This window comes from Devosia sp. P3_B2 (assembly GCF_056402875.1).
In genome coordinates this window covers 225,865-282,962 of the sequence record NZ_JBFUGO010000004.1, presented here as the reverse complement: position 1 = coordinate 282,962, position 57,098 = coordinate 225,865, and the positions used below count along the sequence as shown (strand labels likewise).

Sequence of the window (57,098 nt, the reverse complement as noted above, 5' to 3'; positions counted from 1 at the left end):
AAGGGGGCGAGCGGGTTGCGGAGCGGCTCGAGGCCGGAGATGTCGGCGGCGATGCGGGCGCCGTAGACCACGGCCTCGAGCAGCGAGTTCGAGGCGAGGCGGTTGGCGCCGTGGAGGCCGGTCGACGAGCATTCGCCGGCGGCCCAGAGGCCGGGCAGCGAGGAGCGGCCGTTGGCCTCCACCTTGACGCCGCCCATATGGTAGTGCGCCGCCGGGGTGACCGGGATCAACTGGGTCACCGGGTCGATGCCGAAATCGGTGCAGTATTTCGCGACGGTCGGGAAGGCGGTGAGGATGCGCGCGCCGATCGCCTCGCGGGTATCAAGGAACACCTTTCGGCCAGCCTTGATCTGCCGGTAGTTGGCGCGGGCGACGATGTCGCGCGGGGCGAGCTCGGCGTCCGGGTGGATCGCCGGCATGAAGCGCTCGCCGAGATCGTTGACAAGGATGGCGCCTTCGCCGCGCAGCGCCTCGGTGGCGAGGGGGGCGGGGTCGGCGCCCGTGGCAATAGCGGTGGGGTGGAATTGCACGAATTCGGGATCGGCGATCAGCACGCCGGCGCGAGCCGCCATGCCCATGGCGTGGCCACGGACGCCGGACGGATTGGTGGTGACGGCGTAGAGGCCACCCAGCCCACCGGCCGCCAGCACCGTGGCGCGGGCGCGGATCAGCACTGGCTCGGCGTAGCGATCACCTAGCTTGCGGGCATAGACACCGATGATGCGGCCATCGGCGCGGGCGAGGTCGACGACGGTGAGGCCCTCGACGATGCGGATCGAGGGAGTCCTCCGCACCTCGGCGATGATCGCCTGCATGATGGCATAGCCGGCGCGGTCGCCTTCGACGCGCACCACGCGGTTGCGCGAGTGGGCGGCTTCCTTGCTGAGAACGTAGTGGCCGAGTTCGTCGCGATCGAAGGGAGTGCCCCAGCGGGCGAGGTCCTCAATGCGAGCGGCCGCTTCGGCGGTGACCGACTCGGCTTCGTCCTCATCAACGATGCCGGCGCCGGCGATCTCGGTGTCGACCGCGTGCGCGTGCGAGGTGTCACCGGGGCCGACGGCGGCGGCGACGCCGCCCTGCGCCCAGGCAGACGAAGCGCCGTTGCCGAGCGGTACCGGGGAGATGACGGTAACGGGGCGGGGCGCCAGCTTCAGCGCGCAGAACAAGCCTGCAAGACCAGCGCCGACGATGAGTGCACCATCGGCGTTTAGGACGTTATCAGTAAAGGTCATCGGTCTCCCCCGGGCGAAACGCCCGGATCAGGCCTCGTCGACCACAGGGGTTTCTGCAGCGCGCTTCTTAAGCGATTCTATGGCGTTTTTGGCGCTCGACTTCGACTTGTAGGTTTCGGTCCGGACCATGGTCTCGCCGTTCGCCGCGACGAAGCGCACGAAGGTCTGGCCGTCCTTGGAGGCAGCCAGCTCGAAGCGGTAGCCCTTGCCGGCCTCGCCTTTGGCTGTATCCACCACCGATGCGCCGGGGGCGTTCTTCTTCAGCGAAGCGATGGCGTTCTTGGCGCTGTCCTTGCCCGCGTAGTTCTCGGACCAGAAGATGGTCTCGGCATTGTAGACGTACTTGGCAACGAACTGGCCGCCCTTGGCGGACGTGATCTTGAAGGAATGTGGCACGACGCTTTACCCCTCGGTTCGCGGGCCGGGGAAGTCGTGGCCCGATTGGGCAAATCTAACGTGGCGTCGGAGTCGCGCAACCCTCAAAGTCATGCACCCAGTTGATTTGATTGAGCTTGCGGCAAAGCTGTCGCCATACTGATGGTTGAACTACGTAGACGAAAGTCCATATCCACCGATACAGTGACGGCCATCGCGGGGGCGACGGTTGGTCAAGCTGGCACTAGCAGTGGAGGAGGCGAAGAGGGTCGGGCCCGACCGGGTGAGCTTTCGCGTCACTTCACGCGCCGGTCAGCTGGCTCACAAGGCCTTCGGCGAGACGATCATCGTCTATCAGCGGGCTCCCGATCTCGTGCTGTTCATGGGGAGCGGGCGCGTACTGGGCCTCGATTTCGAGGCGCCCGGCTTCGACAGCTTGCGGCTCGGCGACTACCGAGCCTTCCCCGCCCCGGTGCCAAGCGACGCCGCGGGCGAGGCGCGAGACCCGGGAGTCCGGCGCAGCCTGTCACTCGACGAGGCGAGGTTCGACGAAATCCTTCGACTGGCGGCGGCGGCCGACGTCACAGCGCTGGCGGAGGCGCAGGCCGTTTTCGCGCATGACCGGCAGGCAGGGCTCGATGCCTATCTCAAGCTGCACGACCGGGTGCTGCAGCGCTGGAAGCACCGCTGTGTTTTTACCGGGAGACAGTTCAAGCCTGCGGATACGCGTCCCCACCCGCACCTGCGGGTGGTGGCGATCCGCCCCCGCGAGCTTGGCGGGCAGTTGCACGTCCGGAACTACCTGCCGATGGTGGCTGAGGTCGAGCACGCGTGGACGAGCGGACACCTGACGCTCGGCCCGAGTTTCGGCTTCCAGGTTTCGGAGCGACTGATAGATCCGGAACTGCACGAGCGGCTGTTGCCGCTTGGTCGGCTCGATCTACCGGGCGAGCCCTCACTCTGGCCCGACCCTGAGTCCGTCGCCTACCACCGGGTGAACATCTTCGACCGCGACTAGTCGCGCTTCTTCGAGAAATCGATCATCCGCTGCACGGCGGCGCGGGCCGGTTCGAGCAGTTCGGGGGCCACCGTGACCTCTTCGGTCATGGTGTGGAGCGACCACAGGATGTTCTCGAGGTTGATGCGCTTCATGTGCGGGCAGATGTTGCAGCCGCGGAGGAAATCGACGCCCGTCGCTTCTGACGCGACGTTGTCCGACATCGAGCACTCGGTGACCATCACCACGCGCGGCGGCTTGTTCGACTTCACGTAGTCGATCATCGCGGCGGTCGAACCGGAGAAGTCCACCGCGTCGATCACCTCCGGCGGGCACTCGGGGTGGGCGATGATTTTTGCCGTCGGATAGGCATGGCGCAGTTCGGCGATGTCGTCGGCGGTGAAGGTCTCGTGCACCTCGCACGAGCCGGCCCAGGTGATGATCTTCTTGCCAGTCTTTTTGGCGGTGTTCCGCGCCAGATACTGGTCGGGGATCATGATCACCGTGTCGCCGGGCACACCGTTGACGATGTCGACAGCGTTGGACGAGGTGCAGCAGACGTCGGTGACGGCTTTCACCGCAGCGGAAGTGTTCACGTAGGTGACCACCGGCACGCCTGGATATTGCGCGCGCATGGCGATGACATCCTCGGGGGTGATCGAGGAGGCCAGCGAGCAGCCGGCGCGGCTGTCGGGGATCAACACTGTCTTCTTGGGATTGAGGATCTTGCTGGTCTCGGCCATGAAGTGCACACCGCACTGCACGATCACCGACTGCTTGACCTTGGTGGCTTCGATGGCGAGCTGCAGGCTGTCGCCGACGATATCGGCGACGCCGTGATAGATCTGCGGCGCCTGGTAGTTATGCGCCAGGATCACCGCGTCCTTTTCCTTCTTCAGCCGGTTGATCTGCAGGATCAGCGGCGCATAGAAGGGCCATTCGATCTCGGGGATACGGTCTTTCACCTTGTCGTAGACGCGGGAGGTCACGCGTTCGACCGCCTTGGTGAACTTGAGGTCGAAACTCTCCGCGAGGATGGCGCGAGCCTCCTCCAGCGGGGTGAGAGCATTGATAAGCTGCACCGGATCGTCCCTCCAGACCGGGGGAGACTTAAGGTCGATCGCGCCTCTTTTCAATGTGGTGATTTGGCTTGATCGACATGCGCCAAGTGCCTAACGCTCTCGCCGAACGTTCCGCACTCGAGGATTACCATGCCGCAAGATGCCGCCGCCCTTCGCCAGACGCTTTCACTTGCGCCGGTGATCCCGGTCATCGTGCTCGACGACGTCTCGGCGGCACGTCCGCTGGCCGAAGCGCTGGTCGCCGGCGGCCTGCCGGTGCTGGAGGTGACGCTTCGCACTCCGCACGCGCTGCAGATCATCGAAGAGATGGCCAAGGTGCCGGGCGCCGTCGTCGGTTCGGGGACCGTGCGCTCGCCGCTGCAGATGGGCCATTCGGTTGATGCCGGCTGCCAGTTCATGGTGTCGCCGGGCGCTTCGCCGCGCCTGCTCGAGGCGGCCGAGGAGCACGCCATCCCGCTACTGCCGGGTATCGGCACGCCAACCGAGGCTATGACGGCGTCGGAACATGGTTACTCGTTCCTGAAGTTCTTCCCGGCCGAGGCGCTGGGCGGGGTGAAGGTGCTGAAGGCCTATGCGAGCCCGCTCGCCGACATCACGTTCTGCCCGACCGGCGGTATCGATGTGGCGAAGGCGAGGGAATACCTGGCGCTGCCGAATGTCATCTGTGTTGGCGGTTCCTGGATCATGCCGGCGGATGCGATCGCGAACAAGGACTGGAAGCGGATCGAGACGCTGGCGCGCGAAGCCGCGGCGCTGAAGCAGGGCTGAGATCTCTTGCCTTCTCCCCCTGTGGGAGAAGGTGCCCGAAGGGCGGATGAGGGGTTGTCTCCACGCACCCCGACCGCTCCTCGTTACACTCGGATCGCGCGACGCGAGCGTCGCGGACCCCTCATCCGGCCTGTCGGCCACCTTCTCCCACAAGGGGAGAAGGCGATCACGGAGATGGCGGTGCCAAAGAACGCGACCATCGGCCTCTCCCATATCCGCATCACCCTGTCCGAGAGCTTCTACATCGGTCCCGGCCGCGCCGACCTTATGCAGTTCATCGCCGAAACGGGCTCGATCTCCGAGGCGGCGAAGCGCATGGGCATGTCGTACAAGCGGGCCTGGGGGCTGGTGCAGGCGCTGAACGAGGGGTTCGGGGCGCCGCTGGTCGAGGCATCGCGCGGCGGGAATGCTCAGGGGGCGTCGCTTACCGAGGCGGGGCGCGAGGTGCTGGAGCGCTATCGCGGCATGCAGGAGGCGACGCGCAAGGCGATCGCCCGTGATGTCGAGGCGCTGGTTGCGCTGCAAGGCGATATGTCCGAGCGAAAATAACGCTTGCTGGCTGGCTCTCGCGTTGGCACAACCATCGATATCCCCATTTGGACATATCGAGGGCATCATGCGTCGGATCACAGTTCTGCTTGGCGTCAGCCTGCTTGCGCTCACCGGCGCTCCGGCCTTTGCCGCCGACGTCAGCGCAGCGGTGGCTGCGAACTTCACCAAGCCGGCCGAAGAGCTCGGCGCGGCCTTCACCGCAAAGACCGGCGATACGGTGACCTTCAGCTTCGGCGCCACCGGGGCGCTCTACACCCAGATCAGCCAGGGCGCGCCGTTCGAGGTGTTCTTCGCCGCCGACAATAAGCGCCCGAAGCAGGCGGTGGCCGAGAGCTTTGCGGTCGATGGCACGGTGTTCACCTATGCCGTGGGCAAGGTGGTGCTGTATTCGCCGTCGCTCGACCTGACCGATGGCGCCGCGGTGCTGAAGGCCAATGAATTCCAGCACCTGTCGGTCGCCGATCCCATGACCGCGCCCTATGGCGCCGCGGCGATGGAGACGCTCGACAAGCTCGGGTTGACCGAAGCACTGACGCCGAAGTTCGTCACCGGCGAGAACATCAGCCAGGCGCTGCAGTTCATCGACACCGCCAATGCCGAGCTTGGCTTCGTGGCGCTCAGCCAGGTGATCGACAGGCCGGCGCCGCAGGTCTGGCGCGTGCCAGCCGAGGATTACGCGCCGATCCTGCAGGACGCGGTGCTGCTGAAGGCCGGCGAGGCCGATCCGGCGGCGGCCGCCTTCCTCGAGTTCTTGAAGGGCGACGAAGCCCGCGCCATCATCGAGAAATACGGCTACGAGGTTGGCTCGATAGATTGAGGGATGTGGGATGCTGAGCGCCAGTGAGATCGTCCAGCCCGTTGGGCTGACGCTGACGCTGGCGTTCATCGTCACCGCCATCCTGCTGGTCATCGGTACGCCGATCGCCTGGTGGCTCTGCCGCACCCGCTCCCCGCTGCAAGCTCCGATCGCGGCGGTAGTGTCGCTTCCGCTGGTGTTGCCGCCCACGGTGCTCGGGTTCTACCTGCTGCTGGCGTTCGGGCCGAACGGGCCGGGCGGCTTGCTCGCGCCGCTCTGGGGGGCGCGGACGTTTGCCTTCTCGTTCGAGGGGCTGGTCATCGCTTCGGTGATCTATTCGCTGCCCTTCATGGTCCAGCCGCTGCGTACGGCGTTCGAGGCGGTAGGCGACGATCCGCTCGAGGCGGCGGCGACCCTCGGCGCTGGGCCGTGGAAGACGTTCTTCCGCGTCGTCCTCCCTCTGTCGCGGGCAGGCTACCTCACCGGTGCGATCCTCACCTTTGCCCACACGGTTGGGGAGTTCGGCGTGGTGCTGATGATCGGCGGCAATATCCCGGGCAAGACCAAGGTGCTGTCGATCGCCATCTACGACTATGTCGAGCGGCTCGAATGGGGCAACGCCCACATCCTCGCTGCCGGCATGGTGGTGTTCGCGTTCGTGGTGATCACGGCGGTGATGCTGATCGACCGGCGGGTTGGGCGGGTGGTCGGCTAGTCCCCGCCATCCGCCAACACGATGTCATTCCCCCGTAGGCGGGAACCTAGTGGGATGCTTCAGCACAAGCGGGCGTGGAGAGATCGCACTGCGTCCCCGCCTTCGCGGGGATGACGCCGGTGGGGGGAGGGGGCAGTCCCAGGTCGCTCTAGGGCAGCCGCAGCAGTTCCACGAACCGCTTCAGCGCCTTGCCCAGGCCCTTGCGCTTCTTCTGATCCAGGTCGGCGAACAGCGCTTCCTCGAGTTGCTCCCAGTTCGCTGCCAGCACCTCGCGGATGCGTGCTCCGCGCTCCGTCAGGGCCAGGCCCGGCACCAGGTCCGGGCCGATGGCCTGGCGGGCCACGATGTCCCGCTCGATCAGCCGGTCGAGCCGCGGCTGCAGGGCTTCCGGCTCCAACCCCAGTTCCTCGGCCAGCGCCGCCTCGCTCGCCCCGAGCTCGGCGTGCAGCACGAAGATCACGGCATCGTCGCCGGCTTCCAGCCCGCGGTCGAGCAGCGGCACCAGCAGCGCCTTGTGGGCGAGCTGGCCAGCTTCGATCAGCCGGTAAAGCGTTGAGCGGGCTTCGGGTTTGGTCATGGGTGGATAGATAGACTTCAAGATGGGTTCGAGCGACATGGGACCCAGTCTATCGTTAATCGGTAAACGACCAAGGGGCGGCATTGTTCACCCTATGCAGATGACTTAAGCGTGGAGAGCGTGTTCGGGTGGAACGCGCTCAGTCTACACATTTCAGGTCAGCAACGCATGAGCCAGGACCTCGCCCGCATCCGGGCTTTCGTGCAGGTGTTCGATGCCGGTGGCTTTTCCTCCGCGGCGCGGCAGCACGGGCGCTCCAAGGCGCTGCTGTCCAAATATGTCACCGACCTCGAGGATTATCTCGGCGTCCGGCTGATGAACCGGACCACCCGCAAGCTAAGCCTCACCGAAGCCGGCGAAGCCTATTACCGCGAGGCGAGCCAGCTGCTGCAGCAACTCGACGATCTTGACGCGACGATCTCCGATCAGACCGCCGAGCCGCGGGGGCTGGTGCGGGTATCGGCGCCGCGCAATCTCGGCGAAACCACGCTGGCGCCGGCGATCTTCGCGTTCATCGCCAAGAACCCGCTGATGTCCGTCGATCTACGGCTCGAGGATCGCTACGTCGATCTTGTCGAGGAGAGCGTCGACGTGGCGCTCCGCATCTCGACGCTGGCGGATTCCTCGCTCATCGCCCGCAAGATCTCGGACATGCGGCATGTCATCTGCGGTTCGCCGGAATTGGTGAAGCGCGTGGGGTTGCCGACCTCGGGCGAGGCGCTGCGCAACATGCCCTGCGTGCTCGATACCAACATGCCGTCGCACAGCTCCTGGCGCTTCATCGAGGATGGCAAGCCCCTGTCGGTGCACGTGTCCGGTCCGGCACGCGTAAATTCACCTGTGGCGGCCATGCAGGCGGCGCTTGCCGGCCTTGGCTTCGCCGTATTGCCGACCTACCTCGCTGACCCGCATATCGCCGAAGGGCGGCTGGTGCGCGTGCTCGAGGACCGGATGCCGGAAGGCCCCAGTCTGCAGGCCGTTTACCCGCACCGGCGGCATCTTGCCGGCAAGGTCCGCGCGCTGATCGACCATCTGGTCGCCTGGTTCGCCGACAACCCGGTTAAGTAGATCTAGGCAACGGGGCAGGGGCGTCGATGGCGGGTTTGTTGCGCAGGCTGGCGCTGGCTTCGGCAGCCGCTTTCGGTTTCGTTGGCGCCGCCCAGGCCCATCCGCATATCTTCATCGATGCCAAGGCGACCATCGTCTTCAACGACGCGGGCGAACTCTCCGAGATCCGCAACGCCTGGACCTTCGACGAGGCCTTCTCGGTCTGGCAGATCCAGGGCCTCGATACCAACAATGACGGCATCACCTCGTCCGAGGAGATGCAGGAGCTGGCTGACGAGAACATCAAGGGGCTTGGCGAGTACAACTTCTACACCTCGGCCGGCGAGACAGCAGCGTCGATACCGTTCACCTCGACCGGCCCCGGCAAGTTCGAGTTCCGGAACAACCGCTCGACGCTGAGTTTTTCCATCGCGCCGCAGCAGCCGTACCGGATCAAGAAAAAGCTCGAGATCGCCATTGCCGACCCCGAGTACTATGTGGCGATCGCCTTCAACGCGCCCGCCGATGTGACGCTGGAGAACGCTCCGGCCGGGTGTGCCGTGCACATGGAGCCGCCGCGCGAGCTGTCGCCCGACCTGCAGGCGCGGCTGTTCGACCTGTCGCCCGACGTGACGCAGTTGCCGCCCGACCTCGAAGCGGCGGTACGCGGATCACAGGGCGCCATCGTGCTCGATTGCGCCGGCGCCGCGCCGCCCAAGGAAGCGGCCACCGCTGTCGAGGCCGTAACGCAGGTGGCCGAGGCCAAGCCGGCGCTGCCGTTCGGAGGCCCGCCGCCCGAGCCGGGGTTCAAGCTGCCCAAGACCGGCTTTCTCGGCTGGGTTTCGCAGATGCAGTCCGATTTCTACCAGGCGCTCACGGCTGCGCTGGGCAAACTCAAGACCGACTACACCGCGTTCTGGGTGCTGGGCGGGCTGAGCTTCCTCTACGGGGTGTTCCACGCCGCCGGCCCGGGGCACGGCAAGGTGGTGATCGGGTCGTACATGCTGGCCAACGAGCGGCAGGTGCGGCGGGGCATCGGGCTGAGCTTTGCCGCGGCGATGATGCAGTCGCTGGTGGCGGTGGTCTTCGTCGGCGTGGCGGCGGCGATTCTCGGGCTATCGAGCGTTGCCATGAACCACGCCGTCGGCTGGATCGAGAAGGCCTCCTATGGGCTCGTCGCGCTGCTCGGGCTGTGGTTGATCGCGCGAAAGCTGTTCGGCTGGGGCGGCCACTCGCACGACCATGGCCCCGATCTCACCGCCAAGGCGCACCAGCATCTCCACGCCGGCGAAGCGCCGAAGCACGCGTTGCTGAGCGAGCGAGGCCAGAGCTTCAACTTCCGCTCCAGCCTGCAGCCGGCGGATGGCCCGCGCCTCGATGCGTATGGCCGGGTGCCGGGCGACGCGCATTACGGCCACGACCACGGCGATCACGGTGACGATCACGACCATGGGCATCATCACGTGGTGACCGCCGAGCAAACCGGCGGCGATTGGCGCGAGCAACTGGGCGTGGTGCTCGGTGTCGGGCTGCGGCCCTGCTCGGGGGCGCTGGTGGTGCTGGTGTTTGCGCTGAGCCAGGGCATCCTCGCGGCCGGTATCGCCGCGGTGTTCCTGATGGGCCTCGGCACGGCGATCACCGTGTCGGCGCTGGCGGTGCTGGCGGTCGGCGCCAAGGGCTTTGCACAGCGCTATCTCGGGTCCGAAGGCAAGATCGGCAGCCGGCTGGTCTGGTGGGCTGAACTCGTCGGCGCGCTGGTGGTGTTTGCGTTCGGCGCAGTGCTGCTGCTCGCCAGTTTCTGAGCCTGCCGCGACACCCTTGCACTTGTGTTCGGGGCGGCCCTGACTATGTTGCGCGCCAACAACGTTTTCAAGCTACAGGCCAGCCCATGGCAACCGGACTTCCTGCCGGACACCCCCCGATTGCGACGCCGAAGGTCGGGGTGCTGCTGCTCAATCTGGGCACTCCCGATGGTACCGACTACTGGTCGGTGCGTCGCTATCTCAGCGAATTCCTCTCCGACAAGCGCGTCATCGAGGCATCGCCGTGGATTTGGCAGCCGGTGCTGCAGGGCGTGATCCTCACCACCCGGCCGCAGAAGAGCGGCGCCAACTACGAGCGCATCTGGGACAAGGAGCTGGACGAGAGCCCGCTTCGCGTCATCACGCGCAAGCAGGCGACCAAGCTGCAGGAGCGGCTGGGCAAGAACATCGTGGTCGAGTTCGCCATGCGCTATGGCAACCCGTCGACCAAGTCGGGCATCGATGCGCTGCAGGCCGCCGGATGCCAGAAGATTCTCCTCGCGCCGCTCTATCCGCAATACTCGGCGACCACCACGGCGACCGCCAACGACAAGGCGTTCGATGCGCTGAAGACGATGCGCTGGCAGCCAGCGATCCGTACGCTCCCGGCCTATTTCGATGAGCAGGCCTATGTCGAGGCGCTGGCGCAGAGCATCGCCGATGGCGTCGCAGCCCTGGATTTCACTCCGGACCTGATCCTCACCTCGTATCACGGCATGCCGGTCGAGTACCTCGAGAAGGGCGACCCGTACCATTGCCAGTGCCTCAAAACGACGCGGCTGGTGCGCGAGCACCTGGGCTGGTCCGAAGAAAAGCTGAAGGTGACGTTCCAGAGCCGGTTCGGGCCGACCAAGTGGCTCGAGCCCTACACCGACGCGACGCTGATGGCGCTGCCCGGCCAGGGGGTGAAACGGGTTGCGGTGGTCGCGCCGGCCTTCTCGGTCGATTGCATCGAGACACTTGAGGAGATCGCCATCACCGGCCGCGAGCAGTTCGAACATGCCGGCGGCGAGCGCTACGCCTACATCCCGTGCCTCAATGACAGCGAGCTGGGGATGGGCATGCTGGAGAGCGTGATCCGCAGGGAACTGCAGGGCTGGGTTTAGGCTCGTTGGTGCCCGATGCTCGGGCGGCCCGCCAACCGGTGGGCTGTGGGACGCTCAGTATGCCAAGTCAGAGCTTCAGATCCTTCAACGGCCCCGCCACCGCCTCCACCATGCCCTTGGTGATCGACTGGGTCAGGTCGAAATATCCCACCCACGGATCCGGCTCCTGCGCCTTGGCCGCGGCGGCTTCGATCTCGAACAGGTTGGCCGCCTTGATCGTCTCGAGTTCATCCCAGCCGACCGGCACGGCGCAGGGCGCGTTGGGGCGGGCGCGGGTGGAGAACGGGGCGATCGCGGTCGAGCCACGCTCGTTGCGCAGGTAGTCGACGAACATCCGGCCCTTGCGCTCGACCTTGCGGATGTTGGCGGTGAAGCTGTCGGGCTCGTTGTCCTCCAGCTTCTGCGCGAAGGTGCGGCAGAACAGCTTGACCAAAGGCCACTCGGTCACCGGTTTCAGCGGTGCGATGACGTGGATGCCCTTGCCGCCAGTGACCATCGGGAAGCTCTTCAGCCCCCATTCGCCGAGCACGTCGCGGATATGGATGGCGGCCTGGCGGGTCACCTTGAAGTCGAGGCCTTCGTCCGGATCGATATCGAAGATGATGCGGTCGGGCTTTTCCAGGGTATCGATATGGCTGCCCCAGATGTGGAACTCGAGCGTCGACATCTGCACGCCGGCGACGATGCCGGCGAGGTCGTCGACATAGAAATGGTCTTCCCGTTCGCTTTCCTTGAGCTCGATGGCGACGCGCTTCATCACATCGGGAAAGCCGCCGGTATCGTGCTTCTGGAAGAACGGCTTGCTGCCGCGCGGCACGCGGACGAGGCTCAGGGCGCGCTTTTCGATATGGGGCAGCATGCGCTCGGCCACGGCATCGTAATAGGCGACGAGTTGGCCCTTGGTAACGCCGCCGTCCGGCAGCGCCTCGCGGTCGGGGCTGGTGAGCCGCACGCCGAGCCGCTCGGCCACGGCTATCCCCATGTCGTCGGTGAGCTTCATGGCCTTGAGCTTAGCCGCTGATTTCCGCTTTGTCGCCACGGGCTTGGGCGCCTTGGTTTCCAGTTTCACTTCGCGGGCGGGCTTATCCTTCCTGAGTCCGACGAAGGACGGATGACGCAACACTCCGTCTGGGGTGAACTCCGTGAAGTCGACTTCAGCGACCAGTTCCGGCTCGATCCATTTCGCCCGGCGCGAGATATCGCGCGGCACGGTCTCGAAGGCCGGGGTCTTCCGCGCCCGCTTGTCCATCTCCGCCTGCAATTCCGCGGCGCTCTTCGCATTGAAGCCGGTGCCGACGCGGCCACGATAGACCAGCTTGCCGTGCTCCCACGTCCCCAGCAGCAGCGAGGCGAAACCCTTGTGCTTGTCCGATGGCCGCCAGCCGCCGATGACGAATTCCTGCCGGTTGGTGCATTTGATCTTCAGCCACGTGCGGGTGCGCTCATGCCGGTAGGGCGCGTCGGCAAGCTTGGCGATCACCCCCTCCTGGTGTGCCTCGCACATCGCCTTGAACACTTCGTCGCCGTGTCCGCGCACGTGATCGGAGTACTGCACCTCGGCATGCTGGTTCACCCTGCCAATGAGCTTCCGTAGTCGCTCCTTGCGCTCCAGCAGCGGCAGCTTCTCGAGGTTCTCGCCGTCCTGTTCGAGGATGTCGAAGACGAAGTAGACCAGCGGTCCGCCGCTCGACAGCGCGTCCTTCAGCGTCGAGAAGTCGGTGCGGCCGTCCTTGAACGAGCAGACTTCGCCGTCGAGCAGTACGGAGCCCTTGGTGAGCTTGGACAGCGGCTCGACGAGTCGGCCGAACTGCGTCGTCCAGTCGTTGCCGTTGCGGGTGAAGAGCCGCACTTCGGGCCCGGCGACCGAGGCGATGCAGCGGTAGCCGTCGAACTTCATCTCGAACAGCCAGTCGTTACCGCTGGGGATTTCCTCTAACAGCGTCGCCAATTGCGGCTCGCGGAAATCCGGCAGTGCCACAGCCTTGCCGTCCGTCCACACCTTGGCGTTCGAATCCCCCTTGGCTTCTGCCTTCGCCGCCTTCTTGCGCGGCTTATTGCCCTTGGCGATGCCGGAGAGGTCGCGGCCGGTTTCGACGCTGGTGGTGAACTTCTCGGTGAGGCCATCCGTGTCGGTGGAGTGGTCGTCGCGGTGCTTGATCAGCAGCCAGTTCTCGCGGGTGCCGTTCTTCGTCTTGTTGTCGCGGCCCTTCATGTGGACGAGCACCCATTCGCCCTTCATGCGCTTGCCGTTGAGTCGGAATTTCAGGTCGCCCCCATCGAGGCCCTCGTGCGGATCGCCGACGGGCTCCCAGGTGCCTTCGTCCCACAGCATCACCGTGCCGCCGCCATATTCGCCTTCGGGAATGGTGCCCTCGAAGTCGCCGTAGTCGAGCGGATGGTCCTCGACCCGTACGGCCAGCCGCTTGTCGGCGGGGTTGGTGGATGGTCCCTTGGTGATGGCCCAGCTCTTGAGCACGCCGTCGAGTTCGAGGCGGAAGTCGTAATGCAGCCTCGTGGCATCGTGCTTTTGCACCACGAAGCGCAGCGGCTTGCCCTTGGCGGCGCGCTTCGCCTTCTTGCCGGAGGGTTCCGAGGTTTTGGCGAAGTCGCGCTTCGCCTGGTAATCCCTAAGCAATTCGCTGGGGGTGGCAGACATCTCAGCTCGCCTTCTTGCGTGGGGTGGCCTTGGCCAGCGCCTTGGACTTGCTGGCGCTGCCGCCTTCGAGGCTCTTTTTCAGCGCGGCCATCAGGTCGACGACGTTGTCGCCGCGGGGCGAGCGGCTTGGCTCTTCGACATCGGTGGTGATCTTGCGGCCCTTCGATTTCAGCTTCCGGCCAATGAGTTCACGCAAGGCCGCCTGGTAGTGATCCTTGAACGCCTTGGGATCGAATTTCTCGGTCTTCTTCTCGATCAGCGCTGTCGCCACATCGAGCAGGTCCTCGTCGCTGGATTTGGCTGGAATGTCGGAGAAGAAGCTGTCGGACTTCTTCAGCTCATCCTCGTAGTGCAGCGTTTCGAGCAGGATGCCCTTGCCGCAGGGCTTGATCGAAACGAGGTATTCCTTGCCGCGCAACGCCAGTTGGCCCAGCCCAACCTTCTTTGCCTTGCGCAGCGCATCGCGCACGACACGGAACGCGTCCTCGGCCAGTTCGTCAGCGGGGGTCAGGAAGTAGGGCGTGTCAAAGTACATCGGCGGGATCTCGTCCTCATCGACGAATTGCACCAGCTCCAGGGTCTTCCGCGTCTCCAGCTTCACCGCATCGATCTCGTCATCGGTGAGCAGGACATAGTCGCCCTTCTCGTACTCGAACCCCTTGCGGATCTCGTCTTTCTCCACCGGGCCGACGCCATCAACCACCTTCTCGTAGTGGATTGGCTTGCCGGTCGGCTCGTGGATCTGGCGGAAACTCGGATTGGCGCCAGATTTCGTGGCCGTGAACATTTCCACGGGAATCGAAACGAGAGAAAGGCGTAACTGGCCTTTCCAGATTGGACGGGTGGCGGGCATGGTCTCAACTCGCGAACGATTGGTCGATCATTCAACGGCATTTGCCGCCCGAGTGTTCCCACCGGCTAGCGATGGATAAAGACCAACCAACATTGCGCCGACTCCGCCCCGCACATACATATTTCGCAACGGGCCGGGCACGTGGAAGGGGACGAGGCATGGACTTTCTGGAACTCGATGGGTTGAGCCTGACGCTGATCACGCTGGGCGTGCTCGCCGTGCTGGTGCTGTTCGCCGGCGCCAAGGTGGTTCCGCAGGGCTATAACTACACGGTGGAACGGTTCGGGCGGTATATCCGCACGCTGAAGCCGGGTCTCAGCCTGATCATCCCGTTCATCGACGGCATTGGCCGCAAGATGAACATGATGGAGCAGGTGGTCGATGTCCCGCACCAGGAAGTCATCACCCGCGACAACGCCACGGTCACCGTCAATGGCGTCAATTTCTACCAAATCCTCGACGCCGCGGCCGCTGCCTACGAAGTGGCGCAGCTGGACCTCGCGGTGCAGAACCTGACCATGACCAACATCCGTACGGTCATGGGCTCGATGGACCTCGACCAGTTGCTGAGCAACCGCGACGAGATCAACCAGCGCCTGCTCAAGGTGGTGGACACGGCGGTGTCGCCCTGGGGCCTCAAGATCACCCGCATCGAAATCAAGGACATCGATCCGCCCAAGGACCTTATCGACTCGATGGGCCGGCAGATGAAGGCGGAGCGCGAAAAGCGCGCGCTGATCCTCGAAGCCGAGGGCAAGCGGCAGGCCGCGATCCTCCAGGCCGAGGGCCAGAAGCAGAGCCAGGTGCTCGAGGCCGAGGGCCGGCGCGAAGCGGCGTTCCGCGATGCCGAGGCGCGCGAGCGTTCGGCCGAAGCCGAAGCCAAGGCGACGCAGGTGGTGTCGGACGCCATCGCCTCGGGCAACGTGCAGGCGATCAACTACTTCGTTGCCAATAACTACATCAAGGCGCTCGAAGCGCTTGCCAAGTCGCCGAACCAGAAGGTGCTGATGCTGCCGGTCGAAGCGGCCAGCGTCATCGGCGCCATTGGTGGCATCGCCGAGATTGCCCGCGAAACCTTCGGCGCCGAAAAGCCGGCGACGCGGCCGTCCAGCGGCCGCCCGCCGTCCACCACGTAACCCACGCGAACCCAGGAGGCAGACATGCAGGTCCTCGACTTCATCGCCACCCACGGCGCGTGGTCATGGATAGTGGCGGGATTGGTTCTCCTGGCGCTCGAGCTGGTGGTGCCCGGCGGTGTGCTGGTGTGGCTCGGCGCCGCGGCGCTGATCACCGGGCTCGGCGCGCTGTTCATCGACATCTTCTGGCCGCTGCAGTTCGTGATCTTCGGCGTCCTGGCGCTGGTCAGCATCTGGCTGTGGCTCAGGTTCCGCGGCCCGGGCGTGGTGTCCGACCGGCCGTTCCTCAACCAGCGCGCCAACCGCTTCATTGGCCACGAGGCTGTGCTCGACGAACCAATCCGCGATGGCTTTGGTCGGTTGTCGCTCGATGACACGGTGTGGCGCGTGCAGGGCCCCGATCTCGCCGCCGGTTCGCGCGTGCGGATCGTCGAGGCGCACGGGGCGCTGTTGAAGGTCGAAGCCGCCTAGGGCCTAAGGTCCACCGGCACCGGCGGCTTCTCGAATTTCAGCAGGATCGAGACGCGTTGGTTGGCGCTGAGATAGGGGTCGTTCGGAAAGAACGGATCGGTGGCGCCGCGACCGGTGACCGATCGCAGCCGGTCCGGTGACAGGCCGAATTCCTCGAGGATCTGCCGCACCACGTTGGCGCGGTCAAAGCTCAGCTCCCATTCGCCATAGCGCGGGTTGTCGTAGGTGCCGCCGGCCGAGGTGTGCCCGGTGATCTCGATCTGGTTTGGCAGCTTGTTGATCAGCGGCGCCAGCGCGGCGATGGCCTTGCGGGTGATCTCGTAGGGATATTTCGAGCCCTCGGGGAACATGGCGCGGCCCTGCTGGTCGGCGATGACGATGTTCAGCCCGTCCTCGGTGTTCTCGACGATCAGGTTGTCCGCCAGCGCGGTGATGTCGGGCTGGTCCTGCCAGGCCTGCTTCAGGCTGGCCGCGGCCAGCGCATACTGGGCCGCACGCTCAAGGGAGGTGCGCTCGTCGGCGAAAGTGTTGGCTTCCTGCCCCTGGCTCTGATTTTCCTGCTGGTCTTCGGTCGCGAACTCGGTATCGGCCTTGGTCTGGGTGGTTGCGACGCTCTTGAGATAGTCGCGCTCGGGATTGCCCTGCCGCTCGATCATGCCGGTCATCTGCGAGAACGGCTGGATGCCGAAGGCGTCCTGCACGGAGCCGGCCGCCATGTTCAGCTTTTCCTGGTCTTGCACCGAAAAGCTCAGCAGCATGACGAAGAACGCCATCAGCAGGCTCATCAGGTCGGCGAACGAGATGACCCAGGCGCCGCCATGGCCGCCGCTGCCGATGGCCTTCTTGCGGTGGATGGCCATCACGCGGCTTCCAGCAGTTTTTCGCGGGTGTGCAGCGGCAGGAAGCTCGCCAGCTCGTCGCGGATGGTATTGGGGCTGCGGCCCTCGCGGATCATAACCAGCGCCTCGATGATGAGGCTGCGGTTGGTGCCCTCCTCGGTGGCGCGGTTGGCCAGCTTGTCGGCGATAGGGAGCGCGAAGACGTTGGCGAGCACCGCGCCATAGAGCGTGGTCAGCAGGGCGATGGCCATGCCGGGGCCGATCTTCTTGGGATCGTCCATGTGGCCGAACATCGAGACGAGGCCGATCAGCGTGCCGACCATGCCCATGCCGGGCGCGGCTTCGCCGAATGCCTTGAATATCTTGTGGCTTTCCTCGATGCGCTCGTAATCGAGATCGCGCTCGCGCTCCAGCGAAGCGCGGATGGCCTCGGCCGAGAAGCCGTCGGCGATCATGCGGACGCCGCGCTTGAAGAACGGATCCTCGACCTGCACGTTCTCGAGCGCGATCGGGCCCTGCCGCCGCATCGTCTCGGCGATCTCCGCGATCTGGTCGATGAGGTGGTTGGTCGAGACGTGCTTGTAGAACAGCACCGACTTGAAGCCATTGACCGTGCCATTGGCAAAGCCGGCCATCGTGTAGCGCGCCATCACCGCCATGATGCCACCGCCCACCACGACGACCGTCGCCAGCAGGTTGATGAAGCTCATGGGGCTTGAGCCTTCGAGCAGGATCGCGCCGAACAGCATGGCGAAGCCGCCAACGATCCCGATGAGGGTTGCGATATCCATAGTCGTGAGCCCCGACGCTGCAAATATAGGCTAAAAGCCGAGGCCTATCCTGACCCCCACCGAATAATTCCCATTTAAGAGCAAGGGTTAACGGGTGGTTTGTGATTGGCGGCCGGGCTGGGGCAAGGCTTCCTTAACCATAAGCTGCAAGGGTTCGTTGAGGATTATCCGGCGGGACGCTGCAGCTGATGGGAACGAGGAGAGCCGGCATTGCCGCAAGCGCCACGGCGCTGGCGCTGCTCGTCGTCCCCACCATGGCGGGCGAGTTCAACCCGCTGGGCGATGGATCGGGCACCAACAATGCCGACCTGACCCGCGACGCCACCGCCGACTGCGACAATTGCCGCGCCACGCCGCCCTATGAATGGGGCGACGCGCCGTTCGATCTCGACTGGAGCCTCGGCCTGCGTGGTGGCATCACGGATGATGGCAGCGAGCAGACCTACCAACTGATCGCACTGCCGAGCTTCACACTGCGGCACGAAACCATCCGCGGCGGCTATGATGTCGGACTGAAGGGCGAGCTCACCTACGACCTCGATGGCACCGCGCGCATCGACTCGATCACCGGCACGGCGGGCGGCGAGTACGAGCTCGATGCGCTGACCACGCTGGCCGGCCGGGGCAACCTCATCGTGTCGCAGGACGATCCGGACGCGCCCAACGTTGCATCCGAGCCGGTGGTGATCTCGGGCGATGGCGAAGTCAGCGCATCGCGCGACCTCGGCGCGTTCAATGTGGCAGTGCGCGGCCGCGCAAGCCGGGTGGTCAATGGCGAGACCGTCTACGTCGACAATTCGACCAGCGACAACAGCTTCCAGAACACCACCGGCTACGGTGCGGGCGCCCGCCTCGGTTATGAGCTGACGCCGGGCCTCGTCGCCTTCGTCGATGCCGAGGCCGACTACCTGACCTACGACCAACCGTCACCGAGCCTCCTGGTCAAGCTCGACAACGTCACCTATGCGGGTCGCGCCGGGCTCAGTGCCAAGTTCAACGAAACGCTCGAACTGGAAGGCTCGCTCGGGCTTGGCTACAGCGATTTCGCCGACAGTTCGCTCTTGGATTTTTCCGCCGTGCTCTACGACGCCAAGGCGACCTTCCGCCCTGACGAAACGCTGACGCTTTCCGGCACGTTCTCGACCACCATCTCGTCGCCTGGCACCACTTCGGACGCGACTTCGAAACTCACCTACGCAGCGGTGGGCGACATCAGCTACCAGGTGAACCCGTGGCTGCGGCTGCGCGCCGACGCGCAGTGGAGCGAGGCGCACTACCAGGGCATCGACAACGACGAATACAAATGGGGTTTTGGTGCGGGAGCGGATTACCTGCTCAACGAGCACACCGACCTCACGGCCGATTACAGCTTCCTCCGCACCGAAAAGACGCCGGCCCCGGCCACCGATGAGCACCAGGTGACCCTGGGGGTCACCTTCCACAAGTAATCGCGCCAAGCGTCAGATCAGGTGTCGGATTTCCTTGCGGAAGGCCTCGGCGAGATCCGGCCGGTCGAGGGCGAACACCACATTGGCGGTGAGGAAGCCGAGCTTCGAACCGCAATCGAAGACCTTGCCGTCGTATTTCACGCCCGTGAAGCTCTGCGTGCGGATCAGGATCTGCATGGCATCGGTCAGCTGGATTTCGCCGCCGGCGCCCTTGGTCTGCTCGCTGAGCAGCGTGAAGATTTCGGGCTGCAGGATGTAACGGCCGGAGATGAAGAGGTTGGACGGCGCGTCGGCCGGCTTGGGCTTTTCCACCATGCCGGTGATCTTGAAACCCGAATCGGGGCCCTTGCCGCGCGCCACGATGCCGTAGCTCGACACCTCTGCCGGGTCGACTTCTTCGACGCCGATGATGTTCCCGCCGGTTTCCTCATAGGCTTGCATCATCTGCTTCATCACGCCGGGCTTGGCCTTGAACACCATGTCGGGCAACAGCAGTGCGAAGGGCTGGTTGCCGACCAGTTCGCGGGCGCACCACACCGCGTGGCCAAGCCCGAGCGGCTCCTGCTGGCGGGTGAAACTGGTCTGGCCGGCCGAGGGCAGGTCCTTCTGCAGCTCCGACAGGGCATCGGTCTTGCCGCGGGTTTCGAGCGTATGCTCGAGCTCGTACTGGCGATCGAAATGGTCCTCGATGACGCCCTTGTTGCGCCCGGTGACGAAGACGAAATGCTCGATGCCCGCCTCGCGCGCCTCGTCCACGGCGTACTGGATCAGCGGCCGATCGACCACGGTCAGCATTTCCTTGGGCATCGCCTTGGTGGCAGGCAGGAAGCGGGTGCCGAGACCCGCAACCGGGAAAACGGCGGTGCGCACGCGATTGGGCAAGGAGGAACTCCTGAAAAGGCGGGAGAGGGGGCTATAGGCAGGCTATAAGGCGTTTCTTAGCATCTCGCGAATTAGCGTCCATGCCGTTAATTTCGGGTTTGAGGGTTGAACCATGACGGTTCTGGTCACCGGCGGCGCCGGCTATATCGGCAGCCACATGGTGCTGCGGCTAGCCGACGCCGGACAGCGGGTCGTGGTGCTCGACAACCTCACCACCGGCTTCGACTGGGCCATCGACCACCGGGCGACGTTCGTTCAGGGCAATGCCGGCGACATGGAGCTGGTGGGCAAGCTCATCGCCGAGCACGGCATCACCGAGATCGTCCACTTCGCCGGCTCGATCGTGGTGCCGGAATCGGTCAGCGATCCGCTGAAGTACTACGCCAACAACACGGCGACCTCGCGCAACCTCATCGAGGCGGCGGTGAAGGGCGGGGTGAAGCACTTCATCTTCTCGTCGACCGCCGCGGTTTACGGAAATGCCGGGCTCGAGCCGGTGGCCGAGACGAACCAGCTAATGCCCGAGTCGCCCTATGGCCGCTCCAAGCTGATGACCGAGCTGATGCTCGCCGATGTTGCTGCGGCGCACCCGCTGACCTATGGCGTGCTGCGCTACTTCAATGTCGCCGGCGCTGATCCCAAGAAGCGCAGCGGCCAGTCCTCGCCGACCGCGACGCACCTGATCAAGGTCGCCGCGCAGGCCGCCCTTGGACAGCGGCCGAGCATGGGGATTTTCGGCACCGATTTCCCGACCCCCGACGGCACCGGGGTGCGCGACTACATCCATGTTAGCGACCTGGTCGAGGCGCATGCGCTGCTTCTCGACTACCTGCGAAAGGGCGGCGCGTCGGTCACCATGAACTGCGGCTACGGCCGCGGCTTCTCAGTGCGCGACGTGGTGCGCACGGTGAAGGAAGTGTCGGGCGTCGAATTCAAGGTGATCGAGGAGCCGCGCCGGGCCGGCGATCCGGCTTCGATCGTCGCCAAGGCCGACAAGGTGCGGCAAGTGCTGGGATGGAAGCCGGCGCATGATGACCTGAACGAGATCGTTGACGCGGCGATGAACTGGGAGCGCTATTTAGCCACACGGAACAGGTAGCGATTCGTTATGCAACGTAAGCTCGCTCTTTTCGTCGCGCTCCTCGGTCTCAGCTCGCCGGCGTTGGCTCAGCCGGTTGAGAGCTTCGAGTCTTTCATCAAGAACTTCGAAGCGACAGCGGTGGCCGCTGGTGTGACCCATGAAACCTACGCCAAGGCGATGTACGGCCTGAAGCCCGATCCGAATGTGCCGGAACTGGTGACCGCGCAGCCCGAGTTCACGACACCGCTGTGGGACTACATCGACAAGCGCGTCACCGAGTGGCGCATGGGCAAGGGCAAGGAAGCGATCGAGCAAAACCAGGCCCTGCTGACAGCGACCGGCGAGAAGTATGGCGTTGATCCTTATCTCCTGGCCTCGATCTGGGGCATCGAGACCAACTACGGTCGAGTGCTCGCCGATCCCAAGTTTATCCGTCCGATCATCCCATCCCTGGCCACTCTGGTGCATCAGCGGCGCGTTCGGCTCGAAGGCGACACGGCGGACCTGATCGCGGCGCTGCTTCTGGTCCAACGCGGGCCGCTCGACGCCACCCAACTGGTCGGCAGCTGGGCCGGCGCGATAGGGCATCTCCAGGTTAACCCCTCCAATGTCATCAAATACGGCAGGGACGGCGATGGCGACGGTGCCATCGACCTGCAGAACTCTCTCGCCGACGCTCTTGCGACCACTGCCGAGTACCTGCTCGGGTTCGGCTACAAGCCCGGCCTCGACTGGGGCTATGAAGTGAGTGTGCCGGATGGGTTCGATTACCTGCTGGCAACACGCGACCAGCTGCGCGCCATCTCGTTCTTCACCGATCTCGGCGTGAGCCGGCTCGGCGGCGCTGCCTTCAGCGACCCGTCGATTCCGGTGTTTCTCTATGCGCCAACGGGAGCCAAGGGACCCAAGTTCCTGATGACGAACAACTACCTCGTCCTCAAGAGCTACAATTTCTCCGACAGCTACGCGATGGCCATCTCTCACCTCGAAGACCGACTGAAGGGGCGCGGCGAGTACATTACGGCCTGGCCGCGGGACACCGAATTCCCCAATCTCGAGCAGCGCAAGGCGATCCAGGAGGCCCTGATCAAGCTCGGGCTCTACGAGGGGCTGGTCGACGGCCGAATTGGGCCGGTCAGCCAGGCTGCATACGCCAAGTTCCAGGCGTCAAAGGGTGAGGTGGCCGACGGGTTCATCACGCTGCACAGCTATGAGGAACTGACTACTGCCGCTTCGCAGTAGATTCTGCGCGAGCGGCCTTAACTTCACCGCGTCACCTCCGCTAAATACCTGCCATGCAGAAGAAACCCAACCGTTTCGTCCTCTGGATCATCGGCGCCGTTGTGGCGGCGCTGGTGCTCACCGACATGCTGCCGATGTTCGTGCAGGCGCGCGAGGCTGAGCAAGCCGCGCCGGCGATCACCCAGCAGGCCGATGACGGGAGCATGCTGGTTGCCCAGCAGGAGCAGCCGCGCAAGAAGCGCCGCACGCTGATGGACCTGCTGTTCGGCAACGACGATCAGCAGCAACAGGAAGAAGCTCCGCTGGTCGAAAAGCCGGTGGTGAAGAAGCAGAAGAAGGCCGCCTTGCCGCCCGCCAAGCCGGCGGTGGAGAAGGCGACCGGCGCCACCCGCCTCGCGGTGTTCGGTGACTCGATGGCGAACGATGTCGGCAAGGCGCTGGAGCGCTTCTATGCCGAGGATCCGAACATCGCCATCCTGACGCAGGGCGTCGCGGACTCGAGCTTCGTGCGGCCGGATTTCTTCGATTGGCCCAAGACCATCAACGAGCAGATCGCGGCCAACAGCTTCGACATCGCGGTGATCCTGATCGGTATCAACGATCGCCAGAAGATGCGGCTCAACGGCGAAAGCTACGGCTCGCTGACCCCTGAATGGACCACCGAATACTCGGCTCGCGTCACCAATGTGGTGAAGGCGCTGCGTGCTGCTGGCAAACCGACGATCTGGATCGGGCTGCCGCCAATGGAGGCGCCAAAGTTCGGCAAGGCGATGATCCAGGTCAACGAAATCCAGCGGCTCGCGGCCTTCAGCGGCGGCGCCGAGTTCCTCGATATCTACGAGCGCTTCGCCACCGAAGATGGCGGCTACACGTCGCGCGGCCCGGACCTCAACGGCAACCAGGTCCGCATGCGCAAGGATGACGGCATCCACTTCTCCGCCGCCGGTGCAGACAAGCTTGCCTTCTACCTCAGCCAGAGCCTCAAGAACTATTATCGCGGCGGCGGCACGGTCGGCATCGAGGTGGCCGATCCGCTGCTCGGCACCGACGCGCAGCTGATGGTGCGTCCACCCTACCAGGGGCTGGGGCAGATGAAGCTGCTCGAAGTCGCGGGCGCGGTGATCTCGCTCACTCACACGCCGCGACGCGCTACCGATCTCGTCACAGCCGACATGGCCGACGCCACATCGGTCGGCTTCGACCTCACGCAGATGATCGATGCGCCAGTCGGCCGTGCTGATGCATTCGGTGTTGGCAGGGTCGAGAACCCCAACCCGAAATGAAGAAGGGGCGCCGAAGCGCCCCTTGAACTCTCAGTACTCCCGCGTTTAGCGCGGCAGCTCAGTGGTCCCCATCAGCCACTGGTCGATCGAGCGGGCGCACTGGCGGCCTTCGCGGATCGCCCATACCACCAGCGACTGGCCGCGGCGCATGTCGCCGCAGGAGAACAGCTTCTCCTTGGTGGTCTTGTACTGCATCACGTCGGCCAGCACGTTGCCGCGCTTGTCGTATTCAACGCCCGAGGCGTTCAGCATGCCGTCCTGCACCGGGCCGAGGAAGCCCATGGCGAGCAGCACCAGGTCGGCCTTGAGCACGAACTCGGTGCCCGGGATCGGCTGGAACTTGCTGTCGGCGCGGGCGCAGTGCAGCGCCGTGACCTTGCCGTTCTCACCGTCGAACTTCACGGTGGCAACGGCGAAGTCGCGGACCACACCCTCTTCCTGCGAAGAGGAGGTGCGCATCTTCATCGGGTAGTTCGGCCAGACCAGCGCCTTGTTCTCCTTTTCGGGAGGGGCGGGCATGATCTCGATCTGGGTCACCGACAGGGCGCCCTGGCGGTTCGAGGTGCCGATGCAGTCCGAACCCGTGTCGCCGCCGCCGATCACCACGACATGCTTGCCGGTGGCGAGGATCGGGGCAACGTTGTTCAGCGGCTCGTCGCCATTGCGGCGGTTCTGCTGCGGCAGGAACTGCATCGCGAAATGGATGCCGTCGAGCTCGCGGCCCGGGATCGGCAGGTCGCGCGGCTTCTCGGCGCCGCCGGCCAAAGCCACGGCGTCATACTCGGCCTGCAGCTGCTCGATGGTCACGTCGTAGCCGACATGCACGCCGGTATGCAGCGTCACGCCTTCGGCTTGCATCTGCTCGGCGCGCCGGTCGATGTGGCGCTTCTCCATCTTGAAGTCGGGGATGCCGTAGCGCATCAGCCCGCCGATTTTGAGGTTCTTCTCATAGAGGTGCACGTCGTGGCCGGCGCGGGCCAGCTGCTGGGCGCAAGCCATGCCGGCGGGGCCGGAGCCGATCACCGCGACCTTCTTGCCGGTCTTGTTGGGGTTGATCTGCGGCTTGATCCAGCCCTCTTCCCAGCCCTTGTCGACAATGGCGCACTCGATCGACTTGATGTTGACCGGGGTGTCCGGGATGTTCAGCGTGCAGCTGGCCTCGCACGGGGCGGGGCAGATGCGGCCGGTGAATTCCGGGAAATTGTTGGTGGAATGAAGGTTCTTCAGCGCCTTCAGCCACTCGCCCTTGTAGACGAGGTCGTTCCAGTCCGGGATCTGGTTGTTCACCGGGCAGCCGTTGTGACAGTAGGGAATGCCGCAATCCATGCAGCGCGCCGCCTGGTCGCGGGTGCCCTTGTCGCCCAGCGGGATGACGAACTCGTTGTAGTTCTTCAGCCGCTGCTCGACGGGAAGGTAATCGCGGTCGACGCGATCGATCTCGAGGAAGCCAGTGATCTTGCCCATTATTCTTACTCCGCGGCGATCTGCTGCGCCGCAGCGCGTTGCTGTTCCATCTTGGCCAGGGCCTTGCGATACTCGACCGGCATCACCTTCCTGAATTTGGGCAGGAATTCGTCCCAGTTGCTCAGGATGTGGTTGGCCCGCGACGAGCCGGTGAAGCTCTTGTGCCGGGCGATCAGCTGGTAGAGCCGCTCGGCGTCACGCCGGCCGAGATCGTGGAGGATCTCGACGACGCCCATGGTCTCGAGGTCGCCATGGTGGCCGTATTCGCGGCCGGAGATGTTCTCCTCCTCGACCACCGGCTCGAGCTCGACCATCGCCATGTTGCAGCGGCTTTCGAACGTCTCGTCCTCGTCGAGGACGTAGGCGACGCCACCCGACATGCCTGCCGCGAAGTTGCGGCCGGTCTTGCCGAGCACCACCACAACGCCGCCGGTCATGTACTCGCAGCCATGGTCACCGGTGCCCTCGACCACGGCGATGGCGCCGGAGTTGCGGACCGCGAAGCGTTCGCCGGCCACACCGCGGAAGTAGCACTCCCCGGTAATGGCGCCGTAGAGCGCGGTGTTGCCGATGATGATCGACTCTTCCGGCACGAAGCCGCGCTGTTCCGGCGGCCGGACCACGAGGCGAGCGCCCGACAGGCCCTTGCCGACATAGTCGTTGGCTTCGCCGACGAGATCGATCGAGATACCCCGTGTCGCCCATGCGCCGAACGCCTGGCCAGCGGTGCCGGTCAAGGAGATGGCGATGGTGTCTTCCGCGAGGCCGGCATGGCCGTAGCGCTTGGCCACCGCACCGCCAAGCATGGCGCCCGCCGAGCGGTCGACGCTGGCGATCTTTTCGACGATCTTCACCGGAGTGCCGTGGTCGAGGGCAGGCCGTGCCTGCTCGATCAACCGCCGATCCAGCACGTTGTGGATCGGGTGGTTCTGCACTTCGGTGTGGGTGATCGACACGCCTTCGGCCGCGAACGGCTTGTGGAAGAGCTTCGAGAAATCGAGCCCCTTGGCCTTCCAGTGTTCGACCGCCTCGGTGCGGTCGAGCATCTGCATCTGGCCGACCATTTCCTCGAACTTGGTGTAGCCGAGTTCGGCCATCAGTTCGCGGACTTCCTCGGCGACGAAGAAGAGGTAGTTGATGACGTGCTCGGGCTTGCCGGTGAAGCGCGCGCGCAGCACCGGGTCCTGGGTGGCGACGCCGACCGGGCAGGTGTTGAGGTGGCACTTGCGCATCATGATGCAGCCGGCGGCGATCAGCGGAGCCGTCGCCATGCCGAACTCGTCGGCACCCAAGAGGGCACCGATCACCACGTCACGGCCGGTACGGATACCGCCGTCGACCTGCACGGCAATACGGCCGCGCAGCTTGTTGCGCACCAGCGTCTGGTGGGTTTCGGCAAGGCCGATTTCCCACGGGCTGCCGGCATGCTTCAGCGAGGTCAGCGGCGAAGCGCCGGTGCCGCCTTCATAGCCGGAGATGGTCACGTGGTCGGCGCGCGCCTTGGCGACGCCGGCGGCAACCGTGCCGACACCGACCTCGGAGACGAGCTTCACCGAGACCTGGCCGTCGGGGTTGACGTTCTTCAGGTCGAAGATCAGCTGCGCCAGGTCTTCGATCGAGTAGATGTCATGGTGCGGCGGCGGCGAGATCAGGCCGACGCCCGGGGTCGAGTGACGCACCTTGGCGATGGTCTCGTTGACCTTGTCGCCGGGCAACTGGCCGCCTTCGCCGGGCTTGGCACCCTGCGCCATCTTGATCTGCATCATGTCGGAGTTGACGAGATACTCCGTCGTCACGCCGAACCGGCCCGAAGCCACCTGCTTGATGGCCGAGCGCTTGGAATCGCCGTTCGGCATCGGCTTGAAGCGATCGACTTCCTCGCCGCCCTCGCCGGTGTTCGACTTGCCGCCGATCCGGTTCATGGCGATGGCAAGCGTGGTGTGCGCCTCGAGCGAAATCGAGCCATAGCTCATCGCACCGGTCGAGAAGCGCTTGACGATCTCGACCGCCGGCTCGACCTGGTCGAGCGCCACGGGTGCACGGCCATCCTCGCCGGCGCCCTTGATGCGGAACAGCGAGCGGATGGTGACGTACTTGTCCTCGACCTCGTTCACGAGCTTCGAGAATTCGCGGTACTTGTCCTGGGCGTTGCCGCGGGCGGCATGCTGGAGGTTCGCAACCGTTTCGGAGCGCCAGACATGCGCCTCGCCGCGCTGGCGGAAGGCGTAGTCGCCGCCGATGTCCAGCACGTCCTCGAGCACCGGCGAGTTGCCGAACGCATCGATGTGGCGCTTCACCGTCTCTTCGGCGACCTCCGCGAGGCCGGCGCCTTCGATGGTGGTGGCGGTGCCGGTGAAGTAGGTGTTCACGAACTCCGAGGTCAGGCCGACGGCGTCGAAGATCTGCGCGCCGCAATAGGACTGATAGGTCGAGATGCCCATCTTGGCCGTGACCTTGAGGATGCCCTTACCGATCGCCTTGATGTAGCGGTAGATGATTTCGTCTTCGTCGACCTCGCCCGGCAGGTCGGGCTTCATGGCGATCAGCGTCTCGAACGCCAGATAGGGGTTGATCGCCTCGGCGCCATAGCCCGCGAGAGCGCAGAAGTGGTGGATTTCACGCGCTTCGCCGGTCTCGACCACGAGGCCCACCGAGGTACGGAGGCCCTTGTTGATCAGGTGATGGTGCACGCCCGCGGTCGCCAGCAGCGCCGGGATCGCCACCCGGTCGCGACTCATGGCGCGGTCGGAGAGGATGATGATGTTGTCGCCAGAGTGGACGGCCATCTCGGCATCCGAGAACACCTGGTCCAGCGCCCGCTTCATGCCCTCGGCGCCTTCCGACACCGGATAGGTGATGTCCAGCGTCTTCGAACGGAACGGGTTGTCCTCCATGCCGCCGATGGCCCGGATCTTCTCCAGGTCTTCGTTGGTGAGGATCGGCTGGCGCACTTCCAGCCGCTGGCGCTTGCCACCGCCCTTCAAGTCCAGAACGTTCGGGCGCGGGCCGATGAACGAGACGAGGCTCATCACCAGCTCTTCGCGGATCGAGTCGATCGGCGGGTTGGTGACCTGCGCGAAGTTCTGCTTGAAGTAGGTGTAGAGGAGCTTGGACTTGTTCGAGAGCGCCGAGATCGGCGTGTCAGTGCCCATCGAGCCCACTGCTTCCTGCCCGGTGGTCGCCATCGGGGTGAGGAGGAGCTTCAGGTCTTCCTGGGTGTAGCCGAACGCCTGCTGCCGATCGAGCAGCGGGATATCCGAGGTCTTGGGCTCGAAGTGCACGGCCGGAAGGTCCTCGAGCACGATCTGGGTGCGCCCGAGCCAGGTCTTGTACGGATGTGCCTGCGCGAGGTCCGCCTTGATCTCCTCGTCGGAGACGATACGGCCCTGCTTCAGGTCGATCAGCAGCATCTTGCCCGGCTGCAGGCGCCACTTCTTCTTGATCTTTTCGGCCGGGATCGGCAGCACGCCGGCTTCCGAGCTCATCACCACTTCGTCGTCTTCGGTGACGAGATAGCGGGCCGGGCGCAGCCCGTTGCGGTCGAGTGTCGCGCCGATATGGACGCCGTCCGAGAAGCACATGGCGGCGGGGCCGTCCCACGGCTCCATCAGCGCAGCGTGATACTCGTAGAACGCGCGGCGATCCTCATCCATCAGCGGGTTGCCGGCCCAGGCTTCGGGGATCAGCATCATGGCCGCATGCGGCAGCGAATAGCCGCCGCGGATCAGGAACTCGAGCGCGTTGTCGAAGCAGGCGGTATCCGACTGACCCGGATAGGAGATCGGCCACAGCTTGTTGATGTCGCCGCCGAACAGCGGGGACTCGACCGAAGCCTGGCGCGCCGCCATCCAGTTGACGTTGCCGCGCACGGTGTTGATTTCGCCGTTGTGGCAGACGAACCGGTAGGGGTGCGCCAGCCGCCAGCTGGGGAAGGTGTTGGTCGAGAAGCGCTGGTGGACGAGCGCGAGCGCCGACTCGAAGTCGGGGTCGTGCAGGTCCTGGTAGTAGGCGCCAAGCTGGGCCGCGAGGAACATGCCCTTGTAGACCAGCGTCCGGCAGCTCATCGACACGATATAGAAGTCGTTCGGCTTGCCCTCGAAGGCCGAGAAGATCTTGGCCGACATCACCTTGCGGATGATGTAGAGCTTGCGCTCGAACGCTTCCTCATCGGCGATGCCGTCGCCGCGGCCGATGATCACCTGCCGGTGGCAGGGCTCGGTGGCGACGATCTCGGGGTCCTTCGACAGCGAGGCGTTGTCGGACGGCACATCGCGCCAGCCGACGACCGTCTGGCCCTCGTCCTCGATAACCTTGTTGACGACGCGCTCCATCTTGGCGCGCAGGTCTGCGTCCTGCGGCATGAAGATGAAGCCGACGGCGTACTTGCCCTGCTCGGGCAGGTGGAAACCCAGCCGCGAGCTCTCCTTGACGAAGAACTTGTGCGGGATCTGCACCATGATACCGGCGCCATCGCCCATGAGTGGGTCAGCGCCCACGGCGCCGCGATGCTCGAGGTTCTCGAGGATGGCCAGACCGTTCTGCACGATCTTCTGGCTGGGCAGGTTCTTCATGTTGACGATGAAGCCCACGCCGCAAGCATCGATCTCGCGCGTCGGGTCATAGAGGCCCTCGGCCTGCGGCCGCATCACGCCTGTGGGCAGGTCGGTGCGGTAGCCGTTTTTGCGATTGGCGGTATCCGTGACGGGAAGTGAGACCATTCCGTTCCGTGCATCAGCCATTTCGCAAAATCCTCTGTTTGCAGTCGTCTTCGAGACCAGGGCGAGTGCCCCGGTGTTCAAGTTCCTTTCGACGCGCCTTCGTCCCCCAGTCGTACCTCAGTGTACGGCTCGAATCCGAGTGCGCAATCCTTTAGTGGGGAGCGGCTCTGCATCCAAATGGCCGCTCATTCGGGCTCGATAAGGCCCCACCCCTCCGTTTCCGCTATCGACAAGCGGTCCAGCCGGATCGGCGTGTGAAACGCATCCGGGGAGACCGGCCGCTCACGAAATTGGACAGACGTACTGTCCTATCGAGGCTACATTTGCATAATTCCAAACTGCGAGCAAGCGCCCGGGAACACTTTTTTGCCGTCTTGTGACAGCTCGGGCGTAGGAGATCGCCCAGAGGTATAGGAAAACAGTAGGAATTGAAGCCCCGGCAGCCTGTGAGTATGCCGTGGTCCGACCCGCAAATCCGGCCGGCAGCTATAGGAGATTTCGCGCTTCGCCAAAGGCAGCAGAGTAGGCGCCGGCCAGTTTCTGCCGATGAAACAACGGCTTGCATTTCTATCGACATTGGCCGCGGGGCTCGGCATGTTTCGCGCCGATCCGCGGAGGTACGCCGTGACCACCAGACCGTCGTTCATCGTCAACATCCGTGACGGGCTGCGGCCATTGGATCATGGCGGCTTTGCCGACATGGGCGGGTTAGACCACCCGATCGGCGGTCTGCACGGCCTCACCCATATCGGTATCAACTACGAGGTCACCCCGCCGGGCTCTCGCACTTCATTTCCGCACGCGGAGAAGCTTGAGGAGGAGTTCGTTTTCGTGCTCGGCGGCCGGCCCGATGTGTGGATCGATGGGGAGTTGCACCAACTCGAGGCCGGCGACGCGGTGGCCTTCCCGGCCGGCACAGGAATCGCGCACTCGTTCCTCAACAACAGCGACGAGGACATGCACCTCATCATCCTCGGCGAGCACGAACTACCGGGCAACCAGCTCTATTACCCGCTCAATCCCGAGCGGATGGCCGAATTCACCAAGTGGAACAGCGCCTGGCTCGATGCTCCGAAACGTCCGCTCGGGCCGCATGACGGCAGGGCCCGCGCCGGCACCCGCGAGGCTGATGCGGGCAGCGCCACCCGTCCGCCGTTCATCGCGCGCTACTCCGACGGGCTGAAGCCGTTCCCCAATCCCAGGCACACCAACCACGGCGGCCAGAGCAGCCGCATGGGCGCCGCGCTGGGCCTCACCCGCCTCGGCATCAACTACGACATCGTCGCCCCCGGCAACCGCACCTCCCGCCCACACGCCGAGAGCCACGAGGACGAGTTCGTGCTGGTGCTGCAGGGCCGCCCGGACGTCTGGATCAACGGATATCTCCACGAGCTCACCGAAGGCGATGCCGTGGTCTTTCCTGCTGGCACCGGCATTGCCCACTCGTTCCTCAACAACAGCAGCGAGGACGCCCACCTGCTGGTGATCGGCGAACACGCCCGCGAGGGGAATCAGCTGAACTACCCGCTCAACCCGGAGCGCATGGAGGAGTTCGCGAAAGTGGGGCGTGCGTGGCTCGATGCGCCGAAGCGGGAACTGGGGCCGCATGACGGGATGGCGCGGGCCGGGACGCGGAAGAGTTAGCCGTGATCGAGTTGCGGCAACGGGAAGCGTGCCGGGACGCCAATATGCGTAACTCGGTTGCCGGATGGATACGTCAGGTCACTTATGCGGACGGCAATCCCTCGCCGGCCGAGAACACGGCGATCCTGCAAATTGCAGACGCCATGCGGGAGGTGCGGCGGCCACTGCCGCACTAACAGGGTCAGCCAGCAGGCAGCTCCTGCTACCGCCTACTCCAGGTGACTCTTCAAGAACCACAGGTTCTTGTCCAAGCTCCGCGAGAACGCCGTGAAGATGTCCGCCGTGTCGGCGTCCCCCGCCTCGTCCGCCGCATCGATCCCCTCGCGGGTCGATTTGCTCAGCGCGGCGTAGCGCTCGACCAGTGCACCGACGTGGTCGGCGACCTTGCGGATGTCGGTGGGGTAGGGGGCGAGCTTGCTGGCCTTGCTCACGGTCTGCAGCGTGCCCAGGGCGATGCCGTCGAGCTGGGCGACGCGTTCGGCGATGATGTCGACGTGCTCATCGACGTCGTCGCGGAGGGTGTCGAGCAGTTCGTGCACGGCGATGAAGGTCGGACCCTTGAGGTTCCAATGCGCCTGCTTGGTGACCAGCGCCAGGTCGATGGCGTCGGCCAGCCGGGCGTTGAGCAGGTTGATCATTTCGGTCTTGGTGTTGGACTTGAGCCCAATTTCGGGGGAGATCATCAGGTGCCTCTGGAGACGGGTTGAACCGCCTGTGAACGGCGGACTGAGCCCGAGGTTCCAGGCTGTGAGCCGGTTTCGCCATCGTGCGAAAGTGTACCTTGTTCAAACCTTAGGGGGGCCGCGCCCAGTGCACCTACGGAAAAGGGCGCGGCCCTTGCGGACCACGCCCCTCACTTCCGTTCACCTAGCGATCAGACCGCCTGGTTCGTCGCCAGGTCGTTCGTGACCGGATTAGTTGACGGTCTTGTCCTCGATGGTCTTGGTCGAGGCGCTGATCGGGATCTGGCGGGCCTTCTTGCTCTCCGGAATCTCGCGCTTCAGCTCGATGTGGAGCAGGCCGTTCTCGAGGTTGGCACCGGCGACTTCAACATAGTCGGCCAGCTGGAATCGCAGCTCGAAGGCACGCTCGGCAATGCCGCGGTGCAGGAACTCACGAGCCTTGTCCTCGGTCTCGGCGGGCTTGGCGCCCTTCACGACGAGGTTGTTCTCCTTGCTCTCGATGGCGATGTCGCCATCGGCAAAGCCGGCGACGGCGATCGAGATGCGGTAGGTGTTCTCGCCCGTCTTCTCGATATTATAGGGAGGGTAGGACTTCGCCTCCTGGCCCACCAGGGCATCGAGACGATTGAAGACGCGGTCGAAACCGACGGTCGAACGATAGAAGGGGGAAAAATCGTAGGCAGCCATTTCACATTCTCCTTTGAGCAACGTGGCTTTTCGGGTGTCCCATGCGCGCTCCCCGATTGGGCAAGCACACATTCCCGGGTGTCCCGGTTCCCGGGGCAATCCCGGCGAACAGCATTGATTTAGGAAGCCTTGGCGGCGGTTCAAGACCCCTGTTCAGGTCGATGAACCGAACATGAATGTCGTGATCAAAGCCGGTTCAGACGGCGGCTCCTATAAGCGGGACTGTGCTTACTGTCTGCTGCAGGGCACACCGAATGAGCCGCCTTCACCCGCCCCCCGCAAGGCGGCCATCACAGGAAAGCCAGTGTCTCAACCGAGGCGCTGGCTTTTCTGTTTCTGGGGTCGGTGGGTTCAAACCTCTCGGTCGTCATTCCCGCGAAGGCGGGAATCCAGTATGCACAGGACTATCGTCTCGGCCGGTTCAGTTTCCGACATCCCACTTAGGTTCCCGCCTTCGCAGGAATGACGATGGTGGATGGGGGAGGGCCAGTCACTCGGAGCAGGCAGCATGAACGCCATCGTCGATCCCAACGGCCCCACGCTTGCGGTTGTGCCGTCAAATCCGGTGCCGGAGGGAGCGCGGGTCGGCTATTTCACCACGGCCGACAAGGTGCAGCTGCGCTTCGCCACCTTCCCCAAGGGCGAGGGTGCGGCCAAGGGCACTATCTGCCTCGTGCAGGGACGCACCGAGTTCATCGAGAAGTATTTCGAGACCATCGCCGATTTCCAGTCGCGCGGCTTTGCCGTCGCCACCTTCGATTGGCGCGGGCAGGGCGGCAGCCAGCGGCTGATAGGCAACAAGAAGCTCGGCTATGTCCGCCGCTTCGATGACTACTGGACCGACCTCAAGAGCTTCCACGGCTCGATCCTGTTGCCCGATTGCCCTGCACCTTATTATCTCGTCGGCCATTCGATGGGCGGGCTCGCCTCGCTCTATGCCGGCATCCGCGACCGCATGATGTTCGAGCGCATCTTCGTCTCGGCGCCGATGGTCGGGCTCGATCGCCAGCCGTTCGGCATGGCCGGCATGGCGCGGTTGACCGGCACGCTGGCCAATCTCGGCCTCGGTCGCCTGCCGATCGGGCGGCGGGGCGACAAACCGCAATCGCAGCTGAGTTTCGCCGGCAACCTGCTGACCTCCGACATGCGCCGCTTCACCCGCTCGGTCGATGTGCTGAAGGCGCGTCCTGAGCTCGAAATCGGGGCGCCGACGATTCGCTGGGCCGCCTCGGCGTTCGATGCAATGGCCGGCGCCGTGACGGATCAGTTCCCCGGCGCTGTGCGCATTCCCGTGCTGATGCTGGCCGCAGCGCGCGACGAGATCGTTTCCACCGCTGCCACGGAGACCCTGGGCCTCAGGATGCGAACCGGCCGCCACGTGATCATCCCCGGGGCAAGGCACGAGCTGTTCATGGAAAACGATTCGATCCGCGCCCAGGTGTTCGCGGCGTTCGACGCGTTCATCACCGAGCAGAGCGCCTGACCAACCTCCCAGTCGGTGCTTTCTCCCCTTGTGGGAGAAGGCAACCAGCCGACAAAGCAGAGTACTACCCCCGCAACACCGCCATCGCCGCCGCATGTAGCTCCGGCGTCGCCGCTGCTACGCAGTTGCCGCCCTGTTCGGCGCGGCCGCCGTCCCAGGTGGTGATGACCCCGCCGGCGTTCTCGATCAGCGGGATCAGCGGGCAGATGTCCACATCCTTCAGGGCCGCCTCGACCACCAGGTCGATATGTCCGGCCGCCATCAGTGCGTAGCCGTAGCAATCGAGCCCATAGCGAGTGGTGAGCACGGAGCGGCGGATCCGGTTCCACGGCTCGGCGACGCCTTTCCGCTCGAACAGGTCGGGCGAGGTCGTGGTCATCTTGGCCCGAGCCAGTTCCGTCACCTTCGAGGTGCGCATCTCCACGCGATCCGTACCGCGGTGATAGGACGCCTCGCCGGGCAGGCTCATGAAGATTTCGCCGGTGAAGGGTTGCGCCATCAGCCCGGCCACCGCCTTGCCATCGATGGTCAGCCCGACCAGCGTTCCCCACACCGGCACGCCGGTGATGAAGGCGCGGGTGCCGTCGATCGGATCGATGATCCAGGCGAAGCGTCCGGCGCCCGCCTTGTCGTCCCATTCCTCGCCGATGATGGCATGATCAGGAAAGCGGTTGCCGATCACCTCGCGGATGGCGAGCTCGGCCTGCCGGTCGGCCTCGGTCACCGGATCGAAGCCCTGCGCCTCCTTGTTGTCGACCGCCAGCGCCGAGCGGAAGCGCGGCAGCGTCACCGCGGCGGCGATCTCGGCGGCATCGAGCAGGGTGCGGCGCACGAGGTCGGCGGTGAGGCCGGCAAGATCGGTGCCGGCAAGAGGTGTATCGTTCATATCAGCCTTCCGGGCGCGATTTTGTGAGATGTTCCAGTGATCTAGCGGCGGCTGTCAGCACATCTTCGCGAATAGCCGGTGACGGTCATGATTCATTTTTGCAACAACAACCGAAGTTTATCTGTTGAAGACTTCTGGCCACCTTGTGAAGGGAGGCAAATCAGTTCACGCCGGTAGTTGCATGATGGATGGGCGGGTCTGGCGCCTCTTGCCTCGACTTAGGCAACGCACTCTGGCCGCCATCGTTTCCTCCCTTGACTGGGCCGCTCCGGCGGCCCCATTTTTGTGGGGACCTGCCACTCCGCTCAGTGTTGAAATGCCCCGTGGATAGTCGCCCGCTCCGTGCGGCGCGCCTTCACTCCGCCGCGTATTTCTCCGGCACCGTTGCCGGCGGCGACAGCACCGAAAAATCGAGCCCGATCAGCGTCGACACCAGCCGATCCACCAGCTGCCGCATCGCGGCGAAGCCCTCGTTCTTCTCGAGCGTCACCTCGTTCATGTAGAGGTGCCTGCTGAGCTCGATCTGCAGCGCGTGCACGCCGTGCTGCGGGCGGCCATAGGTACGGGTGCAGAAGCCGCCGGCATAGGGCCGGTTGCGCGCCACCCGCAGTCCGGCGCCGGCGAACACCATTTCCGCCAGGTCCGCGAGAATCGGGGCGCAGGTGGTGCCGTAGCGATCACCCAGCACAACGTCGGGACCGAGCCGGTCGCCGGAACGCGATAGCCGCGGCATCGAGTGGCAATCGATCAGTACGGCCACTCCGAAGGCGCTATAGGCCTCGGTCAGCAACCGCTGCATGGTGGCGTGGTAGGGCTGGTAGATGCCCTCGATGCGCATCCGCGCATCATCGAGCGTCAGGCGCTCTCTATATATCGGCTTGTTCTCGGCCACGACGCGGGCAAGCGTGCCGAGCCCTGCAGCAACGCGCGGGCTGGTGGTGTTGAAGCGCTCGGACAGCGGCTCGACGAACATCGTCGGGTCGAGTTCCCAGGGCTCGCGGTTCACATCGAGATAGGCCCGTGGAAAGTGCGCCCGGATCAGCGGCGAGCCCAGATGCGGGGCGCGCGCGAACAGCTCGTCGACGAACGCATCCTCGGATTGGCGGATCGACAGGTGATCGAGCCGCGTCATCGAGAGGAAGCGTTCGGGGTAGTCGCGGCCGGAATGGGCGGAATTGAACACCAGTGGCGCCATCACCCGGCGGGGCCGGATGGTTTCGAATGCTGGCCTGTCCCAATAGTCGGACTGCACCGGGGCTCCCTTCAGCGCCGAAGCGCTGTCTCACCACGACAATCTGCCGCGCAAGTCGCCGAATGTCCATAAGGCCGAAAGGGGCATGTTCACACTTCTTGGCTATGGGTTCTCGATAGAGAAAACTTGCATTAAACATCACTCACTAGAGTCCCGCGGCAGAACGCCGTCAAAGAGGGACGCTCAAGGGGACATCATGAAGCGCATATTGCTCGCCGAAGACGATAACGACATGCGCCAGTTCCTCACCCGCGCGCTGAAGACCGCGGGCTACGAGGTGGTGTCCTTCGACAATGGCCGGTCGGCCTACGAGCGGCTGCGCGAGGAACCGTTCTCGCTGCTGCTCAGCGATATCGTGATGCCCGAGATGGACGGCATCGAACTGGCGCGCCGGGCCACCGAGCTCGATCCGGACCTCAAGGTGATGTTCATCACCGGATTCGCCGCCGTGGCGCTCAATCCCGATTCCGAGGCCCCCAAGGACGCGTCGGTGCTGTCGAAGCCCTTCCATCTCAAGGATCTCGTGCACGAGGTCGAGCGGCTGCTGGCCGCCTGAACCACTGAGTTTGCAGTCGGGATGCCTTCTCCCCTTGTGGGAGTAGGTGGCGCGCAGCGCCGGGTGAGGGGTCCCGCATCGCTTGCGATGCGCGATTGGAGCGAAGCGACGGGCGACTAGGTGTGCGGAGACAGACCCGTCATCCGCCCTTCGGGCACCTTCTCCCACAAGGGGAGAAGGCGACACACCGCCGGATTCTGCCCCCGTTTTCCCGCCCCGCAATTGACCCTTGACCGGCAAACCGGTTTTATGGTCTACCGCGCTCCCAACGACGGGCGCCGCCCGAAGTTGATGGCGAAGTGATGGGTGTATAGCTCAGCGGGAGAGCACTACCTTGACATGGTAGGGGTCACAGGTTCAATCCCTGTTACACCCACCATCCTCCGCCCGGGGACTCCCGAAGTCCTTGAATACGCCGAACAAATCGGCGCCGCAGTTTGGTCGCGACGGACGTGGTCGCAACCCGCACGGATGGGTGTGTAGCTCAGCGGGAGAGCATCGCCTTCACACGGCGGGGGTCACAGGTTCAATCCCTGTCACACCCACCATCCAAACCAAAAGCCCCTGGCGCCGATCGGCTGCCGGGGGCTTTTGTTTTCGGCGACGGCGTGTGGCTGGCAAATTCGAGCGCCATGCGGCCGGGATGAACAGTTGATGATGCCGGGCACAACAGGAATCGTCCCCCAATCTCGAGTCATCGCCGCGCCGAATGCAGTTGTCACGGCTTCGCCACAAAGTCGTCACCCCAGTCACGGACGCGTGAACGGATACACGATTCCAAGTAGATGAGCCGGCTAACTGGTTGCAACATAAGGCGAAGACTCTTGCTATGCCAAAGGTTGGAGTCGATGCAGGGCTGCAACACTTGCCCGGATAGTGACAATTGTTGCCCCGGGAAGGCTCGATTCCTGCCGTATTCCGTGTGAGGGTACGATCAACCTATGGAGGGCAACCATGAAACGCATCACCATTGCACTGCTGGCCGCCGTGGTCGGCGCTGGTCTGATGTCCTCGGCCTACGCCGCCGATCTCATCATTGAGGAGCCTGCTGAAGTCGGCGTCGTTGACGTCGGCGGAGACTGGGACGGCCTGTATATCGGCGCTCACGTCGGTTACGGCTGGGGGACTGCGGACCACACGTCCGGTCCAGGCTTCAATGACATGGATCTGAGCGGGTGGCTTGCCGGCGTGCAGCTCGGTGCCAACTTCACGGTGACCGATGGAATCGTAGCCGGCATCGAAGGAGACATTTCCTGGTCGGGTATCGGCGGCGTTTGCGACATCACCTGTAATACCGTCGGCATCACACATGACATTGACTGGGTTGGCTCGCTCCGTGGGCGACTGGGCTTCGACGGCGGTGCGTTCATGCCCTACGTGACTGCTGGTGTGGCTTTCGCAAGCGCGACGCGCGATGCGCCCAATCTGGCACCGGCCGATACGCAGACGCATGTGGGTTGGACCGCCGGCGCCGGTGTTGAGTTCATGGCAGCAGAGAACGTGTCGCTCAATCTTGAGTGGCGCTACACCGATCTGGGCGAGGCCGAGTACGACACCGGCGGCATTCCTCCGACGATCGATCTGCAGTTCCACCAGATTCGCGCCGGTCTGAACTGGCACTTCTAAGCCAGCTTCAGCGCCAAAAACTGTTGACCCCGTCCAGCGCGAGCTGTGGCGGGGTCTCCTCTTCTGCAGCGGCGGGGCGCTTATTCGGATTACGAAGACTCGTATGCCGGCCACCCCAAGATGGTGCGGTCCCGCAACAGTTAGCGACAATAGTGGCAACTGGTGCCGTCGGACGGCTCGATTTTCGCCATCTTTCGTGTAAGACTACGTCTAAGCTATGGAGGCAAATATGAAGCGTTTGACTACTGCACTGCTGGCTACCGCTGTCGGCTTTGGTCTGATGTCCTCGGCCTACGCCGCGGACCTTATCGTTGAAGAGCCGGCAGCTGGCGTCGTTGACGTCAGTGGTAACTGGGACGGCGTGTATGTCGGCGCCTTCGCTGGCTACGGCTGGGGCACCCTGACTGAAGAAGAGGGCATCTTTGCTCCCGCGGGTACCGATTACGATATCGCTGGCTGGCAGCTAGGTATCGCCGCGGGCGCAAACTTCACCGTCTCCGAGGCGCTGGTTGCCGGTATCGTTGCGGATATCGCCTGGGCCGACATCGGCGGCGAGAACGATGATTTCGCCCCGCTCGAGTACAACATCAACTGGCTGGGTAGCGTTCGTGGCCGTCTCGGTTTCGACGGCGGCGCATTCCTGCCGTACGTCACGGCCGGTCTGGCGTTCGCCAACAACACTATCGACCTCGACGATGGTGTGGACGTAGACACCCAGACCCACATCGGCTGGACGGTCGGCGCCGGTGTCGAATTCGCAGTCGCCGACAACGTGTCAGTGGACCTGCTGTACCGTTACAGCGACTACGGCACCAAGACCTACGATCTTGTTGGCAATGACGCTGACTTCAGCCTGAGCGCCCACACCATTTCGGCTGGCGTGAACTTCAAGTTCTGATCGCGCTCGGCGGCTGCTGACCGACTGCTTCATGAACCCCGCCCGGCGCGAGCCGCGGCGGGGTCTTCTTTTCCGCGAAAATTTCTCATTTGTGCCTTGAAATTGCCACCTCGAAACCAGGTGTGGCGCGAATGTAACGAGTCTCTCCGGGAGCGGCCGCGCGTAAACACTTTCTTCGCGATTGGGGTCGTTTTTGCGTTTCACACGGGCTAACCCACAGCCCTCTCTCTTGGAGTTGACTAAATGAATCGTTTTGCAATCGCTCTGCTGGCCGGTGTGGCTGGCGTCTCCGTAATGTCCTCGGCTTTCGCTGCTGACCTCATCATCGACGAGCCCGCTCCGGCAGTCGGCATCGTCTCCACCACCGGTAACTGGGACGGCCTGTTCATCGGCGCGTTCGCCGGCGCTGGCTGGGGCACCGTCACCGACGAAGACGGCGTCTTCACCGCTGTTGACACCGACTACGATCTGTCGGGCTGGGAGCTGGGCGTCAACGCCGGCTTCAACGTCACCGTCTCGGAAGCCATTGTTGCCGGTATCGTTGGCGACATCGCCTGGTCGAACATCAGCGGCGACAACGCCGATGGTTTCGAGTACGACGTGAACTGGATCGGTAGCGTCCGCGGCCGTCTCGGCTTCGATGGCGGCGCCTTCCTGCCGTACGTCACGGCCGGTGTGGCCTTTGCCAATGCCACTCTCGGTGATACCGTCGCCGCGATCGACGACACTCAGACCCACATCGGCTGGACCGTCGGTGCCGGCGTCGAGTTCGCCGTTGCCGACAACGTGTCGCTCGACCTGCAGTACCGCTACACCGACTACGGCTCGAAGGACTACGACATTCCGGCCGCCTCGTCGTTCGGCCTGACCTCGCACGCCATCACTGCCGGCGTGAACTTCAAGTTCTGATTTCCGCTTCAGCCTAGCTGATCGGTTTTCTGTTCAACCCCGCCCGGCGCAAGCCGCGGCGGGGTTGTTTGTTTCGAGTTACTTAAAGGTCCGTGCGAGGCGTTCCCCGCAAATCTTAAATGTGGCAAAATATAGACTTAAAAATACTTGATTGTGGCAAAATACTAGCTGTGACCGGAGGGCAACACAGTCCGGAGAAGCTGTGCGTTGCTGTCTTGCGGAGGGTTCTCTTTCGGCAGAACGTGCGTATCTTACGGTCGGTTGCTTATTTGGAGGCCAAACATGAATCGTCTTGCCATTTCCCTGCTCGCTGGCGTTGCCGCCCTGAGCTTCATCTCCTCGGCCCACGCGGCTGACCTTATCATCGACGAGCCGGCGCCGCCCGTTGGTATCGTCGACACCAGCGGCAACTGGGACGGCGTGTTCGTCGGTGCCTTCGCCGGCTACGGTTGGGGCACGCTCACCGACGATGACTCGCTGCTCGGTCTCACCAGCGGCGATGACACGCTGGATCTCACCGGTTGGCAGGTCGGCGTGAACGCCGGCGCCAACTTCACGGTCTCGGAAGCTATCGTTGCCGGTATCGTAGGCGATATCGCCTGGACGGATCTGAGCGGTGACGACACGACCGCTACCGTGCCTTTCGCCTATGACGTGAACTGGCTTGGTAGCATCCGCGGCCGTCTCGGCTTTGACGGCGGTGCCTTCCTGCCCTACGTGACCGCCGGTGTGGCCTTCGCCAATGCCACCGCCACCGAAACCCCCGCCGTGGCCGAAGACACCCAGACCCACATCGGCTGGACCGTCGGTGCGGGCGTCGAGTTCGCCGTCGCGGACAACATCTCGCTCGATCTGCTGTACCGCTACACGGACTACGGTTCGAAGGACTACGATCTGACGGCCACGACGCCGCTCAGCCTGACCACGCACGCCGTAACGGCTGGTGTGAACTTCAAGTTCTGATCTCGACCTCAGCTTTGGCTGAACGAACCTGATCGAGCCCGTCCCAGCGAAAGCCGGGGCGGGTTCTTTGCATCATTTCCCACTTGTTTGGGGTTGTTGCAGATTTGCCCTTGTCAGATCGGCAGAACAGTCCCACCTTCGCTGTCATGTTCAACCAGCAAAAGGAGGTGGTCCAAGTGTCTCATCAGAAATCGTCGGTTTCGAAGGGTCTTGGAGTCTCCGGTAGTTCGGAGCAGCCTCTGGCCTAATCGAAGGCACCTCGCCCTATCGGAGCGACCTCTTGGTCCTCTCTTGCGGGCAGTGACCACTTCGAAAGCCGCGAAATCGGGAAGGGTCGCCTCAGGGCGGCCCTTTCTTTTTGTGGATTGCGGGCCCGGCAGCTCAATGGCTGAGCGGAGTGCCTTCTCCCCTTGTGGGAGAAGGTGCCCGCAGGGCGGATGAGGGGTTGTCTCCGCGCACACCGTCGCTCGTCGCTACGCTCCGATCGCGCAACCTCCGGTTGCGGACCCTCATCCGGCGCTGCGCGCCACCTTCTCCCACAAGGGGAGAAGGCAAGGCGGTGGTCCTGCCGCGAGGTCTTGCCCGAACCATTCGTTAACCAAACCCTGACGGTTACCGCCGCGTAAACCAGTTGTTTGCAATTTGGATTCGATTCATGCGGGCACGAACCACCTGTTCCCTCGTGTACCTTGGAGGCACATCATGAACCGTTTCTCTCTCTCTCTCCTGGCGGGCGTTGCCGTGCTGTCCATGGCTTCGGCCGCTTCTGCCGCTGACCTCCTGGTCCAGCAGCCGTCGATGCCGGGCTTTGTCGATATGGGCGGCGGCGGTGGCTGGGATGGCGCCTATGTCGGCGGCTTCGTCGGCTATGGTTTTGGCACCCTGTCGGAAGATCCCAATGTCCTGCTGACCGACACCGAGCTTGATCTGTCGGGTTGGACCGTTGGTGGAACCGTCGGTGCTAACTTCACAGTGGCGCCCGGTTTCATCCTCGGCGCGGCCGGCGATATCGCCTGGTCGAACATCAGCGGCTACGACGCCGGTGCGACACTCGACTACGACATCAACTGGACCGGCTCCCTGCGCGGCAAGGCCGGCTTCGATGGTGGTGCTTTCATGCCCTACCTGACTGCTGGTCTGGCTTTCGCGGGCGCTACCGCCAGCGAGGGCGGAAACGACAACTCGCAGATGCACTTCGGCTGGACCGCTGGTGCGGGCGTCGAGATTGCGGTCGCCGAGCAGATCTCGCTCGACCTGCAGTACCGCTATTCCGACTACGGCACCGCCGATTACGATCTGCCGACCGACGCAGAGCTGGGCATCAGCACCCATGCCGTCACAGGCGGCGTGAACTTCAAGTTCTAAGCCTCGCCGATCGACAAGATCAGCAGCGGCCGTCCTTCGGGGCGGCCGTTCTCTTTTTGCATTCGGCGCGCAACACGACTATGTAGCGGCCTTCCATACTCGAGCATCCCGATGAACGCCCTGACCGCGGCGGCGCCCGCCACCAGATTGCTGCCCTATCAGTCGCGCCGGACCTTCGCGATCATCTCGCACCCGGACGCCGGCAAGACCACGCTGACCGAAAAGCTGCTGGCCTCGTCGGGCGCCATCCAGCAGGCGGGGCAGGTGCGTCATCGCGCCAACCAGCGCGCCACCCGGTCGGACTGGATGGAGATCGAGCGGCAGCGCGGCATCTCGATCACCTCGTCGGTAATGACCTTCGAGCACCTGGGGCTGACCTTCAACCTGCTCGATACCCCCGGCCACTCGGACTTCTCCGAGGACACCTACCGCACGCTGACCGCGGTCGATGCCGCGATCATGGTGATCGACGTCGCCAAGGGCATCGAGGCGCAGACGCTGAAGCTGTTCGAGGTCTGTCGGCTACGCGACATTCCGATCATCACCTTCGCAAACAAGGTGGATCGTGAAGGCAAGGACCCGGTCGAAATTCTCGACGAGATCGCCTCCACCCTGGCGCTCGATGTCTCGCCGGTGGTCTGGCCACTGGGCGGCGGCGTCGACTTCAAGGGCATCGTCGACCTGACGGCAGGCGTCGTGAAGCGGCCGAACGGCGAAGTCTGGAAGACCTTCACCAATGTCGAGCATCTTGCCCGCGACAACGAATTCGCCATGGATCCGGTGATCATGGCCAGCCTCGAAAATCTCGAGCTGGCGCGTGCCGGCTTCCCTGAGTTCGACCACGAAATCTATCTCGCGGGTCACCTGACCCCGGTGATCTTCGGCTCGGCGCTCAAATCCGTCTCGGTGCCCGAAATGCTGGCCGCCCTCGGCGCCTGGGCCCCCGAGCCGCGGCCGCAGCCGGCCGAGCCTAAGCCGATCGAGCCCAACGACCCCAAAGTCTCGGGCTTCGTGTTCAAGGTGCAGGCGAACATGGACGCCAACCACCGCGACCGCATCGCCTTCGTCCGTTTGAGTTCCGGCACCTTCAAGCGCGGCATGCGGCTCAAGAATGTGCGCACCGGCAAGGACATGGCGGTGTCGAACCCGATGTTCTTCTTCGGCCACGATCGCGAACTGGCCGAGGAAGCGGTGGCCGGCGATATCGTCGGCATCCCCAACCACGGCGCGCTCAGCGTCGGCGATACGCTGACCGAGGGCGCCAACATCAAGGTCACCGGCATCCCGAACTTCGCGCCGGAAATCATCCGCCGCGTCCGCCTCGCCGATCCGATGAAGACCAAGCAGCTCGCCAAGGCGCTCAGCGACCTCGCCGAAGAGGGCGTGGCGCAGATCTTCCGCCGCATGGTGGGTGCCGACTACATCGTCGGCGTGGTCGGTCAGCTGCAGCTCGAAGTGCTGCAGTCGCGCATCCAGACCGAATACAACGTGCCGATCAGCTTTGAGTCGATCAATTTCGAACTCGCCCGCTGGGTCGTCTCCGACGACAAGGCCGAGCTGGCGCGCTTCATCTCCACCCAAAAGCTGGAAATGGCCGAGGACAAGTACGGCGACCCGGTCTACCTCGCCCAATCCACCTGGTGGCTCGGCCGCGCAGAGCGGGATTATCCCAAGGTGCAGTTCCTGACGACGAAGGAACGGCACTAGCCGCGCTAGTCCGTTCGCATCGCTTCCCGTTCCAGTCCCAAGCGGCTATGAAACGCCGCAACAAACGGGAGTGGATCATGAACAGGCGCAAACTCGGCAAGACCGGCTACGAGGTCTCGGAAATCGGTCTCGGCACCTGGCAGCTGGGCGAGAGTTTCGGTCAGCTCAGCGACGAGACGGCGAACGAGATCCTGAAGACCGCCCGCAGCGTCGAGGTCAACTTCTGGGATACCGCCGACGTCTATGGCGGCGGCCAGTCCGAGCGGCGCATCGGCGAGTTCAAGGACAAGCGCGGCGTGTTCGTCGCCACCAAGCTCGGCCGCAACGGCGACATCTTCCCCAACAAGACCGGCTACAACCGTAAAAAGATCAAAGAGAGCCTCGCCGGCTCCCTGAAGCGCCTCGGCGTCGAAACGCTCGACCTGGCGCAGCTCCACACCGTCCCCACCGAAGTGCTGGCGGACGGCGAAGTGTTCAACATCATGGATGACCTCCGCGCCGAGGGCATGATGCGGCACTGGGGTGCCAGCGTCGAAAACGTCGAGGAAGCGCTGATTGCGATGAAGGCGGATGGCTGCACCACGCTGCAGATCATCTTCAACCTGTTCCGCCAGGACTACATCACCGAGGTGTTTCCGGAAGCCACGAAGCGCAATGTCGGTATCATCGTCCGCCTGCCGCTGGCCTCGGGCCTGCTCTCGGGCAAATGGAACAAGGACACCAAGTTCGCCGAAACGGATCACCGCAACTTCAACGCCAATGGCGAGAAGTTCAACGTCGGCGAAACCTTCTCCGGCCTGCCGTTCGACAAGGGCGTCACTTTCGCCGAGCAGCTGAAGCAGATGGTGCCGACGGGCATCCCGCTCAGCCAGTTCGCGCTGCGCTGGATTCTGGACCAGCCGGCGGTCTCGACGATCATCGCCGGCGTGACACGGCCGGATCAGCTGCGCGCCAATGTCGATGCGACCAAGCGCGATCCGGTGGAGCCGGCCTTGGCGGAGGAGCTGGCCGGTTGGTACCAGGACAAGGTGCGGCCCGAGATACGGGGGCGGATATAGGCTGAATCGAGCATTGAGAGTACCTATGGTCGAAGATTCACAAGAGTGGGTGCTTAACCGATCAGTCTCAAGCTGGCGAAGAGTAAGATACGCGAGCGTGCTTCTCGTCGCATCTATATGTTCATATGTATTCTTGGTTCAGATTGGAATCACATGGCTGGCCTTCATTGCGGCCGTGGTGATCATTGCATCATTCGTTTTTACATTCGGGTCTTTGGCGGCTACGCTATTATACAAACTGTCTGGTGGCTTTCTTCAGGACGACCGATGGTTTGGCGAGAAGAACAACCTCATGGTGATCTTCGTTGTACGTGAAGCAATAAAGGTGGCGGGCAGGAGAAAGCCGAACGCCGACGACAACGGATGACGGTTGAGGTGCCCGACCTCCCCATCCGCCTAGCCCCCCTTCCATCCGCCCCCGCCGCTGCCTAGATTACCCACACCCTCCCACCACCTTGAGTACCCACATGTCCGAGCATCCCGCCTTCGAACTCGTCCGCGAGCAGCAGATCGGGGAGATCAGTTCGCTGGCGCGGCTCTATCGGCACAAGAAGACCGGGGCGGAGGTGCTGAGCCTCATCAATGACGATGAGAACAAGGTGTTCGGCGTGACGCTGAAGACCCCGCCGGAGGATTCGACCGGCGTTGCGCACATCCTCGAGCACTCGGTGCTGTGCGGCTCGCGCAAGTACCCGGTGAAGAAGCCGTTCGTGGAGTTGCTGAAGGGCTCGCTCCACACCTTCCTCAACGCCATGACCTTCTCGGACAAGACCGCCTATCCGGTCGCGTCGCAGAACCTCAAGGACTTCTACAACCTCGTCGATGTTTATCTGGACGCAGTGTATTTCCCGCTGATCAGCGAGGACACCTTCCGGCAGGAAGGCTGGCACTACGAGCTCGATTCCACCCAGGGGCCGATGGTCTACAAGGGCGTGGTGTTCAACGAGATGAAGGGCGCCTATTCCTCGGCCGCCGCGGTGCTGGGCAAGGTCAGCCAGCTGTCGCTCTATCCGGACACCACCTATGGCGTGAATTCGGGCGGCGACCCCAAGGCGATCCCCGATCTCACCTACGAGTACTTCAAGGACTTCCATTCGAAGTACTACCACCCGTCGAACTCGCGCGTGGTGTTCTACGGCGATGACGATCCGGCGCAGCGCCTCGAAATCCTCGAGGAGTACTTCAGCCAGTTCGAGCGTATCGATCCCAAGGCCGAAGTCGGCATCCAGCCGCGCTGGAGCGCGCCGCGCTCGCTGCACGAGACTTATGCCGCCAGCGAAGCCGAAGTCGGCAAGAAGACCGCGATGGTCTCGGTCAACTGGATGCTAGACGAAGTCTCCGACCCGGAGCTGGCGCTCTCGCTGAACGTGCTCGAGTCCGTCCTCGTCGGCACGCCCGCCGCGCCGCTGCGCAAGGCGATGATCGATTCCGGGCTGGGCGAGGGCCTTACCGGCTCCGGTCTCGCCGATGGCATCCGCCAACCCTATTTCACCTTTGGCCTCAAGGGCATCGAGGACGATGCCGGGGAGAAGGTCGAGCAGCTGATCATCGCGACGCTCGAGCAGCTCAGCGCCGAGGGCATCGACCCCAAGACCATCGAAGCCGCGATGAACTCCACTGAGTTCGCGCTACGCGAAAACAACACCGGCTCGTTCCCGCGCGGCATCGCGCTGATGTTCCGCTCGATGGGCACCTGGCTCTATGGCGGCGATCCGCTGGAGCCGCTGAGCTTCGAGGCGCCGCTCGCCGCCATCAAGGCGAAGCTCGCCGCCGGCGAGCGCGTGTTCGAGACGCTGATCAAGACCCACATCCTCGACAACAAGCACCGGTCCACGGTGCTGCTCACTGCCGACCCCAACAAGGCGGCCGAGGAGGCTGCCGAGGAACGGGCGCGGCTCGACAAGGCGCAGCAGTCGCTGGACGCCGCCGGCGTCGCGCAGGTGGCCGAGCAGACCCGCCGCCTCAAGGAACTGCAGAACGAAACGGATTCCCCTGAGGCGCTGTCGAAGATCCCGACGCTGACGCTCGATGACCTGCCGCGCGCCAACAAGTCGATCCCTATCGCTCGCGAAGAGCTCGAGGGCGTCACCCTGTTCAGCCACGACCTGCCGACCAGTGGCGTGGTCTATCTCGATCTCGGGTTCGATCTGAAGGCGCTGCCGGGCCGGCTGCTGCCGTACCTGCCGCTGTTCACCCGCGCACTGACCCAGACCGGCACCAGCAGTGAGGATTTCGTCTCCCTCACCCAGCGCATCGGCCGCACCACCGGCGGCGTTGGCGCCAGTCGCTGGATATCGACCCGCCGCGATGGCTCGGGCACTGCCGCCTGGCTGTTCATCCGCGGCAAGGCGACGCCCGACCATGTCGGCGACATGCTGTCGATCATGCGCGACGTCATCACCGATGCGCGGCTCGATAACCGCGAGCGCATCCGCCAGATGGTGCTGGAATCCAAAGCCGGCTTCGAAAGCTCGCTCGCCGGCATGGGCAACGGCATCGTCTCGATGCGCGTGCGCGCCGGCTCCAGCGAAGCCGATTGGCTGAACGAGAAGCTGGGCGGCGTCAGCCACTATTTCTTCCTCAAGGACCTTGCGGCCCAGATCGACGGCAACTGGCCGGCGGTGCAGGCAGCGCTGGAGGAAATCCGCACGCTCCTCATCGGCCGCGCCGGCATGATCGCCAACGTCACCGCGGACAGCTTCGCCATCGCGGCGCTGAAGCCGGAGCTTTCGAGCTTCATCGCGGCGTTGCCTGCCGGCGCCGGGCTGTCGCGTGAAGGCTGGGGCTTCGAGCCGTCAGCTCTCTCCGAAGGCCTCACCTTCCCGGGCCAGGTCAACTACGTCGCCAAGGGCGCCAACCTCAAGGCGCTGGGGTTCGAACCCACCGGCGGCACCGCTGTCGCCATCAAGCACCTCAACACCACGTACCTCTGGGACAAGGTGCGCGTGCAGGGCGGCGCCTATGGCGGCTCGTCGGGGCTCGATCCGTTCGCCGGCACCTTCGCCTTCACCTCGTATCGCGACCCCAACCTCGTCGACACCATCGACATCTACGACAAGGCCTCGGCGTTCCTGAAGGCCGGGGTAGGGGAGCAGGACCTGGTGCGCTCGGTCATCGGCGTCATCGGCTCGGTCGACACCTACCGCCTCCCCGACGCCAAGGGCTTCACCTCGCTGGTCTGGGAACTGGCCGGCGACAGCGAAGACGCCCGCCAGAAGCGACGCGACGAAATCCTCGGCGCCTCCAACCGCGACTTCAAGGCATTGGCCGAGGCACTGGATCAGGTCGCCCGGAACGGCCAGGTGGTGGTGCTGGGGTCGGAAACGGCGATCAAGGCCGCTAACGATGAGCGGGGCGGGTTCCTCAAGGTTACGAAGGTGCTGTGATCGAAGGGACCGGCCTCGACCTCACACAACTCATCGTCCCGGCCATCATCGCCCTGGTGATGGTCGGGATCGCCCTGAACTACTTTATCCCCTGGCTGAAGCGACGCCGCGAGCCGGGGCCGACCAAGCTCTCGGCCTGGAGCCAGTCGCACCTCGATGACTTGCGGCCGGATGGGCGGTGGACGTCTTCGATGAGTTGGTTCAACCGCAGCGTCGCCGGCGCGCTGACGGCGCCACGCGGCGGCAAGAAGGGCGGGCCGGTCGCCGTTGCCGAGGTTCGGGCCCGCATCGGCGCGGCGCTCGTCTGGGTGCTTCACAGCGAGATTGCGCTGCGCGTCGCGGGACGAGAAATCCGGCTCACTGCCGGTGGTTTTTTCGACTGGCCCTTCGTCGTCGTACCCCGCATCGGCCGCTTCGCGGTGTTCGACGGCGCGCGGCCGATGGGCAGCATGGTCGCATCGGCCACTGACATCGTGGCCTACGATACCCACGGCGTCGAAGTCGGCCGTTGGCAGACCGATGCACCGCTCGGCGCCATGCTGCCGGGCGCCGATGAGCCGGTCTATGGTCGTGTGGTGTTGGGGGGCAGGGCGCTCGGCCAGCTCCGAGTGCCGCGCTGGCGCACCCAAAGCCGCAGCCTGCTCGATTTCCCCGGCGTCCCGTTCCTAGTTGGCCACAGCGGCAACGACGACGACGCCGAGCCCTGGCTCCTGGCCTTCCTCGCCCTTTCGGCCCAGGCCTCGCTGTACCTGCAATCCCGCTCTCCGCACCGGCCGAGGGCGCTGAACGAGCGGTGAGCAGGCATCGCAGCTTCCCACCGCCACGCTCAGCCTAGTCCCGATACTCACCGCCGGGTTCATCCTTGCCGAACATGTCGTTGCGGGCGACGGTGGTGTAGCGGTCGTCGTCGGCCTGGAGGTGCAGCGCCGACAGGATCTTGCCGAGCATGTTCTGTTCGGTCGTGCCGGTATGCTGCTTGCTGAGTTCGACGAGGGTGGCGGAGGTGGCGTCGAGGCGCGTCGCCATCAGCCAGGCGAGGCGCATCGTCATCGCTTGGTCCTGCTCGAGGTACTTGCGCGCATCCTGGATGACACGAACCGTGGTGGTGCGGTCGGCCTTCACCGTGGCGCTGTTGAGCGTTCCGAGCACGACAGACATCTCGCCGACGACAGCGTTCGGCGATGAGATCGTGGCGATCGCCACGCCGTCGCGCTCGACCACCAACTGCCCGCTTTCGAGCACGAATAGATCGCCGCCTTCGCGACCCTGGGCGATCAGTATTTCTCCCGGCGCCAGCGTGCGGATGGGTCGGGTCGCGGCCAGTTCGAGCAGGCTCTCCATTATCGGCTCCGCGTGATCTCCGGAGCGCAGCCTATTCGCTCCCATGCAACCGGGATAGAGTTCGGCCGTTGATTTTCATGGGCCAGCTTCGGATGCAGGAAGTACTGTAGTTTCATGGCTTCCCCCTTCCTTGATCGTGACCTGCGCGTCCTGCCCATCGACGCCTATATCGACCCGCCGTTCCCGCGGGCCCGGGCCATCATCACGCATGGTCACGCCGATCACGCCCGCGCCGGTCATGGCGCGGTGCTGGCGACGCCCGACACCATCGCCATCATGAAGGCGCGCTACGGCGAGGATTCCGCACGCACGTTCCAGCCGCTTGAGTTCGATACGCCGTTGCAGGTCGACGACGTCACTATCACCCTGAAACCTGCCGGGCACATCCTCGGCTCGGCGCAAGTGCTGATGGAGCACAAGGCGCAGCGCATCGTCGTCACCGGCGACTACAAGCGGCTACCGGACCGGACATCGCAGCCGTTCGAGCTCGCCGAATGCGACCTCCTCGTCACCGAAGCCACCTTTGGCCTGCCGGTATTCCAGCATCCCGATCCGTTCGACGAGATCGCCAGGCTGCTTCGCTCGGCTGCCAGCTTTCCGGATCGCGCCCATGTCATCGGCTGCTATGCGCTGGGCAAGGCGCAGCGGGTCATCGCGCTGCTCCGCGACGCCGGCTACGACGCGCCGATCTACCTGCATGGCGCGATGATCCGTCTATGCGAACTCTATGTCGAACGCGGTATCCGGCTGGGCGAGCTGAAGCCGACGCTCGGGACCACCAAGTCCGAACTCGCCGGACAAATCGTCATCGCGCCGCCCTCCGCTATCAAGGATCGCTGGAGCCGGCGGCTGCCCGATCCGGTGCTCGCCGTCGCCTCAGGCTGGATGAGCGTCAAGCAGCGCGCCCGGCAGTCCGGCGTCGAGCTGCCGCTGGTGATCTCCGACCATGCCGACTGGAACGAGCTGCGCCAGACCATCGCCGAGACCAAGGCCGGCAAGGTGTGGGTCACGCATGGTCGCGAGGACGCGCTGGTCTACCATTGCCGGCAGCAGGGGCTCGAGGCCGAGCCGCTCAACATCCAGGCCTATGAGGAAGGCGAAGAGGGTGGCGAGCCGGAGCAGGGGGAGCTCGGCGAGTGAGACGCTTCGCGCAACTGATGGAGCTGTTGGCGCTCACCCCGTCACGCAATCGCAAGATCGAGGCGCTGAGCCAGTATTTTCGCGAGACCCCGGATCCGGATCGCGGCTACGCCCTCGCCATCCTCACCGGCGCGCTGACCTTCAAGAACGTCAAGCCGGCGATCCTCCGCGACGTCGTCCTCGCCGAGGTCGATCCGCACCTCTTCGGCCTCAGCTACGACTATGTCGGCGACCTCGGCGAGACGATTGCTCTGATCTGGCCGCATCACGGCGGCACCGAGCCGCTGCCGTCGCTGAGCGATCTGGTCGAACTGTTCAACATGACCAGCAAGGCGGAACTGCCGCGCCTCATCGGCTCGCTCCTCACTCGCGCCACGATCAACGAGCGGTGGGCGCTGGTGAAGTTCGCCACCGGCGCGCTCCGCATCGGCGTCAACGCGCGGCTGGCGAAAACCGCGCTGGCAGAGATGAGCGGCAAGGACCTGCAGGACATCGAGGAGGTGTGGAATGGCCTCGTCGTGCCCTACACCGACCTGTTCGACTGGCTCACCGGGAAGACCGAGCGCCCCGATATCGACCACACCGCCCGCTTCCACCCGCTGATGCTGTCGAACCCGATCGACGAGGGCAAGGACCTCGAAAAGCTCGATCCGGGCGATTTCGTCGCCGAATGGAAATGGGACGGCATCCGGGTGCAGCTGATCGCGTCGAAGGGCAAGGTGTCGCTGTTCTCGCGCACCGGCGACGATATCGCGGCGGCATTCCCCGATGTGGTCGAGAGCGTGTTCGGCGACGCCGTGCTGGATGGCGAATTGCTGGTCGGCGCCGAGTTCGAACCGTTGCCGTTCAACGACCTGCAGCAGCGATTGAACCGCAAGCAGGCTATTGCCAAACATGTAGCGACTTTCCCTGCATTCGTGCGCGTCTATGACATGCTTTTCGAGGGCGTTGAGGACATCCGGAGCCTCCCCTGGACCGAGCGCCGCAGGCGCCTCGAAGCCTGGTTCAAGAAGAACCCGCAGACCCGCCTCGACCTTTCGCCCGTGCTCACCTACCGCGACTGGGACGACCTCGCCGAGATCCGCCGCCGCGGCGCCGCCGAGCACGGCCATGAGGGGGTGATGGTCAAGTTGCGCAGCGCGCCCTACGTCCCCGGTCGCCCCAAGGGCTTGTGGTACAAGTGGAAACGCGATCCGAACGTGGTCGACGCAATCCTGATGTACGCCCAGCGCGGCCACGGCAAGCGCTCGTCGTTCTACTCCGACTACACGTTCGGCGTCTGGAAGGGCAACGAAATCGTCCCCATCGGCAAAGCCTATTTCGGCTTCACCGACGAGGAGCTGAAGCAGCTCGACAAGTGGGTGCGCAACAACACCGTCGCCAGCTTCGGCCCCGTCCGCGAGGTGTCGAAGGAACTGGTGTTCGAGGTAGCCTTTGATTCCGCTCAGGAATCCGGCCGCCACAAATCCGGCATCGCGCTTCGCTTCCCCCGCATCAACCGGATAAGGTGGGACAAGCCGGCCGCGGAGGCCGCGACGCTGGAAGAAATGCAGGTCTTCCTGACCGCCACCTGAGGCCGCAAATGTCGCTCGCCGCCATCGAGAGAAAGATCATCGCGCTCGAAGGCGAAATGCTCGCCGCCGTCACCCGCGAGGACTTCGAGACCGCGGCGCGGCTGCGCGACGAGATCGCGTCGCTGAAGGGTGGCGCCGTCCGGCAGCCGCCTCCGGGCGAGATGGGGCTCGGCACGCAAGTCCCGGTGGTCGAGCCGCCCAAGGGCTGGAAGCGGCCGAAGAAGCCGGACCTGATGACCAATGTAAAACCGCGGAAGCGCTAGTCATCCGCGGCGCCGGACGTCGTCGCGCTTCACGCGGCCTTGTACCAGTCGCCATCCCTCACGATCGTTGCCGGCGGCTCGCCCGTCCCGGCCCACGCAATCAGCGGAGACGTGGTAATCGTGCCCTTGGCCATCAGCTCGATGATCGCTTCGAGCCCGGGGCGATCGGTGACCGTGACGGCCTTCTCGGCGATGGTCACGCCGGCAGGTGTGGCGAGCCCGGCAGCTGCGAGTTCCGCGGCCGGATCGGCGGCAAAGATCATGCGCAGCTCCATGATGCCGTCCCGATAGCGGGCGATCCCATACATCACGCCGCCGCCTTCGGCTGACTTGCCCACGACATTGAGCAGGTGGCTCCCGTCGGCGCGCGGCACGAAGTAGACCGTCATCTCGCCGGCGGGATCGGCATAGGTCCTCGAGCCGGCGACTTGTGCAAAGCCGCCCGGCGGCTGGTCCGACGAGCGGGCGAACGCTCCGTCCTTTTCGCTGTAGGTGACGAAGGTGAAGCCAGCTGGCAGCAGTTCGACCGCTTCATCGGTGGGGACGAGCGGGGTTGCGGACCCAAGTACGCAGCCGGAGAGCAGAATTGCGAGGCCAGTCAGAAGAACGGCGGCCGCGGCGCGGCGCCAGATAGCAAAGCTTCTCATCGGATGTCCTTCGTCAACGCGGGTTGTGGCCTTTGGGCGCTGTCGACAAACAGCGTAGGCACTATCGACAACTCGTCTGGGTGGAGCGAGTGCGCTACCCCCGCACCATCTGGTCACCCGCCAGCTTCCGGATCTCCCGCAATTCCCCGATCGTCGTTTCGAGGTCGGCCTTCTGCCGCTCCAGCAGGTCCAACCGCTCGTCCACCTTGGCGACCAGCAGCTGGGTCTGCGCGGTCTGCGACTGCGCGTCGTAGAGGCTCAGATAGTCGGAGATGTCACGCAGCGAGAAGCCGAGCCGCTTGCCGCGGAGGATCAGGATGAGCCGGGCGCGATCGCGGCGGCGGAACACGCGGGTGCCGCCGACCCGATCCGGGTTGAGCAGGCCCTTGGTCTCGTAAAAGCGGATAGCGCGGGTCGAGATGCCGAACTCCTGGCTGAGGTCGGCAATGGCGAACAGGTCGCGGTTTTCGGGTTCAGGCCGGTTCATGCTTCTTCCGCGCTGCGTACTCTTCGCGCAGCTCCTTTTTTGACAGCTTGCCGATCAGCGTCTTGGGCAACTGGTCCTTGAAGATGATTTCCTTGGGCATTTCGATCTTGTTGAGCGTGTCTGCCAGGAATTTCTTGAGTTCGGCCTCGGTGGTCTTCTGCTCCGGGCGTAGCTTGACGAAGGCCACCGGCGCCTCGCCGCGATACTCGTCGGGCACGCCGATGACGTTGACCTCTTCCACCGCCGGGTGGTGCATCATCGCTTCCTCGATGTTGCGCGGGTAGACGTTGAAGCCCGAGCAGATGATCAGGTCCTTGATGCGGTCGACGAGGAAGACATAGCCGTCCTCATCGATGAGGCCGATGTCGCCGGTCCGCAGCCAGCCATCCATGAAGGCGTCCTTGGTCGCCTCCGGGTTGTTGTAATAGCCCAGCATCACCTGCGGGCCCTTCACCTGCAGCTCGCCGCGCTCGCCGAGCGGCACGACGCTGCCGCTTTCGACGTCTACGAAGCGGATATCGGTTGCCGGCAGCGGCTGGCCGATCGACAGGGGCTTGCTCGGTACGCGCAGCGCCGCGCAGCACACCACCGGCGAGGCTTCGGTCAGCCCATAGCCTTCGGCGAGCAGCGAGCTCGAGACCTTGCTCCAGTTGTGGCGCACCTCGTCGGACAGCGGCGCCCCGCCGGAGATCGTCACCTCGACCGAGACCAGATGCGGCTTCGCCTTGTCCCCGGCCTTGGACAGCGCCTGCACCAGCGTCGGCACGGCCGGCAGGATATTGGCGCCGGTGCGGGTCATCAGGCTGAGAAAGGCCTTCATCTCGAAACGCGGCAGCATCACCACCTGCGACCCCACGGACAGCGGCACGTTCATGCACACCGTCATAGAGAAGATGTGGAAGAACGGCAGCACCGCAACCACGCGGCTCGGCGGATAGAACAGCCCGCAGCCCCAGGCGTCGATCTGGCTGAGGTTGGCGGCGATGTTGGCGTGGCTCAGCATTGCGCCCTTGGGCAGGCCGGTGGTGCCGCCGGTATATTGCTGCACCGCCACGTCCTTGGTGGCGTCGATGGTCACCGGAGCCGGCACCAGGTTGCGTGACACCAGCTTGTCGAAATGGATCACCTTGCCGGCGATGCCGCTCTGGTCGACCTTGCTGAGGTCCTTGGATTTCGCCAGCCGGTACAGCAGCTTCTTCACACCGGGCAGCGCATCGGGGAAATGGCAGATGATCAGCTGCTTGATGTGCCCGGCCTCGACCAGTGCCTCGGCTTTCTCGAACGTCAGCTTCAGGTCCAGCGTCACCATCAGCTCTGTACCGGAATTGCCGACGATGTGGCTCAGCTCCTTGACCGTGTAGAGCGGGTTGCAGTTCACCACGATGCCGCCGATCCGCAGCACCGCGTAATAGGCGATCACGTAGAACGGCGTGTTGGGCAGCAGCAGCGCGACGCGCGTACCCTTCTTGACCCCGAACTCGCTCTGCAGTGCCCCGGCGAAGGCATTGATCAGCCGGGCCAGTTCGCCGAAACGGGTCTTCTTGCCGAGAAAATCGAGCGCATCGGCGTTCGGCGTGCGTGCACAGGTGGCCAGCACCTGCTCATGCACCGGCGTCAGGTCGATCGGCGCGTCCCAGGCAATGCCCTCGGGATAATGCTGGATCCAGGGGCGGGCGGCGCCCTCCACTGCCGTCGTGGCCATCTTCTTCCTCCTCAGGCTTTTCGCCCGTTGGCAGAAATATCCCATCAATTGACGTTAGCGTCAAACGGGAGACGTTGATGCGGGAGCGCCGGAGGTTCAGGGTGGCGCGGCAGCTTGATCGGTGCGCTCGAGGCAACGTCCGCGTCCATCAGTTGACGTATACGTCAACCATCGCTATTTTGTAGCGATGGTGCCTGCCCGGGCATAACAATCGGCAACAAGAGTCGGACCGGGCGCGTTGTTGAGCGGGGGCTCATCTCGCTTGTTGACGGTGCGCCGCGACCTTGGTCGAGGAGATATGCATGGTCTGGGCGCTGTTGATCCTGTCGATCCTTGCTTTCGCGGTGCTGGCGATGCGTCGCGCGCCGCTCTGGCAGTGGGCGGTCGCCGCGCTGGTCATCGGGGCGTTGAGCCGCATCTCGACAGATAATGGTCTCTGGCTGATGACGGATGTGCTGGGCTGGGTGCTGGCACTCCTGCCGGCCGCCATCCTGGGTCTCCTCACACTCGTTCCGGTCCGCAAGCTGCTGCTGACCGGTCCCGCCTACGGCCTCGTCAAATCCATCCTGCCCCGCGTCTCGCGCACCGAGCAGGAAGCGCTCGATGCCGGCACGGTCGGCTGGGATGCGGAGCTGTTCTCGGGCAAGCCCGACTGGCAGAAGCTGCTCGGCGTCCGCAAGCCGACGCTCTCGACCGAGGAGCAGGCGTTCCTCGATGGGCCGTGCGAAAAAGTCTGCTCGATGATCGACGACTGGGACACGCGCAACAACCGCGCCGACATGCCCCCGGCGGTCTGGACCTATCTCAAGGAGCAGGGCTTTCTGGGCATGCTGATCGGCCGCGAGCACGGCGGCCTCGGCTTCTCGGCGCAGGCGCAGAGCCAGGTGGTGTCGAAGATCGCCTCGCGCTCGATCGCGGCGGGGATCAC

Annotated in this window: 51 protein-coding genes and 2 tRNA genes (2 of these 53 only partly in view); 34 read left to right on the top strand and 19 right to left on the bottom strand. The window is 64.3% G+C overall.

Annotated elements, in window-relative coordinates; translation table 11 throughout:
* Together AC1DV8_RS08610 and AC1DV8_RS08605 are read right to left on the bottom strand one after the other, a co-directional pair.
* Window positions 1-1,232: the 5' portion of an L-aspartate oxidase gene (locus AC1DV8_RS08610; protein WP_477157154.1), read on the bottom strand. Its footprint begins 358 nt before the window's first position; only the first 1,232 of its 1,590 coding nucleotides appear in the window; the start codon lies at window positions 1,230-1,232; its stop codon lies beyond the left edge, outside the window.
* A gap of 27 nt (window positions 1,233-1,259) precedes the next feature.
* Window positions 1,260-1,628 (bottom strand): YegP family protein, encoded by a 369-nt coding sequence (locus tag AC1DV8_RS08605; protein ID WP_477157153.1) that lies wholly within the window; start codon window positions 1,626-1,628, stop codon window positions 1,260-1,262.
* Window positions 1,629-1,836: 208 nt separating this feature from the next.
* On the opposite strand from AC1DV8_RS08605, the gene AC1DV8_RS08600 reads away from it, so the two are divergent.
* Complete coding sequence (locus AC1DV8_RS08600) at window positions 1,837-2,625, top strand: hypothetical protein (protein WP_477157152.1); 789 nt, start codon at window positions 1,837-1,839, stop codon at window positions 2,623-2,625.
* On the opposite strand, the gene nadA is transcribed toward AC1DV8_RS08600, so the two are convergent.
* Window positions 2,622-3,677: a quinolinate synthase NadA gene (gene nadA, locus AC1DV8_RS08595; RefSeq protein WP_477157173.1), complete on the bottom strand. Its 1,056-nt coding sequence runs from the start codon at window positions 3,675-3,677 to the stop codon at window positions 2,622-2,624. The genes AC1DV8_RS08600 and nadA overlap by 4 nt on opposite strands.
* A 138-nt stretch (window positions 3,678-3,815) precedes the next feature.
* On the opposite strand from nadA, the gene eda reads away from it, so the two are divergent.
* The 4 genes from eda (at window position 3,816) to modB (ending at window position 6,517) form a co-directional block, all read left to right on the top strand.
* The gene (eda, locus tag AC1DV8_RS08590) at window positions 3,816-4,454 is read left to right on the top strand and encodes a bifunctional 4-hydroxy-2-oxoglutarate aldolase/2-dehydro-3-deoxy-phosphogluconate aldolase (RefSeq protein WP_477149940.1); all 639 of its coding nucleotides are present in this window, start codon (window positions 3,816-3,818) and stop codon (window positions 4,452-4,454) included.
* A gap of 180 nt (window positions 4,455-4,634) precedes the next feature.
* A complete protein-coding gene (locus AC1DV8_RS08585; protein ID WP_477157151.1) occupies window positions 4,635-5,003 on the top strand; it encodes a winged helix-turn-helix domain-containing protein in 369 nt (122 codons plus the stop codon).
* 67 nt (window positions 5,004-5,070) lie between these two features.
* Complete coding sequence (modA, locus tag AC1DV8_RS08580; protein ID WP_477157150.1) at window positions 5,071-5,823, top strand: molybdate ABC transporter substrate-binding protein; 753 nt, start codon at window positions 5,071-5,073, stop codon at window positions 5,821-5,823.
* A gap of 10 nt (window positions 5,824-5,833) precedes the next feature.
* Entirely contained in the window at window positions 5,834-6,517 is a 684-nt protein-coding gene (gene modB, locus AC1DV8_RS08575) for a molybdate ABC transporter permease subunit (RefSeq protein WP_477157149.1), read from the top strand.
* A gap of 148 nt (window positions 6,518-6,665) precedes the next feature.
* On the opposite strand, the gene AC1DV8_RS08570 is transcribed toward modB, so the two are convergent.
* The gene (locus AC1DV8_RS08570) at window positions 6,666-7,094 is read right to left on the bottom strand and encodes a hypothetical protein (protein ID WP_477149936.1); all 429 of its coding nucleotides are present in this window, start codon (window positions 7,092-7,094) and stop codon (window positions 6,666-6,668) included.
* Window positions 7,095-7,262: 168 nt separating this feature from the next.
* Between AC1DV8_RS08570 and AC1DV8_RS08565 the strand changes: the two genes are divergently transcribed.
* The 3 genes from AC1DV8_RS08565 (at window position 7,263) to hemH (ending at window position 11,049) form a co-directional block, all read left to right on the top strand.
* The gene (locus AC1DV8_RS08565) at window positions 7,263-8,162 is read left to right on the top strand and encodes a LysR family transcriptional regulator (protein WP_477149935.1); all 900 of its coding nucleotides are present in this window, start codon (window positions 7,263-7,265) and stop codon (window positions 8,160-8,162) included.
* A gap of 26 nt (window positions 8,163-8,188) precedes the next feature.
* On the top strand, window positions 8,189-9,943 hold the full coding sequence (locus tag AC1DV8_RS08560) for a HoxN/HupN/NixA family nickel/cobalt transporter (protein ID WP_477157148.1): 1,755 nt from the start codon (window positions 8,189-8,191) through the stop codon (window positions 9,941-9,943).
* Between the two features lie 86 nt (window positions 9,944-10,029).
* The gene (gene hemH / locus AC1DV8_RS08555) at window positions 10,030-11,049 is read left to right on the top strand and encodes a ferrochelatase (RefSeq protein ID WP_477157147.1); all 1,020 of its coding nucleotides are present in this window, start codon (window positions 10,030-10,032) and stop codon (window positions 11,047-11,049) included.
* Between the two features lie 67 nt (window positions 11,050-11,116).
* Here the strand turns inward: hemH and ligD are convergent, their stop codons facing one another.
* Both ligD and ku read right to left on the bottom strand, forming a co-directional pair.
* Complete coding sequence (ligD, locus tag AC1DV8_RS08550; RefSeq protein ID WP_477157146.1) at window positions 11,117-13,705, bottom strand: DNA ligase D; 2,589 nt, start codon at window positions 13,703-13,705, stop codon at window positions 11,117-11,119.
* A gap of 1 nt (window position 13,706) precedes the next feature.
* Window positions 13,707-14,558 (bottom strand): non-homologous end joining protein Ku, encoded by an 852-nt coding sequence (gene ku / locus AC1DV8_RS08545; protein WP_477157145.1) that lies wholly within the window; start codon window positions 14,556-14,558, stop codon window positions 13,707-13,709.
* 158 nt (window positions 14,559-14,716) lie between these two features.
* Here ku and AC1DV8_RS08540 point away from each other — a divergent pair, with 158 nt between their 5' ends.
* Both AC1DV8_RS08540 and AC1DV8_RS08535 read left to right on the top strand, forming a co-directional pair.
* Window positions 14,717-15,694: an SPFH domain-containing protein gene (locus AC1DV8_RS08540; protein WP_477149930.1), complete on the top strand. Its 978-nt coding sequence runs from the start codon at window positions 14,717-14,719 to the stop codon at window positions 15,692-15,694.
* A gap of 24 nt (window positions 15,695-15,718) precedes the next feature.
* Window positions 15,719-16,165 (top strand): NfeD family protein, encoded by a 447-nt coding sequence (locus AC1DV8_RS08535; RefSeq protein ID WP_477149929.1) that lies wholly within the window; start codon window positions 15,719-15,721, stop codon window positions 16,163-16,165.
* Here AC1DV8_RS08535 and AC1DV8_RS08530 read toward each other — a convergent pair.
* Together AC1DV8_RS08530 and AC1DV8_RS08525 are read right to left on the bottom strand one after the other, a co-directional pair.
* On the bottom strand, window positions 16,162-17,025 hold the full coding sequence (locus AC1DV8_RS08530) for an OmpA/MotB family protein (RefSeq protein ID WP_477149928.1): 864 nt from the start codon (window positions 17,023-17,025) through the stop codon (window positions 16,162-16,164). The genes AC1DV8_RS08535 and AC1DV8_RS08530 overlap by 4 nt on opposite strands.
* The gene (locus tag AC1DV8_RS08525) at window positions 17,025-17,795 is read right to left on the bottom strand and encodes a motility protein A (protein ID WP_477149927.1); all 771 of its coding nucleotides are present in this window, start codon (window positions 17,793-17,795) and stop codon (window positions 17,025-17,027) included. Before AC1DV8_RS08525 ends, AC1DV8_RS08530 begins: the two co-directional genes overlap by 1 nt.
* A 188-nt stretch (window positions 17,796-17,983) precedes the next feature.
* Between AC1DV8_RS08525 and AC1DV8_RS08520 the strand changes: the two genes are divergently transcribed.
* Complete coding sequence (locus AC1DV8_RS08520) at window positions 17,984-19,243, top strand: outer membrane beta-barrel protein (RefSeq protein WP_477157144.1); 1,260 nt, start codon at window positions 17,984-17,986, stop codon at window positions 19,241-19,243.
* A gap of 12 nt (window positions 19,244-19,255) precedes the next feature.
* On the opposite strand, the gene galU is transcribed toward AC1DV8_RS08520, so the two are convergent.
* Window positions 19,256-20,125, bottom strand: a complete 870-nt coding sequence (galU, locus tag AC1DV8_RS08515) for a UTP--glucose-1-phosphate uridylyltransferase GalU (protein ID WP_477157143.1) — start codon at window positions 20,123-20,125, stop codon at window positions 19,256-19,258.
* 112 nt (window positions 20,126-20,237) lie between these two features.
* On the opposite strand from galU, the gene galE reads away from it, so the two are divergent.
* From galE to AC1DV8_RS08500, 3 genes are read left to right on the top strand one after another with little or no spacing between them, the layout of a single operon-like run.
* Window positions 20,238-21,224, top strand: a complete 987-nt coding sequence (gene galE / locus AC1DV8_RS08510; protein WP_477157142.1) for a UDP-glucose 4-epimerase GalE — start codon at window positions 20,238-20,240, stop codon at window positions 21,222-21,224.
* Between the two features lie 9 nt (window positions 21,225-21,233).
* The gene (locus AC1DV8_RS08505) at window positions 21,234-22,448 is read left to right on the top strand and encodes a lytic murein transglycosylase (RefSeq protein ID WP_477157141.1); all 1,215 of its coding nucleotides are present in this window, start codon (window positions 21,234-21,236) and stop codon (window positions 22,446-22,448) included.
* A 53-nt stretch (window positions 22,449-22,501) separates the two neighbouring features.
* On the top strand, window positions 22,502-23,731 hold the full coding sequence (locus AC1DV8_RS08500; RefSeq protein ID WP_477149922.1) for an SGNH/GDSL hydrolase family protein: 1,230 nt from the start codon (window positions 22,502-22,504) through the stop codon (window positions 23,729-23,731).
* 45 nt (window positions 23,732-23,776) lie between these two features.
* Here AC1DV8_RS08500 and AC1DV8_RS08495 read toward each other — a convergent pair whose 3' ends face one another.
* Both AC1DV8_RS08495 and gltB read right to left on the bottom strand, forming a co-directional pair.
* Window positions 23,777-25,195, bottom strand: coding sequence for a glutamate synthase subunit beta (locus AC1DV8_RS08495; RefSeq protein WP_477157140.1), 1,419 nt, complete (start codon window positions 25,193-25,195; stop codon window positions 23,777-23,779).
* A 5-nt stretch (window positions 25,196-25,200) separates the two neighbouring features.
* Entirely contained in the window at window positions 25,201-29,841 is a 4,641-nt protein-coding gene (gene gltB, locus AC1DV8_RS08490) for a glutamate synthase large subunit (protein WP_477157172.1), read from the bottom strand.
* A 696-nt stretch (window positions 29,842-30,537) separates the two neighbouring features.
* Here gltB and AC1DV8_RS08485 point away from each other — a divergent pair.
* On the top strand, window positions 30,538-31,557 hold the full coding sequence (locus AC1DV8_RS08485; protein ID WP_477157139.1) for a cupin domain-containing protein: 1,020 nt from the start codon (window positions 30,538-30,540) through the stop codon (window positions 31,555-31,557).
* 2 nt (window positions 31,558-31,559) lie between these two features.
* Complete coding sequence (locus tag AC1DV8_RS08480) at window positions 31,560-31,733, top strand: hypothetical protein (protein WP_477157138.1); 174 nt, start codon at window positions 31,560-31,562, stop codon at window positions 31,731-31,733.
* Between the two features lie 33 nt (window positions 31,734-31,766).
* Here the strand turns inward: AC1DV8_RS08480 and dps are convergent, their stop codons facing one another.
* Both dps and AC1DV8_RS08470 read right to left on the bottom strand, forming a co-directional pair.
* On the bottom strand, window positions 31,767-32,240 hold the full coding sequence (dps, locus tag AC1DV8_RS08475; RefSeq protein WP_477149919.1) for a DNA starvation/stationary phase protection protein Dps: 474 nt from the start codon (window positions 32,238-32,240) through the stop codon (window positions 31,767-31,769).
* Between the two features lie 231 nt (window positions 32,241-32,471).
* Window positions 32,472-32,927, bottom strand: a complete 456-nt coding sequence (locus AC1DV8_RS08470) for an Hsp20 family protein (protein WP_477157137.1) — start codon at window positions 32,925-32,927, stop codon at window positions 32,472-32,474.
* Between the two features lie 508 nt (window positions 32,928-33,435).
* On the opposite strand from AC1DV8_RS08470, the gene AC1DV8_RS08465 reads away from it, so the two are divergent.
* The gene (locus tag AC1DV8_RS08465; RefSeq protein WP_477157136.1) at window positions 33,436-34,410 is read left to right on the top strand and encodes an alpha/beta fold hydrolase; all 975 of its coding nucleotides are present in this window, start codon (window positions 33,436-33,438) and stop codon (window positions 34,408-34,410) included.
* A gap of 64 nt (window positions 34,411-34,474) precedes the next feature.
* On the opposite strand, the gene hisN is transcribed toward AC1DV8_RS08465, so the two are convergent.
* Window positions 34,475-35,296, bottom strand: coding sequence for a histidinol-phosphatase (gene hisN, locus AC1DV8_RS08460; protein ID WP_477157135.1), 822 nt, complete (start codon window positions 35,294-35,296; stop codon window positions 34,475-34,477).
* Between the two features lie 355 nt (window positions 35,297-35,651).
* Window positions 35,652-36,548 carry an N-formylglutamate amidohydrolase gene (locus AC1DV8_RS08455; RefSeq protein ID WP_477149915.1) on the bottom strand — a complete coding sequence of 299 codons (897 nt, stop codon included), beginning with the start codon at window positions 36,546-36,548 and terminating at the stop codon, window positions 35,652-35,654.
* Between the two features lie 196 nt (window positions 36,549-36,744).
* Here AC1DV8_RS08455 and cpdR point away from each other — a divergent pair, with 196 nt between their 5' ends.
* From cpdR to AC1DV8_RS08390, 13 genes are all read left to right on the top strand, one after another.
* Window positions 36,745-37,104: a cell cycle two-component system response regulator CpdR gene (gene cpdR, locus AC1DV8_RS08450; protein WP_055883308.1), complete on the top strand. Its 360-nt coding sequence runs from the start codon at window positions 36,745-36,747 to the stop codon at window positions 37,102-37,104.
* 304 nt (window positions 37,105-37,408) lie between these two features.
* Window positions 37,409-37,483 (top strand) — tRNA-Val (locus AC1DV8_RS08445).
* A gap of 94 nt (window positions 37,484-37,577) precedes the next feature.
* A tRNA-Val gene (locus AC1DV8_RS08440) sits at window positions 37,578-37,652 on the top strand.
* 406 nt (window positions 37,653-38,058) lie between these two features.
* Complete coding sequence (locus AC1DV8_RS08435; protein ID WP_477149914.1) at window positions 38,059-38,730, top strand: outer membrane protein; 672 nt, start codon at window positions 38,059-38,061, stop codon at window positions 38,728-38,730.
* A 229-nt stretch (window positions 38,731-38,959) separates the two neighbouring features.
* Window positions 38,960-39,628 carry an outer membrane protein gene (locus tag AC1DV8_RS08430; protein ID WP_477157134.1) on the top strand — a complete coding sequence of 223 codons (669 nt, stop codon included), beginning with the start codon at window positions 38,960-38,962 and terminating at the stop codon, window positions 39,626-39,628.
* Window positions 39,629-39,871: 243 nt separating this feature from the next.
* Window positions 39,872-40,537 (top strand): outer membrane protein, encoded by a 666-nt coding sequence (locus AC1DV8_RS08425; RefSeq protein ID WP_477157133.1) that lies wholly within the window; start codon window positions 39,872-39,874, stop codon window positions 40,535-40,537.
* A 282-nt stretch (window positions 40,538-40,819) separates the two neighbouring features.
* Complete coding sequence (locus tag AC1DV8_RS08420) at window positions 40,820-41,500, top strand: outer membrane protein (protein WP_477149911.1); 681 nt, start codon at window positions 40,820-40,822, stop codon at window positions 41,498-41,500.
* 702 nt (window positions 41,501-42,202) lie between these two features.
* Window positions 42,203-42,865, top strand: coding sequence for an outer membrane protein (locus AC1DV8_RS08415; RefSeq protein ID WP_477157132.1), 663 nt, complete (start codon window positions 42,203-42,205; stop codon window positions 42,863-42,865).
* Window positions 42,866-42,976: 111 nt separating this feature from the next.
* On the top strand, window positions 42,977-44,572 hold the full coding sequence (locus AC1DV8_RS08410; protein WP_477157131.1) for a peptide chain release factor 3: 1,596 nt from the start codon (window positions 42,977-42,979) through the stop codon (window positions 44,570-44,572).
* A 77-nt stretch (window positions 44,573-44,649) separates the two neighbouring features.
* Window positions 44,650-45,630 (top strand): aldo/keto reductase, encoded by a 981-nt coding sequence (locus AC1DV8_RS08405; RefSeq protein WP_477157130.1) that lies wholly within the window; start codon window positions 44,650-44,652, stop codon window positions 45,628-45,630.
* Window positions 45,631-45,727: 97 nt separating this feature from the next.
* Window positions 45,728-45,997, top strand: a complete 270-nt coding sequence (locus tag AC1DV8_RS08400) for a hypothetical protein (RefSeq protein WP_477157129.1) — start codon at window positions 45,728-45,730, stop codon at window positions 45,995-45,997.
* 100 nt (window positions 45,998-46,097) lie between these two features.
* Entirely contained in the window at window positions 46,098-49,016 is a 2,919-nt protein-coding gene (locus AC1DV8_RS08395; protein ID WP_477157128.1) for an insulinase family protein, read from the top strand.
* Window positions 49,013-49,813, top strand: a complete 801-nt coding sequence (locus AC1DV8_RS08390) for a hypothetical protein (protein WP_477157127.1) — start codon at window positions 49,013-49,015, stop codon at window positions 49,811-49,813. Before AC1DV8_RS08395 ends, AC1DV8_RS08390 begins: the two co-directional genes overlap by 4 nt.
* Before the next feature lie 34 nt (window positions 49,814-49,847).
* Here the strand turns inward: AC1DV8_RS08390 and AC1DV8_RS08385 are convergent, their stop codons facing one another.
* The gene (locus AC1DV8_RS08385) at window positions 49,848-50,357 is read right to left on the bottom strand and encodes a Crp/Fnr family transcriptional regulator (protein ID WP_477157126.1); all 510 of its coding nucleotides are present in this window, start codon (window positions 50,355-50,357) and stop codon (window positions 49,848-49,850) included.
* 114 nt (window positions 50,358-50,471) lie between these two features.
* Here AC1DV8_RS08385 and AC1DV8_RS08380 point away from each other — a divergent pair, with 114 nt between their 5' ends.
* From AC1DV8_RS08380 to AC1DV8_RS08370, 3 genes are read left to right on the top strand one after another with little or no spacing between them, the layout of a single operon-like run.
* Complete coding sequence (locus AC1DV8_RS08380) at window positions 50,472-51,497, top strand: ligase-associated DNA damage response exonuclease (protein ID WP_477157125.1); 1,026 nt, start codon at window positions 50,472-50,474, stop codon at window positions 51,495-51,497.
* Window positions 51,494-53,071: a cisplatin damage response ATP-dependent DNA ligase gene (locus AC1DV8_RS08375; RefSeq protein WP_477157124.1), complete on the top strand. Its 1,578-nt coding sequence runs from the start codon at window positions 51,494-51,496 to the stop codon at window positions 53,069-53,071. The genes AC1DV8_RS08380 and AC1DV8_RS08375 overlap by 4 nt, the downstream gene beginning before the upstream one ends.
* Window positions 53,072-53,079: 8 nt before the next feature.
* Complete coding sequence (locus AC1DV8_RS08370; RefSeq protein ID WP_477149902.1) at window positions 53,080-53,334, top strand: UvrB/UvrC motif-containing protein; 255 nt, start codon at window positions 53,080-53,082, stop codon at window positions 53,332-53,334.
* Window positions 53,335-53,363: 29 nt separating this feature from the next.
* Here AC1DV8_RS08370 and AC1DV8_RS08365 read toward each other — a convergent pair whose 3' ends face one another.
* From AC1DV8_RS08365 to AC1DV8_RS08355, 3 genes are all read right to left on the bottom strand, one after another.
* Entirely contained in the window at window positions 53,364-53,981 is a 618-nt protein-coding gene (locus AC1DV8_RS08365; RefSeq protein ID WP_477157123.1) for a hypothetical protein, read from the bottom strand.
* A gap of 94 nt (window positions 53,982-54,075) precedes the next feature.
* The gene (locus AC1DV8_RS08360; RefSeq protein WP_477157122.1) at window positions 54,076-54,468 is read right to left on the bottom strand and encodes a MerR family DNA-binding protein; all 393 of its coding nucleotides are present in this window, start codon (window positions 54,466-54,468) and stop codon (window positions 54,076-54,078) included.
* A complete protein-coding gene (locus tag AC1DV8_RS08355; RefSeq protein WP_477157121.1) occupies window positions 54,455-56,170 on the bottom strand; it encodes a long-chain-fatty-acid--CoA ligase in 1,716 nt (571 codons plus the stop codon). Before AC1DV8_RS08355 ends, AC1DV8_RS08360 begins: the two co-directional genes overlap by 14 nt.
* A gap of 302 nt (window positions 56,171-56,472) precedes the next feature.
* Here AC1DV8_RS08355 and AC1DV8_RS08350 point away from each other — a divergent pair, with 302 nt between their 5' ends.
* Window positions 56,473-57,098, top strand: the 5' end (the start) of a protein-coding gene (locus AC1DV8_RS08350) for an acyl-CoA dehydrogenase (RefSeq protein WP_477149898.1). 1,861 nt of this gene lie beyond the right edge of the window; only the first 626 of its 2,487 coding nucleotides appear in the window; the start codon lies at window positions 56,473-56,475; its stop codon lies beyond the right edge, outside the window.

Coding starts and splice junctions, on each gene's coding strand:
- eda (WP_477149940.1), top strand. CDS start 3,816: ATGCCGCAAGATGCCGCCGCCCTTCGCCAGACGCTTTCACTTGCGCCG.
- modA (WP_477157150.1), top strand. CDS start 5,071: ATGCGTCGGATCACAGTTCTGCTTGGCGTCAGCCTGCTTGCGCTCACC.
- modB (WP_477157149.1), top strand. CDS start 5,834: ATGCTGAGCGCCAGTGAGATCGTCCAGCCCGTTGGGCTGACGCTGACG.
- AC1DV8_RS08570 (WP_477149936.1), bottom strand. CDS start 7,094: ATGACCAAACCCGAAGCCCGCTCAACGCTTTACCGGCTGATCGAAGCT.
- AC1DV8_RS08565 (WP_477149935.1), top strand. CDS start 7,263: ATGAGCCAGGACCTCGCCCGCATCCGGGCTTTCGTGCAGGTGTTCGAT.
- AC1DV8_RS08560 (WP_477157148.1), top strand. CDS start 8,189: ATGGCGGGTTTGTTGCGCAGGCTGGCGCTGGCTTCGGCAGCCGCTTTC.
- hemH (WP_477157147.1), top strand. CDS start 10,030: ATGGCAACCGGACTTCCTGCCGGACACCCCCCGATTGCGACGCCGAAG.
- ligD (WP_477157146.1), bottom strand. CDS start 13,705: ATGTCTGCCACCCCCAGCGAATTGCTTAGGGATTACCAGGCGAAGCGC.
- ku (WP_477157145.1), bottom strand. CDS start 14,558: ATGCCCGCCACCCGTCCAATCTGGAAAGGCCAGTTACGCCTTTCTCTC.
- AC1DV8_RS08540 (WP_477149930.1), top strand. CDS start 14,717: ATGGACTTTCTGGAACTCGATGGGTTGAGCCTGACGCTGATCACGCTG.
- AC1DV8_RS08535 (WP_477149929.1), top strand. CDS start 15,719: ATGCAGGTCCTCGACTTCATCGCCACCCACGGCGCGTGGTCATGGATA.
- AC1DV8_RS08530 (WP_477149928.1), bottom strand. CDS start 17,025: ATGGCCATCCACCGCAAGAAGGCCATCGGCAGCGGCGGCCATGGCGGC.
- AC1DV8_RS08525 (WP_477149927.1), bottom strand. CDS start 17,795: ATGGATATCGCAACCCTCATCGGGATCGTTGGCGGCTTCGCCATGCTG.
- AC1DV8_RS08520 (WP_477157144.1), top strand. CDS start 17,984: ATGGGAACGAGGAGAGCCGGCATTGCCGCAAGCGCCACGGCGCTGGCG.
- galE (WP_477157142.1), top strand. CDS start 20,238: ATGACGGTTCTGGTCACCGGCGGCGCCGGCTATATCGGCAGCCACATG.
- AC1DV8_RS08505 (WP_477157141.1), top strand. CDS start 21,234: ATGCAACGTAAGCTCGCTCTTTTCGTCGCGCTCCTCGGTCTCAGCTCG.
- AC1DV8_RS08500 (WP_477149922.1), top strand. CDS start 22,502: ATGCAGAAGAAACCCAACCGTTTCGTCCTCTGGATCATCGGCGCCGTT.
- AC1DV8_RS08495 (WP_477157140.1), bottom strand. CDS start 25,195: ATGGGCAAGATCACTGGCTTCCTCGAGATCGATCGCGTCGACCGCGAT.
- gltB (WP_477157172.1), bottom strand. CDS start 29,841: ATGCGGCCGCAGGCCGAGGGCCTCTATGACCCGACGCGCGAGATCGAT.
- dps (WP_477149919.1), bottom strand. CDS start 32,240: ATGATCTCCCCCGAAATTGGGCTCAAGTCCAACACCAAGACCGAAATG.
- AC1DV8_RS08470 (WP_477157137.1), bottom strand. CDS start 32,927: ATGGCTGCCTACGATTTTTCCCCCTTCTATCGTTCGACCGTCGGTTTC.
- AC1DV8_RS08465 (WP_477157136.1), top strand. CDS start 33,436: ATGAACGCCATCGTCGATCCCAACGGCCCCACGCTTGCGGTTGTGCCG.
- hisN (WP_477157135.1), bottom strand. CDS start 35,296: ATGAACGATACACCTCTTGCCGGCACCGATCTTGCCGGCCTCACCGCC.
- cpdR (WP_055883308.1), top strand. CDS start 36,745: ATGAAGCGCATATTGCTCGCCGAAGACGATAACGACATGCGCCAGTTC.
- AC1DV8_RS08435 (WP_477149914.1), top strand. CDS start 38,059: ATGAAACGCATCACCATTGCACTGCTGGCCGCCGTGGTCGGCGCTGGT.
- AC1DV8_RS08430 (WP_477157134.1), top strand. CDS start 38,960: ATGAAGCGTTTGACTACTGCACTGCTGGCTACCGCTGTCGGCTTTGGT.
- AC1DV8_RS08425 (WP_477157133.1), top strand. CDS start 39,872: ATGAATCGTTTTGCAATCGCTCTGCTGGCCGGTGTGGCTGGCGTCTCC.
- AC1DV8_RS08420 (WP_477149911.1), top strand. CDS start 40,820: ATGAATCGTCTTGCCATTTCCCTGCTCGCTGGCGTTGCCGCCCTGAGC.
- AC1DV8_RS08415 (WP_477157132.1), top strand. CDS start 42,203: ATGAACCGTTTCTCTCTCTCTCTCCTGGCGGGCGTTGCCGTGCTGTCC.
- AC1DV8_RS08410 (WP_477157131.1), top strand. CDS start 42,977: ATGAACGCCCTGACCGCGGCGGCGCCCGCCACCAGATTGCTGCCCTAT.
- AC1DV8_RS08405 (WP_477157130.1), top strand. CDS start 44,650: ATGAACAGGCGCAAACTCGGCAAGACCGGCTACGAGGTCTCGGAAATC.
- AC1DV8_RS08395 (WP_477157128.1), top strand. CDS start 46,098: ATGTCCGAGCATCCCGCCTTCGAACTCGTCCGCGAGCAGCAGATCGGG.
- AC1DV8_RS08385 (WP_477157126.1), bottom strand. CDS start 50,357: ATGGAGAGCCTGCTCGAACTGGCCGCGACCCGACCCATCCGCACGCTG.
- AC1DV8_RS08380 (WP_477157125.1), top strand. CDS start 50,472: ATGGCTTCCCCCTTCCTTGATCGTGACCTGCGCGTCCTGCCCATCGAC.
- AC1DV8_RS08370 (WP_477149902.1), top strand. CDS start 53,080: ATGTCGCTCGCCGCCATCGAGAGAAAGATCATCGCGCTCGAAGGCGAA.
- AC1DV8_RS08365 (WP_477157123.1), bottom strand. CDS start 53,981: ATGAGAAGCTTTGCTATCTGGCGCCGCGCCGCGGCCGCCGTTCTTCTG.
- AC1DV8_RS08360 (WP_477157122.1), bottom strand. CDS start 54,468: ATGAACCGGCCTGAACCCGAAAACCGCGACCTGTTCGCCATTGCCGAC.
- AC1DV8_RS08355 (WP_477157121.1), bottom strand. CDS start 56,170: ATGGCCACGACGGCAGTGGAGGGCGCCGCCCGCCCCTGGATCCAGCAT.